Annotated in this window: 40 protein-coding genes and 1 riboswitch; of the genes, 32 read left to right on the forward strand and 8 right to left on the reverse strand. The window is 72.5% G+C overall.

Translation table 11 applies throughout. The features are described 5' to 3' along the window. Window positions 1-170 precede the first annotated feature (170 nt). The 20 genes from smc (at window position 171) to AB0F40_RS19265 (ending at window position 22,854) form a co-directional block, all read left to right on the forward strand. On the forward strand, window positions 171-4,001 hold the full coding sequence (gene smc / locus AB0F40_RS19170; RefSeq protein WP_357471045.1) for a chromosome segregation protein SMC: 3,831 nt from the start codon (window positions 171-173) through the stop codon (window positions 3,999-4,001). 395 nt (window positions 4,002-4,396) lie between these two features. Continuing rightward, a complete protein-coding gene (locus AB0F40_RS19175; RefSeq protein WP_357471048.1) occupies window positions 4,397-4,927 on the forward strand; it encodes a hypothetical protein in 531 nt (176 codons plus the stop codon). Between the two features lie 313 nt (window positions 4,928-5,240). After that, the gene (gene ftsY / locus AB0F40_RS19180; protein ID WP_357471051.1) at window positions 5,241-6,434 is read left to right on the forward strand and encodes a signal recognition particle-docking protein FtsY; all 1,194 of its coding nucleotides are present in this window, start codon (window positions 5,241-5,243) and stop codon (window positions 6,432-6,434) included. A 280-nt stretch (window positions 6,435-6,714) separates the two neighbouring features. After that, window positions 6,715-7,977, forward strand: a complete 1,263-nt coding sequence (locus AB0F40_RS19185) for an ammonium transporter (protein WP_357471053.1) — start codon at window positions 6,715-6,717, stop codon at window positions 7,975-7,977. A gap of 43 nt (window positions 7,978-8,020) precedes the next feature. Next, window positions 8,021-8,359, forward strand: a complete 339-nt coding sequence (locus AB0F40_RS19190) for a P-II family nitrogen regulator (RefSeq protein ID WP_253869471.1) — start codon at window positions 8,021-8,023, stop codon at window positions 8,357-8,359. 19 nt (window positions 8,360-8,378) lie between these two features. Next, window positions 8,379-10,187, forward strand: coding sequence for an HD domain-containing protein (locus AB0F40_RS19195; protein WP_357471056.1), 1,809 nt, complete (start codon window positions 8,379-8,381; stop codon window positions 10,185-10,187). 95 nt (window positions 10,188-10,282) lie between these two features. Further along, window positions 10,283-11,920 (forward strand): signal recognition particle protein, encoded by a 1,638-nt coding sequence (gene ffh / locus AB0F40_RS19200; RefSeq protein ID WP_357471059.1) that lies wholly within the window; start codon window positions 10,283-10,285, stop codon window positions 11,918-11,920. Window positions 11,921-12,062: 142 nt separating this feature from the next. Beyond that, the gene (locus AB0F40_RS19205; RefSeq protein ID WP_357471062.1) at window positions 12,063-13,184 is read left to right on the forward strand and encodes an amidohydrolase family protein; all 1,122 of its coding nucleotides are present in this window, start codon (window positions 12,063-12,065) and stop codon (window positions 13,182-13,184) included. 256 nt (window positions 13,185-13,440) lie between these two features. After that, a complete protein-coding gene (gene rpsP, locus AB0F40_RS19210; RefSeq protein ID WP_357471065.1) occupies window positions 13,441-13,866 on the forward strand; it encodes a 30S ribosomal protein S16 in 426 nt (141 codons plus the stop codon). After that, window positions 13,866-14,105 (forward strand): RNA-binding protein, encoded by a 240-nt coding sequence (locus tag AB0F40_RS19215; protein WP_116674482.1) that lies wholly within the window; start codon window positions 13,866-13,868, stop codon window positions 14,103-14,105. The genes rpsP and AB0F40_RS19215 overlap by 1 nt, the downstream gene beginning before the upstream one ends. A gap of 168 nt (window positions 14,106-14,273) precedes the next feature. After that, a complete protein-coding gene (rimM, locus tag AB0F40_RS19220) occupies window positions 14,274-14,903 on the forward strand; it encodes a ribosome maturation factor RimM (RefSeq protein ID WP_357471068.1) in 630 nt (209 codons plus the stop codon). Window position 14,904: 1 nt separating this feature from the next. Continuing rightward, window positions 14,905-15,696: a tRNA (guanosine(37)-N1)-methyltransferase TrmD gene (gene trmD, locus AB0F40_RS19225; protein WP_357471139.1), complete on the forward strand. Its 792-nt coding sequence runs from the start codon at window positions 14,905-14,907 to the stop codon at window positions 15,694-15,696. Between the two features lie 240 nt (window positions 15,697-15,936). Beyond that, window positions 15,937-16,284: a 50S ribosomal protein L19 gene (rplS, locus tag AB0F40_RS19230; protein ID WP_357471071.1), complete on the forward strand. Its 348-nt coding sequence runs from the start codon at window positions 15,937-15,939 to the stop codon at window positions 16,282-16,284. Window positions 16,285-16,448: 164 nt separating this feature from the next. Further along, window positions 16,449-17,267 (forward strand): signal peptidase I, encoded by an 819-nt coding sequence (gene lepB / locus AB0F40_RS19235; RefSeq protein ID WP_357471074.1) that lies wholly within the window; start codon window positions 16,449-16,451, stop codon window positions 17,265-17,267. Continuing rightward, on the forward strand, window positions 17,268-17,960 hold the full coding sequence (locus tag AB0F40_RS19240; RefSeq protein ID WP_357471077.1) for a ribonuclease HII: 693 nt from the start codon (window positions 17,268-17,270) through the stop codon (window positions 17,958-17,960). Between the two features lie 7 nt (window positions 17,961-17,967). Continuing rightward, window positions 17,968-18,267: a DUF2469 domain-containing protein gene (locus tag AB0F40_RS19245; RefSeq protein WP_253869462.1), complete on the forward strand. Its 300-nt coding sequence runs from the start codon at window positions 17,968-17,970 to the stop codon at window positions 18,265-18,267. A gap of 166 nt (window positions 18,268-18,433) precedes the next feature. Further along, window positions 18,434-18,865 carry a YraN family protein gene (locus tag AB0F40_RS19250; RefSeq protein ID WP_357471081.1) on the forward strand — a complete coding sequence of 144 codons (432 nt, stop codon included), beginning with the start codon at window positions 18,434-18,436 and terminating at the stop codon, window positions 18,863-18,865. Beyond that, complete coding sequence (locus tag AB0F40_RS19255) at window positions 18,865-20,412, forward strand: YifB family Mg chelatase-like AAA ATPase (protein WP_357471083.1); 1,548 nt, start codon at window positions 18,865-18,867, stop codon at window positions 20,410-20,412. Before AB0F40_RS19250 ends, AB0F40_RS19255 begins: the two co-directional genes overlap by 1 nt. Next, window positions 20,405-21,736: a DNA-processing protein DprA gene (gene dprA, locus AB0F40_RS19260; RefSeq protein WP_357471086.1), complete on the forward strand. Its 1,332-nt coding sequence runs from the start codon at window positions 20,405-20,407 to the stop codon at window positions 21,734-21,736. The genes AB0F40_RS19255 and dprA overlap by 8 nt, the downstream gene beginning before the upstream one ends. 164 nt (window positions 21,737-21,900) lie before the next feature. After that, the gene (locus AB0F40_RS19265) at window positions 21,901-22,854 is read left to right on the forward strand and encodes a tyrosine recombinase XerC (RefSeq protein WP_357471088.1); all 954 of its coding nucleotides are present in this window, start codon (window positions 21,901-21,903) and stop codon (window positions 22,852-22,854) included. A gap of 207 nt (window positions 22,855-23,061) precedes the next feature. On the opposite strand, the gene AB0F40_RS19270 is transcribed toward AB0F40_RS19265, so the two are convergent. Both AB0F40_RS19270 and AB0F40_RS19275 read right to left on the reverse strand, forming a co-directional pair. Beyond that, on the reverse strand, window positions 23,062-23,712 hold the full coding sequence (locus tag AB0F40_RS19270; RefSeq protein ID WP_357471091.1) for a M23 family metallopeptidase: 651 nt from the start codon (window positions 23,710-23,712) through the stop codon (window positions 23,062-23,064). Next, window positions 23,709-23,837, reverse strand: a complete 129-nt coding sequence (locus AB0F40_RS19275; protein ID WP_357471093.1) for a hypothetical protein — start codon at window positions 23,835-23,837, stop codon at window positions 23,709-23,711. Before AB0F40_RS19275 ends, AB0F40_RS19270 begins: the two co-directional genes overlap by 4 nt. A gap of 399 nt (window positions 23,838-24,236) precedes the next feature. Here AB0F40_RS19275 and rpsB point away from each other — a divergent pair, with 399 nt between their 5' ends. The 7 genes from rpsB to AB0F40_RS19310 all read left to right on the forward strand — a co-directional run bounded on the left by rpsB (window position 24,237) and on the right by AB0F40_RS19310 (window position 30,588). After that, the gene (rpsB, locus tag AB0F40_RS19280) at window positions 24,237-25,328 is read left to right on the forward strand and encodes a 30S ribosomal protein S2 (RefSeq protein WP_357471096.1); all 1,092 of its coding nucleotides are present in this window, start codon (window positions 24,237-24,239) and stop codon (window positions 25,326-25,328) included. 105 nt (window positions 25,329-25,433) lie between these two features. Beyond that, window positions 25,434-26,273 carry a translation elongation factor Ts gene (gene tsf, locus AB0F40_RS19285; protein WP_357471099.1) on the forward strand — a complete coding sequence of 280 codons (840 nt, stop codon included), beginning with the start codon at window positions 25,434-25,436 and terminating at the stop codon, window positions 26,271-26,273. A gap of 282 nt (window positions 26,274-26,555) precedes the next feature. Beyond that, window positions 26,556-27,311 (forward strand): UMP kinase, encoded by a 756-nt coding sequence (pyrH, locus tag AB0F40_RS19290; protein ID WP_357471102.1) that lies wholly within the window; start codon window positions 26,556-26,558, stop codon window positions 27,309-27,311. A gap of 112 nt (window positions 27,312-27,423) precedes the next feature. Continuing rightward, on the forward strand, window positions 27,424-27,981 hold the full coding sequence (gene frr / locus AB0F40_RS19295; RefSeq protein ID WP_253869454.1) for a ribosome recycling factor: 558 nt from the start codon (window positions 27,424-27,426) through the stop codon (window positions 27,979-27,981). 50 nt (window positions 27,982-28,031) lie between these two features. Beyond that, window positions 28,032-28,880, forward strand: a complete 849-nt coding sequence (locus tag AB0F40_RS19300; RefSeq protein ID WP_357471105.1) for a phosphatidate cytidylyltransferase — start codon at window positions 28,032-28,034, stop codon at window positions 28,878-28,880. A 65-nt stretch (window positions 28,881-28,945) separates the two neighbouring features. Next, window positions 28,946-30,040, forward strand: coding sequence for a 23S rRNA (adenine(2503)-C(2))-methyltransferase RlmN (gene rlmN / locus AB0F40_RS19305; RefSeq protein ID WP_357471142.1), 1,095 nt, complete (start codon window positions 28,946-28,948; stop codon window positions 30,038-30,040). 5 nt (window positions 30,041-30,045) lie between these two features. Beyond that, the gene (locus AB0F40_RS19310; RefSeq protein WP_357471144.1) at window positions 30,046-30,588 is read left to right on the forward strand and encodes a DivIVA domain-containing protein; all 543 of its coding nucleotides are present in this window, start codon (window positions 30,046-30,048) and stop codon (window positions 30,586-30,588) included. Between the two features lie 48 nt (window positions 30,589-30,636). On the opposite strand, the gene AB0F40_RS19315 is transcribed toward AB0F40_RS19310, so the two are convergent. Then, the gene (locus AB0F40_RS19315) at window positions 30,637-31,032 is read right to left on the reverse strand and encodes a MerR family transcriptional regulator (protein ID WP_357471108.1); all 396 of its coding nucleotides are present in this window, start codon (window positions 31,030-31,032) and stop codon (window positions 30,637-30,639) included. Window positions 31,033-31,090: 58 nt separating this feature from the next. Between AB0F40_RS19315 and AB0F40_RS19320 the strand changes: the two genes are divergently transcribed. Then, window positions 31,091-32,332 (forward strand): MFS transporter, encoded by a 1,242-nt coding sequence (locus AB0F40_RS19320; protein WP_357471110.1) that lies wholly within the window; start codon window positions 31,091-31,093, stop codon window positions 32,330-32,332. Window positions 32,333-32,401: 69 nt separating this feature from the next. On the opposite strand, the gene AB0F40_RS19325 is transcribed toward AB0F40_RS19320, so the two are convergent. Further along, the gene (locus AB0F40_RS19325; protein ID WP_357471113.1) at window positions 32,402-33,745 is read right to left on the reverse strand and encodes a hypothetical protein; all 1,344 of its coding nucleotides are present in this window, start codon (window positions 33,743-33,745) and stop codon (window positions 32,402-32,404) included. Window positions 33,746-33,894: 149 nt separating this feature from the next. On the opposite strand from AB0F40_RS19325, the gene AB0F40_RS19330 reads away from it, so the two are divergent. Further along, the gene (locus tag AB0F40_RS19330) at window positions 33,895-34,167 is read left to right on the forward strand and encodes a hypothetical protein (protein ID WP_357471116.1); all 273 of its coding nucleotides are present in this window, start codon (window positions 33,895-33,897) and stop codon (window positions 34,165-34,167) included. Between the two features lie 18 nt (window positions 34,168-34,185). Here the strand turns inward: AB0F40_RS19330 and AB0F40_RS19335 are convergent, their stop codons facing one another. Continuing rightward, on the reverse strand, window positions 34,186-35,481 hold the full coding sequence (locus AB0F40_RS19335; protein WP_357471119.1) for a DUF418 domain-containing protein: 1,296 nt from the start codon (window positions 35,479-35,481) through the stop codon (window positions 34,186-34,188). A gap of 54 nt (window positions 35,482-35,535) precedes the next feature. Then, on the reverse strand, window positions 35,536-37,686 hold the full coding sequence (locus AB0F40_RS19340) for an SNF2-related protein (protein ID WP_357471122.1): 2,151 nt from the start codon (window positions 37,684-37,686) through the stop codon (window positions 35,536-35,538). Between the two features lie 128 nt (window positions 37,687-37,814). On the opposite strand from AB0F40_RS19340, the gene AB0F40_RS19345 reads away from it, so the two are divergent. Next, on the forward strand, window positions 37,815-38,540 hold the full coding sequence (locus tag AB0F40_RS19345; RefSeq protein WP_357471125.1) for a hypothetical protein: 726 nt from the start codon (window positions 37,815-37,817) through the stop codon (window positions 38,538-38,540). A gap of 132 nt (window positions 38,541-38,672) precedes the next feature. Here the strand turns inward: AB0F40_RS19345 and AB0F40_RS19350 are convergent, their stop codons facing one another. Further along, on the reverse strand, window positions 38,673-41,765 hold the full coding sequence (locus AB0F40_RS19350; RefSeq protein ID WP_357471128.1) for a hypothetical protein: 3,093 nt from the start codon (window positions 41,763-41,765) through the stop codon (window positions 38,673-38,675). Window positions 41,766-41,930: 165 nt separating this feature from the next. Between AB0F40_RS19350 and AB0F40_RS19355 the strand changes: the two genes are divergently transcribed. Together AB0F40_RS19355 and dxr are read left to right on the forward strand one after the other, a co-directional pair. Further along, complete coding sequence (locus AB0F40_RS19355; RefSeq protein WP_357471131.1) at window positions 41,931-43,730, forward strand: RyR domain-containing protein; 1,800 nt, start codon at window positions 41,931-41,933, stop codon at window positions 43,728-43,730. Window positions 43,731-43,755: 25 nt separating this feature from the next. After that, on the forward strand, window positions 43,756-44,925 hold the full coding sequence (gene dxr / locus AB0F40_RS19360) for a 1-deoxy-D-xylulose-5-phosphate reductoisomerase (protein ID WP_357471133.1): 1,170 nt from the start codon (window positions 43,756-43,758) through the stop codon (window positions 44,923-44,925). A gap of 102 nt (window positions 44,926-45,027) precedes the next feature. On the opposite strand, the gene thiD is transcribed toward dxr, so the two are convergent. Next, on the reverse strand, window positions 45,028-45,933 hold the full coding sequence (gene thiD / locus AB0F40_RS19365; RefSeq protein WP_357471136.1) for a bifunctional hydroxymethylpyrimidine kinase/phosphomethylpyrimidine kinase: 906 nt from the start codon (window positions 45,931-45,933) through the stop codon (window positions 45,028-45,030). Then, window positions 45,923-46,020: riboswitch (TPP riboswitch) on the reverse strand. It overlaps the preceding gene by 11 nt. Between the last annotated feature and the right edge of the window lie 128 nt (window positions 46,021-46,148).

Raw genomic sequence — 46,148 nt, forward strand, 5'->3', positions numbered from 1 at the left:
TCAGCCGTGAAGCCAAGCATTTCCATACCCAACTTGGTGTCGGATACGTCTGTGCCCTCGGGGTACCCAGCGATTCGGCCCAGAACCCGGGGAGGTTCTGGGCCGAATCGCTGGGTAGGCGCCGTCGGACGTCCCGCGTTCATGTCGTGTTCAACGTTAGGGTCAGGACCGTGCACCTCAAGACGCTCACGCTCCGGGGATTCAAGTCCTTCGCGTCGGCGACCACCCTCGAGCTGGAGCCGGGCATCACCTGCGTGGTGGGCCCCAACGGCTCCGGCAAGTCCAACGTGGTCGACGCGCTCTCCTGGGTCATGGGCGAGCAGGGCGCCAAGTCGCTGCGCGGCGGCAAGATGGACGACGTCATCTTCGCCGGCACGTCCGGCCGCGCGCCGCTCGGCCGCGCAGAGGTGGCCCTGACCATCGACAACACCGACGGCGCGCTGCCGATCGACTACACAGAGGTCACGATCTCCCGCACGCTGTTCCGCAGCGGCGGTTCCGAGTACGCGATCAACGGCAACAGCTGCCGCCTGCTGGACATCCAGGAGCTCCTGAGCGACTCGGGCATCGGCCGCGAGATGCACGTCGTGGTGGGGCAGGGCCAGCTCGACGCCGTGCTGCGCGCGACGCCGGAGGAGCGACGCGGCTTCATCGAGGAGGCCGCGGGTGTCCTCAAGCACCGCAAGCGCAAGGAGAAGGCGCTCCGCAAGCTCGACGCGATGCAGGGCAACCTCGCGCGCCTGGGCGACCTGACCGCTGAGCTGCGCCGCCAGCTCGGCCCGCTCGGCCGGCAGGCCGAGGCGGCGCGCAAGGCCCAGACGGTGCAGCGGGACCTGCGCGACGCGAAGTCGCGCCTGCTCGCCGACGACCTCGCGCAGCTCACCGCACAGCTCGAGCAGGAGCGCGCGGACGAACGGTCCCTCAAGGAGCGCCAGGCCGAGACCGAGGCGGCCCTGGCGGAGGCGCGCGGCAGGCTGGCCCGGCTCGAGGCGGCGATGTCGGCCGAGTCGCAGCAGGTCAGCCAGGCCGGCGACACGGTCTTCGCGCTGTCCCAGACGCGGGAGCGCCTGCGCAGCCTCCAGTCCCTGGCCGGTGAGCGCGCCCGGCTGCTGGGCACCGCCGAACCCGCCCATCAGGGGCAGGATCCGGACGACCTGGAGGCGCAGGCGGCCCGTGCCCGGGCGAGCGAGGAGGAGCTGGTCACCGAGGTCGAGGTGGCCCACGAGGTCGTCGAGACCGCCGTCGACGCGCGGGCCGAGGCCGAGACCGCCGCGCAGGAGGCCGAGCGGACCCACGCGGGCCTGCTGCGGGCCGCCGCCGACCGCCGCGAAGGCCTCGCCCGCCTGTCCGGCCAGGTCGCCGCGCGGCGCAGCCGGGTCGAGGCCGCGCAGTCGGAGCTGGACCGGTTGCGCGACGCCCTCCTGGAGGCGGAGGAGCGGGTGGCGGGTACCTCGCGCGAGCTCGGGGCGCTCGAGTCCGAGGTCGGCGGGGGCGAGGACGGCGAGGAAGGGCTCGACGTCGCGCACGAGGCGGCCTCCGAGGTGCTCGAGCTGGCGAAGGCCGAGGTGCGGCACCTCCAGGAGCAGGTGACGACGGCACAGCGGGACCGCAGCGCCGCGGCCGCCAAGGTCGAGGCACTGGAGCTGAGCCTGGACCGCAAGGACGGTGCCGGCACGCTCCTGGCCGCCAACCAGGCCGGGGTCCTTGGTTCGGTGGCCGCGCTCCTGGGCATCGAGGCCGGTTTCGAGGACGCGGTGGCCGCCGCGCTCGGCCCGGTGGCGGACGCCGTCGCCGTCGCCGGCGTCGACGAGGCCGTTGATGCGCTGCGGCTGCTCCGGGACGAGGACGCCGGTCGTGCCAGCCTGGTCGTCGGCTCGGACCGGACGGCTGCCCACGACGCCGACCGTCCGGCCGTCGAGCTCCCCGCGGGAGCCCGGTGGGCCACCGAGGTGGTGCAGGTGGCGGGCCCGGCGTCGGCCGCGCTGCTGACGATCCTGCGGGACGTCGTCGTGGTGGACGACCTGGCGCGGGCTCGTGCCCTCGTGCGTGACCAGCCGGTGGTCGCGGTGACCCGGGCCGGTGACCTGCTGGGTACCGCACGCGCCTGGGGCGGCTCGGCCGCCGCGCCGAGCGTGCTGCACCTGCAGTCGGCGCTGGACCAGGCCAAGGCCGACCGCGACGACGCGGCGGCCCGGGAGACCGACGGTTCGGCGCACCTGGAGCGCGCGCGCGTCGAGCGTACGGCGGCGCAGGAGCGGTACGACGAGACGCTCGCCCGGCTGGGGGAGGCGGACGCGGCGCGCGCCGCGGCCGCCGAGCAGCTCGGTTCGCTCGGTGCGGCCGCACGCGCCGCCCAGGCGGAGGCCGACCGGCACCGCGCCGCGCTGGACCAGGCGCAGGCGCGTCGCGAAGAGGACGAGATCGAGCTCGAGGCGCTCGTCGAGCGTCTGACGATCGCCGAGGAGGAGCCCTCCGACGGTGAGGGCTCGATCGACGCGGTGCAGGCCGAGCGGGACACTGCGGCCGCCGCTGCCACCGCGGCCCGAGCGCGGGAGACCGAGGCCCGGCTGGCCCTGCGCACCGCCGAGGAGCGGGCGCGCGCGGTGTCGGGCCGGGCGCAGTCGCTGGCCGCGGCGGCCGAGCAGGAACGCGCGGCCCGCGCCCGCGCCGCCGAGCGCGAGGAGCTGCGGCGTCGTGACGCGGCCCGCGCGACGCTGGTGCAGCAGGCGGTAGCGGTGGCGCTCGAGGCGATCGCGCGGTCGCTGGACCGGGCGGTGGCCGACAAGGCGGCGGCGGAGGAGGCACGCGCGGCGGGCTCTGAGCAGCTGGTCGCGGTGCGGGGGAGCGTGGAGTCGCTGACGGGCGAGCTGCGCGAGCTCACCGACGTCGCGCACCGGGACGAGGTCGCTCGAGCACAGCAGATGCTGCGTCTGGAGCAGCTCCAGACGCGCGCGTCCGAGGAGCTGGGCATGGACCCGGACGTCCTCATGGAGGAGTTCGGCCCGCACCAGGAGGTCCCGGTCTACGAGGGCGACGCGGCGGTCCGCGGACGGCGACGGCGCGCCGTCGTGGAGCGGGACGACGAGGGCAACCCGATCCGGTACGAGGGCGACCCCAACCTGCCCCGCGGCGCGGCGGCGCGTGAGGACGCCCTCATCGCGCGGACGCGGGCCCTGCACGAGGCGGGCCTGCGGCCGGACGACCCCGCGGCCACCGCCGTCGTCGTCGCGGCCGCCGGGGCGGAGCCGGAGGAAACCCCTGTCGACGGCGAGCCCGTCGAGGGTGAGGAGGCGGCTCCCGGCGAGCCGAAGCCGGACCGGATGGTCCCGTACGTCCGCGAGGAGCAGGAGGCCCGGCTGGCGAAGGCCGAGCGCGCGCTCTCCCGGATCGGCGCAGTGAACCCCCTGGCCCTGGAGGAGTTCGCGGCCCTGGAGGAGCGGCACCAGTTCCTGGTGGACCAGCTCGCCGACCTGAAGAAGTCGCGCGAGGACCTGCTGCAGATCGTCGACGACATCGACGAGCGCGTGCAGCAGGTGTTCGCCGAGGCGTTCCAGGACACCGCCGCAAAGTTCCTGGAGATCTTCCCGCGGCTGTTCCCCGGCGGCGAGGGCAAGCTGACGCTCACCGAACCGGAGAACCTGCTCACCACCGGCATCGAGGTCGAGGCGCGGCCCGCCGGCAAGAAGGTCAAGCGGCTGTCGCTGCTCTCGGGCGGCGAGCGCTCGCTCGCCGCGGTGGCGTTCCTCGTGGCGATCTTCAAGGCCCGGCCCAGCCCGTTCTACATCATGGACGAGGTCGAGGCGGCGCTCGACGACGTCAACCTCGGCCGGCTCATCGAGATCTTCAAGGAGCTGCAGAAGGACAGCCAGCTCATCGTGATCACGCACCAGAAGCGCACGATGGAGGTCGCGGACGCCCTCTACGGCGTGACGATGCGGGGCGACGGCGTCACGACGCTGATCAGCCAGCGGATGGGCGACCGGGAGACGGTCATCGCCTGAGTCGGAGGTGCAGCGCAGGGTGTGGGCCGAGGAACGAGGCACGCGCCCGGAGCGGAACCGCAGGCTCAGGCGAAACAGGTAGAGCCTGAGTCGGAGGTGCAGCGCAGGGTGTGGGCCGAGGAACGAGGCACGCGCCCGGAGCGGAACCGCAGGCTCGGGCGAAACAGGTAGAGCCTGAGCCGGAGGTGCAGCGCAGCGGAACGAGGCACGCGCCCGGAGCGGAACCGCAGGCTCGGGCGAAACAGGTAGAGCCTGAGCCGGAGGGTGAATTTTTGCCCCCCGCAGCCGGAAATTTTCAGGTGTGAGGGAATTCTCCCGCCCTCCGCGGGCGTGTTGCGCGGCGTGTCGCGGCGCTCTGCACGGCAGGACCGGACAAGACGCGACACAATAGACCCATGTGGTGGTCGGTCATTCTGCTCGTTGTGTGCTTGGTCCTGGCGGTCGGTGTCTTCGTCGTCGCCAGCCAGATGGACGCGCCTTCGAACAAGACCGAGCAGGTCTCGTTCCTCCAGTGGTTCCGGTCCGGCATCGCACATCTTCGCGGTGACGCCAAGCGGCGCAAGGACGGCCGTCGCCTCGGGGCCTCCGCCGTCGCGACGCACGCGGTGGGTGCCCCGTCCGTCTGGGTCGGCAAGCCGCCGGTGGTCAAGCCGGACATCTCGCCCGTCGACATGGGCATGTCCGAGTTCTTCGCGGCGACCATCGAGTCCAAGCCGGGCTATGTCGACGCCGAAGAGCTGACCGACGTGCTCAACCGCGCGCGGGACCAGGCGCAGAAGACCCTGCACGTGCCGCTCGGTCCGGTGCCGCTCAAGCCCGCCAACCTCGTTCCCGGGCAGCTCAGGGCCGTGCGTCCGGCGCAGAACGTGCAGAACGTGACGCCGGAACCCGCCGTCGGCGAGGGGCCGGCCCAGGCCGCGAGCTAAGTCTGCTGTCTTCGGCCGTACTCAGAGTGCGGTTCGTGCGCCGAACCGCAACCTCTGCGTCGTTGGACCCCGCCGGGGCGCGCCGAACCGCAACCTCCGCGTCTGGATCGTCGGCAGCCGAAGGTTACGAGTCCAAACGGGGTCCGATGCACGTGTTCCTTGCGGCTCGGCGCCATCGTCGACCGGTAACTTGCGGCTCGGCACCGCCAGGACCAGCCTCTATGGACATTCCGGATGGGTGGCCTGACCGAGCCGGCGCGACGCCGGACCGGGGTGCCCGCACCGTTGTCCGCGGGATGAAAGAATCTGGGGCGTGAACGAGCTTCCCTGGATCGAGATCATCGCCGCCCTCATCGTCATCACGGGGGGAGGCGGTATCGCCGGCTGGGTCGCCACCAAGCGCCGGAGGCGCAGCCAGGACCAGGCTGGCGGCACCGCGACCGTCGAGCGCGAGCGGACGGCGGACCCGGAAGCGGCGGCGGTACCCGGCACGACGGTCGAGCCGGACGCCACCGTCGAGCCGGTCGAGACCCCGACGAAGCCCGCCCGACCCGTCGTCGAGACCCCGGCGCCCACAGCCGGCCGCCTGGTACGCCTCCGTGACCGCCTCGCACGCTCCGGCTCGCCGCTCGGCGCCCGGCTGCTTTCCGTCCTGTCCCGCGACTCGCTCACCGAGGACGACTGGGACGAGATCGAGGAGGAGCTGCTCCTCGCGGACGTGGGCGCCGGCCCCACCACCGAGCTGCTGGAGGCGCTGCGGACCAAGGTTCGCGTCCTGGGCGTGCGGGAGCCCGCCGCGGTGCGCGACCTGCTGCGCTCCGAGCTCGTCGCGCTCCTCGACCCCGCGCTCGACCGCACGCTGCGGACCGAGCCGACCACCGCGGAGGACGGCACGCACCTGCCGGCCGTGACGCTCGTGGTGGGCGTGAACGGTACGGGCAAGACGACGACGGTCGGCAAGCTGGCCCGCGTGCTGGTGGCGGACGGCCGCAGCGTCGTGCTCGGCGCCGCAGACACGTTCCGCGCGGCCGCCGCCGACCAGCTCACCACGTGGGGCAACCGGGTGGGGGTGCCGACGGTGCGCTCCGACCGGGAGGGCGCCGACCCGGCGTCGGTCGCGTTCGAGGCGGTCGCGCGAGGGCGCGACGAGAAGATCGACGTCGTGCTGGTCGACACCGCGGGGCGCCTGCAGAACAAGGCGGGCCTCATGGACGAGCTCGGCAAGATCGTGCGGGTCTCCAGCAAGGTCGCCGCTCCGAGCGAGGTCCTGCTCGTGCTGGACGCGACCACCGGACAGAACGGCCTCTCGCAGGCCCGCGTCTTCGCGGAGGTCGCCGGCGTCACGGGCATCGTGCTGACCAAGCTGGACGGGACCGCCAAGGGTGGGATCGTCGTGCAGGTGCAGCGAGAGCTCGGCGTCCCGGTCAAGCTCATCGGCCTCGGCGAGGGCCCGGACGATTTGGCGCCGTTCGACGTCGACGAGTTCGTGGACGGCATCCTCGGGTGAGCCGGAGACGCAGCGCAGGGTGTGGGCCGAGGTACGAGGCACGCGCCCGGAGCGGAGTCGCAGGCTCAGCCGACACAGGTAGAGCGTGAGCCGGAGCGGAGTCGCAGGCTCAGCCGACACAGGTAGAGCGTGCGCCTGCCACCCCGGGTGTGAAACGAGACGTTTACCCTCCTCCGGCCTGCTTCACGCGCCCGTAACTCCAAGGTGTGTCCGGTGAAACGGTCCTTCGCGACTGTGTTGCGAGCCCAGCACTCCGAGCTGGCCAAGAGAGGATCGTCATATGGAACTGGACACCGGAGCCACAGCGTGGATGCTGATGTCAGCGTCCCTCGTGCTCCTGATGACTCCCGGCCTTGCCCTGTTCTACGGCGGGATGGTCCGGGGCAAGTCCGTGCTCAACATGATGATGATGTCGTTCGGGGCCATTGCCGTGACCGGTGTCATCTACGTGCTGTGGGGCTGGTCGATGTCGTACGGGGCCGACGTCGCGGGCATCTTCGGCAACCCGTTCGACCAGTTCGGTCTCTCCGGTGCGATCTACGACGACGCCGGTGAGTTCATCATCGACGACTTCGGCGTGCCCGGCATCGTCGGAGTCGGTTTCCAGGCGACGTTCGCCATCATCACCGTCGCCCTGATCTCCGGGGCGATCGCGGACCGCGTGAAGTTCGGCTCGTGGCTGGTGTTCGTCGGGCTGTGGGTAACGCTCGCGTACTTCCCCATGGCGCACATGGTCTGGGGCGGCGGCCTGCTCTCGCCCGACGGCCCGTTCGCGAGCATCGCGACGCCGATCGACTTCGCCGGCGGCACGGTCGTCCACATCAACGCGGGTGCTGCCGCTCTCGTGCTCGCCCTGGTCATCGGCAAGCGGAAGGGCTTCGGGTCGGAGCCCATGCGCCCTCACAACCTGCCGCTCGTCATGCTGGGCGCCGCGCTCCTGTGGTTCGGCTGGTTCGGGTTCAACGGCGGTTCGGCCTTCACCGCCGACGGGTTCGCCGGCCTCGCCTGGGTCAACACCACCGCAGCCACCTGTGCCGCCATCCTCGGCTGGCTGGTCGTCGAGAAGCTGCGTGACGGCTCCGCCACCTCGCTCGGTGCCGCGTCCGGCGTGGTCGCGGGCCTCGTCGCCATCACGCCCGCCGCCGGTGCGCTGAGCCCGGTCGGCTCCGTCGTCGTCGGCGCGATCGCGGGCGCCCTGTGCGCCTTCGCGGTCAGCCTCAAGTACCGGTTCGGGTTCGACGACTCGCTCGACGTCGTCGGCGTGCACCTCGTCGCGGGCCTCTGGGGCACTGTCTCCATCGGCTTCTTCGCCACGGAGAGCGGTCTGTTCTACGGTGGCGGCGCCAGCCAGCTCGCCGTCCAGGTGATCATCGCCGTGATCGCCGTCCTCTTCTCTGCCGTCGTCACGCTGGTCCTGGCCCTCGCGATCAGGCCGTTCGGCTGGCGTGTCTCCGAGGAGGCGGAGGTCAGCGGCATCGACCTCGCGGTCCACGGGGAGACGGCCTACGAGAACTCCGGTTCCACCATCACCGAGGCGCGCTGACCGTGTTCACGGTCCAGCGCCCGACCGCTAGGGAGGTACGCGCATGAAGCTCGTCACGGGGATCGTCCAGCCCCATCGGCTCGACGACGTCAAGACGGCGTTGGAGAGTGCCGGTGTCCGGGGGATGACGGTGAGCGAGGCCAGCGGCTACGGCCGGCAGAAGGGGCACACGGAGGTCTACCGCGGTGCCGAGTACACCGTCGACCTCGTGCCGAAGGTCCGGGTGGAGGTCCTGGTGGCCGACGCCGACGTCACGGCGGTCACCGACGCGATGGTCGGCGCCGCGCAGACCGGCAAGATCGGCGACGGCAAGGTCTGGGTCGTGTCGGTCGACGACGTGGCCCGCGTACGCACCGGCGAGCACGGCGACGCCGCCCTCTGACGGGAGCGGCCGACGACGCATGACACGTGACCCGGTGTCCGAGGACGCCTGGGAGCAGGCCCAGGCTCCGCGCCCCGCTGACGGGGTGCGGGGTCTGCGCGAGCAGCTCCTCACCATCGCGGCCGACCTCACCGGACCGGGCCGATCAGGCCAGGCCCGGCGGTCCGCCGTCGGGCAGCGGGTCACGGACCGCCTCGGTGCGCTGTTCGCGGACGCGACGAGGGACGTGGTGCCGACGGGCATCGCCCTGGCGGCGGTCGGGAGCCTCGGCCGTGACGAGCTCGGGCCCCTGAGCGACCTGGACCTCGTGCTCGTGCACGACGGCCGCTCGCACGGCGCCGAGGACCTGCGACGCGTGGCCGAGCGCCTCTGGTACCCGCTGTGGGACTCCGGCGTGGACCTCGACCACGCGGTGCGGTCCCTCAGCCAGTGCCGCCAGGTGGCGGCCAGCGACCTGCCCGCGGTGATCGGCTGGCTCAGCGTGCGCGCAGTCGCCGGCGACGCCGCCGTCGTGCACCGGGCGGCCTCGGTCGTGCTGAAGGACTGGCGCTCCGCCGCCCGACGCCGGCTGCCCGAGCTCATCACCTCCACGCGGGAGCGCGCGCAGCGGGCGGGCGAGCTCGCCTACCTCATCGAGCCGGACCTCAAGGAGGCGCGCGGCGGCATCCGGGACGCCGTCCTGCTGTCCGCGCTGGCCGCGACGTGGCTCACGGACCGTCCGCACGGTGCGGTGGACGCGGCGGCCACCCACCTGCTCGACGTCCGCGACGCCCTGCAGGTGGTCACCCGGCGCCGCACCAGCCGCCTGCTGCTGGCCGACCTCGAGGAGGTCGCCGAGCACACGGGCTACGACGACGGCGACGACCTCCTGGCCGGCCTCGCGGAGTCGGGCCGGAGCATCTCGTACGCGCTCGACCTGACGATCCGGCGGGCCCGGCAGGCCCTGACCCGCCCGGTCGGCGTCGGCAAGCCGCTGATGGTGCGCGGTCGCCGTACGCCGCCGCGGCTGCGGGTCGTTGGTGACGGCCTGGTGGAGCACGACGGCGAGCTGGTGCTCGCCGTCGGGGCGCGTCCGGCGACGGACCCGCTCCTGCCCCTGCGGGCCGCCGCGACGGCGGCCCGGACCGGGCTCGTGCTGTCGCCCGTGACGATCGGGAGCCTCGAGCAGTGCCCGCCCCTGCCAGAGCCGTGGCCGCCGCCCGCGCGCAAGAGCCTGCTGTCCCTGCTCGCGGCGGGGCAGGCGCAGGTTCCGGTGTGGGAGGTGCTCGACCTCGCGGGAGTCGTCACCACCTGGATCCCGGAGTGGGGAGACATCCGCAACCGGCCGCAGCGTGCGGCGATCCACCGGCACACCGTGGACCGGCACCTCGTGGAGACGGCGGCCGAGGCCGCTCGGCTGCGTCGCGGGCTGCCCGGTCCCGTGCCGGGATCGGGGCGCGCGGCCGCCGGCGACCTGCTGCTGCTGTCCGCGCTGCTGCACGACATCGGCAAGGTCCGCGACGCGCCCGACCACTCGGTGGAGGGTGCGCTCCGGGTGCCGCGCATCCTGGGCCGCGCGGGCTTCGCACGCCCGCTGGTCGACGACGTCACGCGCCTCGTGCGACACCACCTCACCCTGGCGGACCTGGCTGTCGGGGCCGACCCCGACGACCCGGCCACCGTCGCGGAGCTGCTGGAGGCGGTGGACCACCGGAGCGACCTGCTCCAGGTGCTGCGGGCGCTGACAGAGGCGGACACCACGTCCCTCGGGCCGAAGGCGTGGACGGACTGGCGCGCGCAGCTCGTGAACGGGCTGACGGAGCGAGCGCTCGCGCAGCTGCCCGGATGACTGGGCGTGTCTCGGGATCGGTTCGGTCCGGCGGTGGACGGCGGCCCGCGCGGACCGGTCCGCGTGTGGTGCACGCCGTCGATTAGGCTGTGCCCGTGTTCAATTCCCTGTCCGACCGGCTTACCTCGACGTTCAAGAACCTGCGCACGCGGGGCCGTCTCTCCGAGGCGGACATCGACGCGACCGTGCGGGAGATCCGCCGCGCCCTCCTCGACGCCGACGTCGCGGTCCCGGTGGTGCGCGAGTTCACCGGTGCGGTGCGCGAGCGCGCGCTGTCGTCCGAGGTGTCCGGTGCGCTGAACCCGGCCCAGCAGGTCGTCAAGATCGTCAACGAGGAGCTCGTCGACATCCTCGGCGGGGCGACACGCCCGCTCACGCTGGCCAAGACGCCGCCCACCGTCATCATGCTCGCGGGTCTGCAGGGTGCAGGTAAGACCACCCTGGCGGGCAAGCTCGCGCACGCGCTCAAGGGCCAGGGCCACACCCCGGTGCTGGTCGCCGCCGACCTGCAGCGCCCCAACGCGGTAACCCAGCTCTCCGTGGTCGCGGAGCGCGCCGGCGTCCCGGTCTTCGCGCCGCACCCTGGCAACACGTCAGAGGCGGACGACCCCGCGGCCGACGCACCGCTGATCGGTGACCCCGTCGGCGTGGCCAGGGACGGCGTGGCCTACGCCAAGGAACGTCAGCACGACGTCGTGATCGTGGACACCGCCGGCCGCCTCGGCATCGACGAGGTGCTGATGCAGCAGGCCTCGGACATCCGGGCGGCGGTGAACCCGGACGAGGTCCTGTTCGTCATCGACGCGATGATCGGCCAGGACGCGGTGAACACCGCGAAGGCCTTCGCCGACGGCGTCGACTTCACCGGCGTCGTGCTCTCGAAGCTGGACGGCGATGCCCGCGGTGGCGCCGCGCTCTCGGTCGCCAAGGTGACCGGCCGGCCGATCATGTTCGCGTCCACGGGCGAGAAGCTGACCGACTTCGAGGTCTTCCACCCCGACCGCATGGCGAGCCGCATCCTCGACATGGGCGACGTCCTCACCCTGATCGAGCAGGCCGAGAAGGCGTTCGACGCCGGCGAGGCCGAGAAGATGGCGGCCAAGGTCGCCAGCGGTGAGGACTTCACGCTCGCGGACTTCCTGGTGCAGATGCAGCAGCTGAAGAACATGGGCTCGATGAAGAAGATGCTCGGCATGCTGCCGGGCATGGCCCAGATGCGCGACCAGCTGGACCAGTTCGACGAGCGTGAGGTGGGTCGCATCGAGGCGGTCATCCACTCGATGACGCCGGCCGAGCGGGACAACCCGAAGATCATCAACGGCTCGCGCCGCGCCAGGATCGCCAAGGGCTCCGGTACCACGACGACTGCCATCAACCAGCTCCTGGAGCGGTTCGACAACGCCCAGAAGATGATGCGGCAGATGTCCAAGGGCGGTGGCATGGGGCCCGGCGGGATGCCCGCGATGCCCGGTGGCCCCGGCATGGGTATGGGCAAGAAGTCCCGTGGCAAGACGGCACCGCCGAAGAAGGGCAAGAAGGGCAAGTCCGGGAACCCGGCCAAGCGCGCCCAGCAGGAGAAGGAGGCCATGCAGCGTGCGCTCGGCGGTGGTGCCGCCAGCACGCCGTCGGCACCTGCGGGCTCGTCCTTCGGCCTCGCCGCCAAGAAGGACGAGGCCCCCGACGCGAGCAACATCGAGCTGCCGCCGGGCCTGGAGAAGTTCTTGGGTCGGTGACGGCGGCCGGTGACGGCGGCCGGTGATGGTGGCCGGTGGTTCCGGCGGGTGGTTGTCGCGGTCCCCGCGGGTGCGGACGGCCGCTGGTCGTGCGGGGGCAGGGCGTGTCCACAGTGTGAATCGGGGAGAACGAAGGAGCCGGATGTCTGCGCTGGAAGGTCCGACCGCGGCGATCCGCGGACGCATCCTGCTGGGTGACGACCGCGAGGCCGAGGAGATCTGGGTCCGCGGGGGCCGAGTCAGCCTGACCCGCCCGTCGGCGCAGGGCACGAACATGCAGGTGCTGGAGGGCTGGGCCGTGCCGGGCCTGGTCGACGTGCACTGCCATATCGGGCTCGCCGCCGACGGTGCCGTGCCCGTGGACGAGGCCGAGAAGCAGGCGGTGGCCGACCGCGACGCCGGGGTGCTGCTGATCCGGGACGCCGGCTCGCCGCTCGACACCGCGTGGGTGCACGACCGCCCCGACCTGCCGCACCTGCTGCGGTCCGGGACGCATCTGGCCCGACCCAAGCGGTACCTGCGCAACTACGGGCTCGAGCTCGATTCCCCGGAGCTGCTCCCGGAGGCCGTCCGTACGCAGGCCCGCCGTGGCGACGGCTGGGTCAAGCTCGTGGGCGACTGGATCGACCGCACGCTGGGGGCCGACGGCGACCTGCGCCCGCTGTGGCCCGACGACCTGCTCGCAGAGGCGGTCGCGGTGGCGCACGCCGAGGCGGCGCGGGTCACGGTGCACGCGTTCGCGACCGAGACCATCGACGGGCTGCTGGCCGCCGGCGTCGACTGCATCGAGCACGGCACGGGCATGACGGCCGAGCACATGGCAGTGGCGGCGGAGCGCGGGGTCGCCGTCACCCCCACCCTGCTGCAGGTCGGGCAGTTCGAGAGCATCGCGGCGCAGGCCGACGGCAAGTACCCCGTGTACGCGGAACGGATGCGCGCCATGTACGCGAACCGGTACCAGCAGGTGCGGGACCTGCACGCGGCGGGCGTCCAGCTCCTGGTCGGCACGGACGCCGGCGGGACCATCTCGCACGGCCGGATCGCCGACGAGTGTGCCGAGCTCGTCGCCGCGGGCCTCCCGGCGGCGGAGGTCGTGGCGATGGCGTCCTGGCGGGCCCGCGACTACCTGGGCTTCGGGGCTGTCGTCGAGGGGTCCAGCGCCGACCTCGTGGTGTACCCGGCGGACCCGCGCGAGGACATCGAGGTGCTGCGCCACCCCACGGCGGTGGTGCTGCGCGGCACGGTCTACCCGACGGCCCGCTGACAACTCCGTTGGTCGAGCCGGTCTCTCCGTTGGTCGAGCCTGTCGAGACCGCCGCCGGATCTCGACCGGCTCGATCATCGTGCGGGTGTGACGCACACGCGGTTGGTGGGCACCCCCGCCGTCTGGCACACTATGCAGGTACTCGGCGTGCCCGGACCCCTCTCATCTGGTCAGGCCGTGTCTCGGTCCCGCCCACTGCTCCAACCCCACGTAGCGGTGCTCGGACCATCCCATCAGAACCAGGAGCGACCACTTCGTGGCTGTCAAGATTCGTCTCAAGCGCCTCGGCAAGATCCGGGCCCCGTACTACCGTGTCGTCATCGCCGACTCGCGCACCAAGCGCGACGGTCGCGTGATCGAGGAGATCGGCAAGTACCACCCGACCGAGGAGCCGTCGCTCATCGAGATCAAGTCGGAGCGCGCACAGTACTGGCTCGGCGTCGGCGCACAGCCGACCGAGCAGGTCGCCGCGCTGCTCAAGGTGACCGGTGACTGGCAGAAGTTCAAGGGCCTCCCGGGTGCCGAGGGCACCCTGCGGGTCAAGGGCGAGAAGGTCGATGCCGCCGCCGCGATCGAGGCCGTCAACGCCGATGCCGAGAAGGCCAAGGCCAAGGCTGCCGAGAAGGCTGCTGCTGCCAAGGCCGAGGCTCCGGCTGAGCCGGCCGAGGGCGACGAGGCCTGATGCTCTCGGAGGCCCTCGAGCACCTGGTGCGCGGCATCGTGGACAACCCGGAAGACGTTCGCGTCTCCGCGAAGACGCTGCGCCGTGGTGACCTGCTCGAGGTCCGCGTGCACCCCGACGATCTCGGCCGGGTCATCGGCCGGGGCGGTCGCACGGCGCGCGCGCTGCGCACCGTGATCGGTGCGCTTGCCGCTGAGGGTCCGGTGCGGGTCGACGTCGTGGACGTCGACCGGCGCTGAGAGCAGTGCGCTGCAGGGCTGCCCGCCCTGCGCGTCGACGAGGCCCGGTCCGAACGCGGACCGGGCCTTGCTCGTCCCCAGCCGGTGGCCGAGCTCGTCCCCGCGGTCGAGCCCGTCCCGGTGGTCGAGCCTGTCGAGACCCCAATCTTTCATTCTTCGAGGAGACACATGCAGCTGACCGTGGCTCGCGTCAGCAAGGCGCACGGGCTCAAGGGCGAGGTCGCCCTCGACCTGCGTACGGATGACCCGGAGACCAGGCTCGCGGTCGGCGAGCGGCTCGAGACCGTGCCGGCCGACGTCGGCCCGCTGACCGTGACGCACTCACGCGAGCACCAGGGCCGGTGGCTGGTCACGTTCGCCGAGATCAGCGGCCGGACCGCTGCCGAGAACCTGCGCGGGACCGAGCTCGTCGTCGAGGCGGACGTCTCCGATGAGGAGGACGCCTGGTACCCGCACGAGCTCGCGGGGCTGCGGGTCGAGCTCGCCGACGGCACGGTGGTGGGCACGGTCGTCTCCCTCGAGTACATGCCCGCCCACGAGGCGCTGCTGGTCGAGGAGGCCCTGCCCGACGGCGGGACGGCCCGCACGCTGGTCCCGTTCGTCCTGGCCATCGTGCCGGTGGTCGACATCGAGGGCGGTCGCGTGGTGCTGACCCCGCCCGGCGGGCTGCTGGCGCGCGACGCCGATGCCGCGATCGTCGACCGTGCTGATGATGTCGACGCGGTCGACCGTGCTGGTGACGTCGACGCCGTCGACCGTGCTGGCGACGTCGACGCCGTCGACCGGGAAGACGACTGACATGCGGGTCGACGTCATCTCGATCTTCCCGGACTATCTGGCGGCGCTCGACCTGTCCCTGGTTGGCAAGGCGCGGCAGCGCGGTCTGCTGGACCTGCGCGTGCACGACCTGCGCGACTGGACGACCGACCGGCACCGTACCGTCGACGACACCCCGTTCGGCGGGGGAGCAGGCATGGTCATGCGCCCCGACGTATGGGGCCTTGCGATCGACGAGGTGCTGGACGGCGGCGCGGCGGGCGCCCACCTGATCGTCCCGACGCCGTCGGGCGAGGTGTTCACCCAGCGGCACGCCGAGAGCCTGGCGTCGGCCGAGCAGCTCGTGTTCGCGTGCGGGCGGTACGAGGGCATCGACGCGCGGGTGGCCCAGCACTACCGGGACGCCGGCGTCACCGTGCACGAGCTGTCGATCGGTGACTACGTGCTCAACGGGGGAGAGGTCGCCTCGCTGGTCATGATCGAGGCCGTGGCGCGGCTGATCCCCGGGATGGTCGGCAACCCGGACTCGCTGGTTGAGGAGTCGCACGGGGCGGCGGGCCTGCTGGAGTACCCGGTGTACACGAAGCCGCCGTCGTGGGCGGACCTCGAGATCCCGGAGGTGCTCCTGTCAGGGCACCACGCGAAGATCGAGCGCTGGCGCAGGGACCGCGCGCTGGAGCGGACGGCGCGGCTGCGTCCGGACATGATCGCGGGGCTCTCCGTCGCGGCCCTGGACAAGCATGACCTGGCGCTCCTCGCGGAGCTCGGCTGGGTGCCGGACCCGCACGACGGCGGAAGGCTGGCGCGGGCCTGAGGCTGCGCACCTGACGTCACACCTGCTCGAAGCGCCGGTCTGCACATTCGTGTGGCAGAATTACCCGTTGGTGCGTCGCCGGTCAGGTCTCTGCCACAGGGGACGGCCGGGGCGGGCAACCGCCCCTGACCGGGTCAAGCCGCATCTTCCGTCATCACCCTTCCGGGACCGTGCCGGCCAGTAGGCCGAGCCATGGCCCACGATATTCGCGCCTGACCTGTGGCAGGCCCGGAGAGAACAATGCAGAAGCTCGACATGATCGACGCAGCCTCGCTGCGATCCGACATCCCGGAGTTCCGCGCCGGCGACACGGTCAAGGTCAACGTCAAGGTCGTCGAGGGCACCCGCTCCCGTGTCCAGGCGTTCCAGGGCGTCGTGATCTCCCGCCACGGCGGCGGGATCGGCGAGACGTTCGCCGTCCGCAAGGTCAGCTTCGGTGTGGGCGTGGAGCGCAAGTTCCCGCTGCACGCGCCGTCGATCGAGTCCATCGAGGTCGTCGCCCGCGGCGTCGTCCGCCGTGCGAAGCTCTACTACCTGCGTGAGCTGCGCGGCAAGAAGGCGAAGATTCGCGAGAAGCGCGAGAGCTGACGCGCCTGAGCGCTGCAGCCCGTAACGGACGCCGGCCGCCACCCTCACTTCGGGGATGGCGGCCGACGTCGTAACTGCCCGGGTCAGCAGGGAGATCCGCCGGGCGCGGGTGCGCCCGCGCGACCATTTCGCCGCGGACGCTTCGAGGTGACAGAGTTACCCTCGTGACGAGTTTCGACCGGGTGGCGCCGCCCACCCCTATCGATGGGACGCCCTTGAGCGCAGCAGATCCGTGGGAGAACAACGGGGCGCATCGCCGGGGTGGGGCCGCGCACGGTCGTGAGCCGCGGAAGCAGCAGTCGAGCTTCGTCGCGATGCTCAAGGAGATCGGGATCATCGTGGTCAGCGCGCTGATCCTGTCGTGGCTCATCAAGACCCTGCTGGTGCAGCCGTTCTACATCCCCAGCGCCTCCATGGAGGACACGCTGACCGAGGGCGACCGGGTGATGGCTTCGCGGCTCACGCCCGGCCCGTTCGACCTGAAGCACGGGGACATCGTCGTCTTCGTGGACCCGGGCGGCTGGCTGCCGCCGTACCCGACGCCGGACCGTGGGCCGCTCGGCAACGCGGCGACCTCCTTCCTGACCACTGTCGGTCTGCTGCCGCAGGACACCGGCGACCACCTCATCAAGCGCCTGATCGGGCTGCCCGGCGACGAGGTCGTGTGCTGCGACGCCGAGGGACGGGTGTCGGTGAACGGCACGCCCATCGACGAGACGTACATCAAGCCCGGTTCTGTCCCGAGCCAGGACCCGTTCGAGGTCACGGTGCCGGCGGACATGCTGTGGGTCATGGGCGACAACCGCCAGGACTCGCAGGACTCGCGCTACAACCGGGGCAAGCCGGGCGGTGGGTTCGTGCCCATCGACAACGTCGTCGGCACGGCGTTCGCCACCGTCTGGCCGCTGGACCGGCTGAACTGGCACAACCATCCGAGCGACGTCTTCGACGGCGTCCCGGACGCGCCTCCCGCGGAGAAGTAGGTGGTCCGCACGGTGCCCACGCTGCGGCAGGAGCGCGCGCTCCTGGCCTCGGGTGCCCGCCTCGTCGCGGGCATGGACGAGGTGGGGCGTGGGGCCCTCGCGGGTCCGGTCAGCGTTGGTGTGGTGGTGGTCGACGCCGCCACGCGTACCGGGCCGAAGGGCGTCGCCGACTCGAAGCTCCTGACGCCGGCCGCGCGCGAGGCCATCGCGCCTGCCGTGCGGAGCTGGGCGGTGGCCTGGGGCGTCGGGCACGCCGGACCGGCCGAGATCGACGAGATCGGCATCATCGCGGCGCTCCGGAAGGCCGGCCGTCGCGCGCTCGCGCAGGTGCGGCTGCTGTGCGGCGACGTCGACGTCGTCGTGCTGGACGGTAAGCACGACTGGCTCACCACCCCGTCGCTCGACCTGTTCGCGGCGGCGGACGCCCTCGACGACGGAGTCCCCGAGCCCGCGGTACGGACACTGATCAAGGCCGACATGACCTGTACCTCGGTGGCGGCCGCCAGCGTGCTGGCCAAGGTGGAGCGCGACGCGATCCTGGTCGAGCTGGCGCAGCGGCACCCGGAGTACGCGTGGGACCAGAACAAGGGCTACAGCGCCAGGGCCCACATGGACGCCCTCGGGCTGCACGGTCCGACGCCGCAGCACCGGAGATCCTGGAACCTGCCCGGAACCGCTGCGTCGGTGGGATGATGTCGTCGTGAGCGCCGAAGACCTCGAGAACTACGAGACGGAGATGGAGCTCGCGCTCTATCGCGAGTACCGCGATGTGGTGGGCCTGTTCGCCTATGTGGTGGAGACCGAACGCCGGTTCTACCTGGCCAACCAGGTGGACCTCCAGGTGCGGTCCGCCGCGGGAGAGGTGTACTTCGAGCTGCGGCTCGGCGATGCCTGGGTGTGGGACGTCTATCGCTCCGCGCGCTTCGTGAAGTCGGTGCGTGTCGTGACGTTCAAGGACGTGAACGTCGAGGAGCTCGCGAAGGCGGAGCTGTCCCTCTGAAGCCGCCGGCTGAAACTCGTCGCGGGCCGGTACGGACCCTCGTGACGGGATGCCAACGGTTCGACCACGACCTCGGGCCTGTGGATCGTCGATCTGTGCACAGGTGAGCCGCCGGCGCCGTCGGTCGGCGCTGCCGTGACCAAGGCTGGTCACGGAGGTGGACGCGATGGCGAAGAAAGACGGCGTGGGCCGGTACGGCGAGCGCGTGGCGCTGCGGCACGTCGAGGCACGCGGCTGGCAGGTGCTCGACACCAACTGGCGCGGCAAGGACGGGGAGCTCGACATCGTCGCGCTCGACGACGACGTGCTCGTGGTGATCGAGGTCAAGACCCGGTCGGGCCACGGGTTCGGGCATCCCGCTGAGGCGGTGACGCCCCGCAAGCTCGCCCGCATCAAACGGCTGACGGGGCAGTGGCTCACCGGGTTCCGGGAGCAGCTCGCGGCGGCGCGGCTGCTGGAGGAGGCGGGTTCGGGCAGCGCGGTGCCGGTGCTGCCCGACGTGCGCACCCGGTTCGGTGCCGTCCGGATCGACGTGGTGGCGGTGACCCTGCAGGCCAAGGGGCGCCCCGTCGTCGAGCACCTCGAGTCGGTGGCCTGATGGGGACGGCGACCACGCGGGCCGTCTCGCTCGTCGGCATGCAGGGGCACGTGGTGGAGGTGCAGGCGCACCTCGCGGCGTCGGTCCCTGGATTCACGCTGGTGGGTCTGCCGGACACCGCCCTGAGCGAGTCACGAGACCGGGTGCGCGCGGCGGTGACCAGCACGGGGTTGTCGTGGCCCGTCAAGAAGATCACGGTCAACCTGTCGCCCGCCTCGCTGCGCAAGCAGGGCAGCGCGTACGACCTGGCGATCGCCGTGGCGGTCCTGGCGGGCGCCGAAGGGCCGTCGTCGGCCGGGCTGCGCCGGACAGGGCTTGACCGAGTGGTCCACCTCGGCGAGCTCGGGCTCGACGGGCGTCTCCAGCCGGTGCGCGGGGTGCTGCCCGCCGTGGCGGCTGCCGTGGACGCGGGATATCCGGACGTCGTGGTCGCGGCAGGGGACCTCGACGAGGCTCGGCTGGTGCCGGGGGCTCGGGTCGTGGGTGCGGCCAGCCTGGCCGAGGTGGTCGCGCTGCACGGCGGGCCGCCCGAGCTGGTGCGGGACGTGGTGACCGTGCTGCCGACCCGTTCTGCGCTGTCCGCCCGGCTGCCCGGCGACCTGGCCGACGTCATGGGGCAGGAGCGTCCGCGCGCTGCCCTCGAGGTGGCGGCCGCCGGGGGGCACCACCTGCTGCTCGTCGGGCCGCCGGGAGCAGGCAAGACGATGCTGGCGTCGCGCCTTCCGGGGATCCTGCCGGACCTCACGGACAGGGAGGCCGTCGAGGTCACCGCCGTGCACTCCGTGGCGGGCACGTTCGACCCGGGCGGAGGCCTGATCCGTCGGCCCCCGTTCGAGGATCCGCACCACACGGCCACACAGGCTGCGGTGGTGGGTGGTGGCTCCGGCATCCCGCGTCCCGGGGCGGTGTCCCGGGCGCATCGCGGAGTTCTCTTTCTGGACGAAGCTCCCGAATTCGGTAGCAAGGTGCTGGAGACCCTGCGCCAGCCGCTGGAACAGGGCGAGCTCGTGATCCACCGGTCGGGCGGCGCGGCGCGCTACCCGGCCCGGTTCCAGCTGGTGCTGGCGGCGAACCCCTGCCCGTGCGGGCTGGCGGTGGGCAAGGGACTGGAGTGCAGCTGCTCACCCACGGTGCGACGCCGGTACTTCGCCCGGCTGTCCGGTCCGCTGCTGGACCGGGTGGACGTGCAGGTCGAGGTGCAGCCCGTCGACCGGGTCGAGCGGCTGGAGGGTACGTCGGAGACGACGTCGTCGGTGGCCGCCCGGGTGCTCGAGGCGCGGGAGGCCGCACGGGCGCGGCTGGCCGAGACACCCTGGTCGACCAATGCCGAGATGCCAGGCCGGTTCCTCCGCGACCTGCTCAGGCCGCACCCGGGCCTGCTCGGTCCCATCGAGCGAGCGATGACCGACGGCCGGCTCAGCCTGCGCGGCGTCGACCGGGTGCTGCGGATGGCCTGGACCATCGCCGACCTCGCGGGGCGCGGCGCGCCCTCGGTGTCCGACGTCGGGAACGCGCTGCTGCTGCGTACGGGAGGCGACCATGGGTGAAGCGCTCTTCGAGCTGCCCCGCACCGGACTTCGGTTCGACACCGGCGACCCCGTGCTGGCACGGGCCGCGTGGAGCAGGATCGCCGAGCCGGGCGATCCGGTGGCCGGAGCCCTGGTGGGCAACCTCGGGCCGGCCGGCGCGCTCGACTGGCTGGTCGACGCCGCCCGGGCCCCGGACCGGGCCGGCGCAGCGCTCCGGCGGCTCGGGGACGGAACGCTGGGTGCTGCGCCAGGACCCGGTGCGGGTGCGGCCCCCGGCCGGGCCGACGCCCCCGGGCACCTGCTCGGACCGGCCGTCGAGGGTCCGGCTGCTGAGGGTCCGGCCGCCGGGGCGCCGACCTCCGGGGCGCGGGCGGCCGGCCTGGTGGTGGCTGCCGTCCGGCGCTGGGCGCCCCGGCTCGAGCGGCTCGATCCCGCGGGCGAGCTCACGGTGCTCGGCCGGTACGGGGGCACCTTCCTCGCGCCGGACGACCCCCGCTGGCCGGCCGGTTTCGCCGGTCTGGGTGTCGGTGCGCCGCTGGCCCTCTGGGTACGTGGCGACCCCGACCTGGCGCGGCTCGGTGAGCGCTCGGTGTCGCTGGTCGGCTCCCGTGCCTGCACCGACTACGGCATCCGCGTGACGCGGGCCCTGGCGTGCGGCCTGGCCGACCGCGGGTTCACCGTGGTCTCCGGCGGTGCCAGCGGTATCGACGCGGAGGCCCACCGGGGCGCCCTGGTCTCCGGGGCTCGGACCGTGGCCTTCCTGGCGGGCGGCGTCGACCGGCTCTACCCCGCGAGCAACACCGACCTGCTGCGGCGGGCGATCGAGCAGGGCGCGGTGGTGAGCGAGGTCCCGCCGGGGTCGGTGCCGGGCAAGCAGCGCTTCCTCAAGCGCAACCGGCTGATCGCGGCGCTCACGTCGGGCACCGTGGTGGTCGAGGCGTCGGTCCGGTCCGGCGCGCTGTCCACGGCCAACCACGCGGTGAAGCTGCTCCGGCCGCTGGGTGTGGTCCCGGGGCCGGTCACGTCCATGGCCTCCGCCGGCTGCCACGAGCTGCTGCGGCGCGGCGCCGCCGTCTGCGTGACGGACGCGGCGGAGGCCGCCGAGCTGGTCGGGGACCTGGGCGAGAGCGCCCCCGAGCGCCGTGGCGAGACACGGCCCGGCGACGATCTCGACGCCGCGGGCAAGGCGGTCCTGGACGCGCTGCCGGTGCGCAAGGCAGCGCACGAGCGCTCGATCGCCCGTACGGCCGGGCTGGCGCTCGGCGATACGACGGGTGCGCTCGGGCTGCTGGAGCTCATGGGGCTGGCCGAGCAGAAGGACGGCGGCTGGCGCAGGCGGTGAGCGGGGCGGGGCCGGATGGGTTGGGGAGGTGATGAGCTGGGAGGGGCCGGAGGGCGGGCGGTGGCGGTGAGCGGGGACCGGCCCGAGGGCGGGGGCGCAGACGCGGGCGAGAGCGGCGGCGCGCCTTCTTCGTCGCGCGGCATGTGCGCTGCACACTGGCAAACGTGGACCTTACCGACCTGTCCGGCTTGCCGCGGCTGCCCGAGCAGCTGTCCGATGCCGTGTCGCGGTTCGCCCGGTACCTCGACGCGCAGCGTGGGCATTCCGCCCACACGCGGCGTGCCTACGTGGCGGACGTGACCGATCTGCTCCGGTACGCGATGCGGCACGGCACCACGCGGCTCGATGCCATCGACCTCGCCCTGCTCCGCGGATGGCTCGCGTCCCAGTCCGACCGAGGGCTCGCCCGCTCCACGCTCGCCCGCCGAGGCGCCTCGGCCCGCGCGTTCCTGCGCTGGGCGCACCGCTCGGAGCTTGTTCCGGTGGACCCCTCCGCCCGCCTGGCGAGCCCCAAGGTGCCGCGCACCCTGCCAACGGTGCTCGACGTGGACGCGGCCAGCCGTCTGCTCGACGGCGCACGGGCCGCAGCGGACGACGCCGACGAGGCAGCCCGCCCGGTCGCCCTGCGCTCGTGGGTCGCCGCCGAGCTCCTGTACGGCGCGGGGATCCGCGTGGGCGAGCTGGTGTCCGTCGACGTCGGGCACGTGGACTCCCGGGACCGGCTCGTGCGCGTGCTCGGCAAGGGGGGCAAGGAGCGGGTGGTGCCGTTCGGCATCCCTGCGGCGCGCGCGGTAGAAGCCTGGCTCACCGACGGCCGGCCCGCGCTGGCGACGGCCGCGACCGGCGACGCCCTGCTGGTGGGGGAGCGCGGCGGGCGCTGGGGCCAGCGCCAGGTGCGCGAGGCGGTGCACCGGCTCGCAGCCAAGGCCGGCGTCGACGACGTCGCGCCGCACGCGCTCCGGCACTCCGCCGCCACCCACCTGCTGCAGGGCGGCTCGGACCTGCGCGCCGTGCAAGAGGTGCTGGGCCACGCGAACCTCGCGACCACGCAGCGCTACACCCATGTGGATGCCGAGCGGTTGCGCAGCGTCTACGCCCAGGCGTTCCCCCGCGCCTGAGGGGGACCGGCCCACGGGACGGGCTACGGCCGCCGAGCCGCAAGCTGAGCGTCTTTGCGGCGGCCGCCTCGCCCCGCCTCCCCTTCGAGGTCAAGGTTGATTCGCTTTGAGACCGTCCAAAGCGAATCAACGTTGACCTCGAAAGGAACAGCCGCGGGCCGCGGGGGAGCCGCCGCCCGGTCCGCCGACGATGCTGGTCGCTCGGCGTCAGGGGTCCGGGAGGAGCACGATCGGCGGGCGGTACAGCAAGGACAACGGATCGATGTAGCGCTCGCCCCGCCGCACACCCCAGTGCAGGCAGGACCGGGGTGCGCAGTGGCTCGACGTCGGGCCGCCTCCCGCGTCTCCGTCCTCCACTGCGCCGATCCGCTCGCCGGCCATGACCGCGGTCCCTACCGCGACCGAGGCGGTGACCGGCTCAAGGCTGCTGCGCAGCCCGTCCGGGTGGGTGACGACCATGACCCCGCGCCGCGCCACCTGCCCGGCGAACGTCACCACCCCGGGGCCGGGGGAAAGGACGCTCGAACCGTGCGGGGCGGTCAGGTCGACGCCGCGGTGACCGGCTCCCCACCTCTCCGCTGGTGGGTCGAACCCGCGCTCCACGCCGGACGGCGGGTCCACTCCCGCGACGGGCGGTACGTACCCGGTGGGCCCGCCAGCGCCGACGCCCGCGCCGACGCCCGCGCCGACGCCCGCGCCCGCGCCCACCCGGAGGGCGATGTCCGGCCCCGAGCGCAGCGCGGCGGCGGGCGCCGTCGCGATGAGGGCGAGGAGCGCGATGGTGAGCAGCACGGTCAGCACGGTTGTCGGGAACCGGCCGATGGCCCGGTGGGGAGCGAGGGCGGAGAGACGCGTCATGCCGTGAGCATCACCCGGCGCGGCACGCCCTGGACGGTGTCGGACGGCCGCCTGTGCACAGCGTGGCGCACGTGCCCCCTGTGGTCGCGCTCGCCGCCCGCCACCGCCGTGACGAGGGTCGCCACGAGGCCCCGATGACTTCCCGGACCCCGCCCGGACAGGTCCGTCGACGGCAGCGCACGACGTCACATTCGCGGTGCGGCGGCAAGGTCCTCGTTGCAAGGGCTGGTCGGGTAGACTTCCACCCGCGACCGGCATGAACTCCCGTCGGGCGGATCGGCAGCTTTCGCTGACAGTCTGCCCAGCAGGGAGCGCACCCGATCGACAACGCGCGTCACAGCAAGTCGCGTCCGGCAGCGGTCCGGCCCGTCAGGGTCGGCGTCGGGCACGGCGTGGCGCCAGGGGCACCGAAGTATCCATGGTGCCGATTCAACCCAACCGCGGCCCGGGCTGTCAGCCCTGGTCCGCCTGAAATGTGTGCGGAGGACCCGAGTCGATCTCGGTCCGCACCGAAAGGACGTGTCATGGCCGTCGTGTCCATGCGCCAGCTCCTCGAGAGCGGTGTCCACTTCGGACACCAGACCCGCCGTTGGAACCCGAAGATGAAGCGCTTCATCTTCACGGAGCGCAACGGCATCTACATCGTCGACCTGCAGCAGTCGCTGCACTTCATCGACAGCGCCTACGACTTCGTCAAGGAGACGGTCGCCCACGGTGGCTCGATCCTCTTCGTCGGCACCAAGAAGCAGGCCCAGGAGCCCGTGGCCGAGCAGGCCGCCCGCGTCGGGATGCCCTACGTGAACCACCGCTGGCTCGGTGGCATGCTCACGAACTTCACCACCGTGCACAAGCGCCTTCAGCGGATGAAGGAGCTCGAGGAGATCGACTTCGACGACGTGGCGGCCTCGGGCCTCACGAAGAAGGAGCTCCTGGTCCTGCGTCGCGAGAAGGACAAGCTCGCGCGCACGCTCGGCGGTATCCGTGACATGGCCAAGGTTCCCTCGGCCGTGTGGATCGTCGACACGAACAAGGAGCACCTCGCGGTGGACGAGGCCCGCAAGCTGGGCATCCCCGTCGTCGCGATCCTCGACACCAACTGCGACCCCGACATGGTCGACTACGCGATCCCGGGCAACGACGACGCGATCCGCTCCGTCACGCTGCTCACCCGCGTGATCGCGGACGCCGCCGCCGAGGGCCTCATGCAGCGCCACTCGGGTGGCAGCAAGACCGGTGCCGAGGCCGAGGCCGCCGCCGAGCCGCTGGCCGAGTGGGAGCGCGAGCTCCTGGCCGGCACCGAGGGCACCGTCGAGACCCCGGCCGCGACCGACGAGGGCACCGTTGCCGCGGCGTCCGCCGAGGCCGCTGAGGCCGCCACCCCGGCTGCTCCCGCCGAGGTCGTCGAAGCCGCTGAGGCAGTCGAGGCCGCTCCGGCCGCGGCCCCCGAGGTCACCGCGCCCGTCGAGGACGCTCCGGCCGCCGCCCCCGAGGCCACCGAGGCTGTCGCCGAGGTCGCTCCGGAGACCGCCGACGTCGCCCAGGAGACCGCTGAGGTCGCCCCGGAGCCCGCTGAGGTCGCCCCGGAGCCCGCTGAGGCTGTCGAGACCGAGAAGTGACGTGCTGCGCTGACCTGGCCCGATTCGTCCGGGCCGGGTCAGCGCACCGCTCCTCGGGTCGCTAGACCTCCCACGAACAACACGACTGCACGGAGGACCAGAACAATGGCGAACTACACCGCCGCTGACATCAAGGCGCTGCGTGAGCGGACCGGCGCAGGCATGCTCGACGTCAAGAAGGCCCTGGACGAGGCCGACGGCAACGCCGAGAAGGCCATCGAGATCATCCGCACCAAGGGCCTGGCCCGCGCCGCCAAGCGTGAGGGCAACACCGCGTCCGAGGGCCTCGTCGCCGTCAAGGTCGAGGACACCGCGGCCGGCCAGGTGGCCACCATGATCGAGCTGAACGCCGAGACGGACTTCGTCGTCAAGAACGAGAAGTTCATCGCGCTCGCCGAGGCCGTGCTCGACGCCACCGCTGCCGCCGGCGCCTCCGACGAGGTCGCCGCCGCGGCCGCGCCGGCTGCCGAGGGCACCGTCGCCGACCTGATCGCCGGCCAGGGCGCGACCATGGGCGAGAAGGTCGTCCTGCGCCGCGTCGCGCGTGTCGAGGGCCCCAAGGTTACGACCTACCTGCACAAGACGGCCAAGGACCTGCCGCCGTCGATCGGCGTGCTCGTCGTCACCGACGAGGCCGGCGCCTCCGTCGCCAAGGACATCGCACAGCACGTCGCCGCGATGGCCCCGAAGTACCTCACGCGTGAGGACGTCCCGGCGGACGTCGTCGAGAAGGAGCGTGCGATCGCTCTGGAGACCTCGAAGAACGAGGGCAAGCCGGAGGCCGCGCTGCCCAAGATCGTCGAGGGCCGCCTGAACGGTTTCTTCAAGGAGGTCGTGCTCATCGACCAGCCGCTGGCCAAGGACCCGAAGACCACGGTCGGCAAGCACGTCGCCGCCGCGAACGGCTCCCTGACCGCGTTCGTGCGTTTCCGCGTCGGTTCCTGACGCAGCTTGGTCGGCCCGGTCCGCGCTTCGGCGCGGGCCGGGCCGACGCATACGCGGGCCGGCCCTTCCACAGGCCGGTTCGCACGCCGAGCTCCTCAGGAGCGCGGTGCGACTTCGATGCTCTTGGTGCGGTGTAGTGCCGGTTCGGGCTCCACTTCGCACCAGGAGTCTCGAGGTCGGTCCGGACGCTTCTGCCCCGCGCGGAGGTGTGTTGCCCGCGAGTCGGGCAGTATTCCGGAAGGGCCAGTGTCCCGGCAGTGACGACCGAAGGGTGACGGACCAGTGAGCGACGAGGCGACCCAGGACTTCGCGGTGGATGTGGAGGGCAGGCCCGCCCGGCGTGTGCTCCTGAAGCTGTCGGGCGAGGCGTTCGGCGGCGGCAGCGTAGGGCTCGACGCCGACGTGGTCCGGCGTATCGCGAAGGAGATCGGCGTGGCCGTGCGCGACGGCGTGCAGGTCGCCATCGTCGTCGGCGGCGGGAACTTCTTCCGTGGCGCCGAGCTGAGCGTGGCAGGCATGGACCGCGCCCGCGCCGACTACATGGGCATGCTGGGCACGGTCATGAACTGCCTGGCGCTCCAGGACTTCCTGGAGCAGGCCGGCGTCAAGACGCGCGTGCAGACCGCCATCACCATGGGTCAGGTCGCCGAGCCCTACATCCCGCTGCGCGCGATCCGGCACATGGAGAAGGGCCGCGTGGTCATCTTCGGTGCGGGCGCCGGCATGCCGTACTTCTCCACCGACACCGTCGCAGTGCAGCGCGCCCTGGAGACGGGCTGCGAGCAGGTGGTCATGGGCAAGAACGGGGTCGACGGCGTGTACGACTCCGACCCGCGCCGTAACCCCGACGCGAAGAAGCTCGACCACCTCACGTACACCGACGCCCTCGTCAACCGGCTCGGCGTCATGGACGACACGGCGCTGGCCATGTGCCGCGACAACAACGTCCAGATGCGGGTGTTCGGCATGGAGGGCGAGGGCAACGTCACCCGTGCGCTGGCCGGCGAGCCCATCGGCACGCTGATCACGTCACGCTGAGTCACCCGCGCGACCCGGCGACGCCCGGGAAGCGCGCGATCCTTTCGGTAGCCGGGCAAAGTGTCCGTAGAGTGGCCCCGGCACCACCCGTAGACGAATGACAGGAGCAGTGGTGATCGACGAGACCCTCCTCGAGGCCGAGGAAAAGATGGAGAAGGCGATCGAGGTCGCCAAGGAGGACTTCGCGGGTATCCGCACCGGTCGCGCCAACGCGGGGATGTTCAGCAAGATCGTCGTCGACTACTACGGCGCGCCGACGCCGCTGCAGCAGCTGGCGTCGTTCAACATCCCGGACGCGCGCACCGTCCTGGTCGCGCCGTTCGACAAGAGCTCGGTGCCCGCCGTCGAGAAGGCGCTGCGCGACTCCGACCTGGGCGTGAACCCGGCGACGGACGGCAACGCCATCCGCATCGTGCTGCCCTCCCTGACGGAGGAGCGTCGCCGCGACTACGTGAAGCTGGCCAAGGCGAAGGCCGAGGAGTCGCGCGTCTCGGTGCGCAACATCCGGCGCAAGGCCAAGGAGACGCTGGACCGCATCGTCAAGGACGGCGAGGCCGGCGAGGACGAGGTCACGCGCGCGGAGAAGGAGCTGGACAAGCTCACCAAGAGCCACGTCGACATCATCGACCAGCTGCTCTCCAGCAAGGAGAGCGAGCTGCTCGAGGTCTGATGTCCGCACCGCCTCGAGAAAGAACAGAGCGAGACAATGCGCACATCGCTGTGAGCCCCGAGCCAGAGCCCGAGCCCGCGCCTGCCCTGAAGCAGTCGCGCGCCGGCCGTAACCTGCCGGCGGCGATCCTGGTCGGCGTCGGCCTGCTCGGCGTCGTCGGTGCGTCCCTGTACTGGCGGCCCGAGCCGTTCGTGCTCTTCGTGGTCCTCCTGATGTGGGCAGGACTGTGGGAGCTGCGTCAGGCGTTCGCGCGCCGGGAGCTGCGCCTGCCGATGGTGCCCCTGTTCGTGGGGGCCGCCGGCATGATCGTCTCGGCGTACCGGGGCGGTGCCGAGGCGCTGTTCGTCGCCTTCGTGCTGACGGTGGCCGCGACGGTGGTCTGGCGGGCGCTCGACGGCTCCGGCCTCAGCGCCGTCCGGGACTCCGCGGCCTCCGTCTTCGCCGCCGCCTACCTGCCGTTCCTCGCGGGCTTCGTCGTCCTCATGCTGGCGCAGCCCGACGGCGAGATCCGCGTCGTGCTGTTCATCCTCCTGGCGGTCGCCAACGACACGGGCGGCTACATCGCCGGGGTCATGCTCGGCCGGCATCCGCTGGCGCCGACCGTGAGCCCCAAGAAGTCGTGGGAGGGCTTGGCCGGCTCGATAGTGCTGGCCACGGCGGTAGGTGTGCTCGGAGCGGTGTACGGGCTGGGCGAGAGCCCGGTCCTCGGCATCGCGCTCGGCGTCATGACCGCCGTCACCGCAACTGTGGGCGATCTCGCTGAATCGCTGCTCAAGCGTGACCTAGAATTGAAGGACATGGGCTCATTGCTCCCGGGGCACGGGGGCGTGCTGGATCGCCTCGATTCGATGATTATCACAGCGCCCTTCGTCTATCTCGTGCTCTCGGTGGTTGCCTGATGAAAACTTCTCTTGCCCAGCCCGTCGTCCGGCCCTCGGACGAGACCCCCGCCATCCCGTTGCAGATGGCACCGAAGCGCCGCGGCAAGCCGCCGAAGCACTTCGCCGACCTGACTCCCGAGGAGCGGGTGGCCTCCGTCGTCGAGGCGGGAGAGCCCGCGTTCCGGGCCAAGCAGCTCGCCACGCACTACTTCACGCACTACACGAGCGACCCGGCCAGGATGACCGACCTCCCGGCGAAGTCCCGGGACGAGCTCGCCACCACGATGTTCCCCGAGCTGATGCGGCCGACCCGCAAGCTCGAGGCCGACGGCGGCACCACGGTCAAGACGCTGTGGCACCTGTTCGACGAGGCCAAGGTCGAGTCGGTCCTCATGCGCTACCCGCAGCGCACCACGCTGTGCGTCTCCAGCCAGGCGGGCTGCGGCATGGCGTGCCCGTTCTGCGCCACGGGTCAGCTCGGCCTGACCCGCAACCTCTCGACGGCGGAGATCCTCGAGCAGGTCCGCGCGGCGTTCCGGTCGCTGGCGGACGGCGAGATCCCGGGCGGCGTCACCCGCCTGAACAACCTCGTGTTCATGGGCATGGGCGAGCCGCTGGCCAACTACAAGGCAGTGATCGAGACGGTGCGGGCCCTGGTGGCGCCGCAGCCGGAGGGCTTCGGCATGTCGGCCCGCAACATCACCGTCTCCACTGTGGGTCTCGTCCCGGCCATGCAGAAGCTCATCAAGGAGGGCATCCCGGTGACGCTCGCGCTGTCGCTGCACGCGCCCGACGACGACCTGCGCTCCGAGCTGGTGCCGATCAACACGCGCTGGAGCGTGGACGAGACGCTCGACACCGCGCGGAACTACTTCGAGGTGACCGGGCGCCGCGTGTCCATCGAGTACGCGCTGATCAAGGACATGAACGACCACGCGTGGCGTGCGGACCTGCTCGGCGAGAAGCTCAACGCGCGCGGACGCGGCTGGGTGCACGTGAACCCGATCCCGCTCAACCCCACACCGGGTTCGATCTGGACGGCAAGCGACCGGGATGTCGAGGACGAGTTTGTGGCACGATTGCGCGGTCACGGGATCCCGACCACGATCCGTGATACCCGCGGGAGCGATATCGACGGGGCCTGCGGGCAGCTTGCGGCTGAGGAGGACGACGAGTGAGTGGGATGTTCAACAGCGTTCCCGCGATGCGCACCGGGTACGACAAGGACGAGGTCGACGAGTTCTTCGAGCACGCCAGGCAGGCGTACGAGGGACGGACCATGGACCGGCTGACCAGTGCCGACATCCAGGCGTCCACGTTCGACCTGACCCGTGGTGGGTACAACACCCACGAGGTCGACGCGGCGCTCGACCGGCTGGAGGCCGCGTTCATCGCCCGGCAGCGCGCCGAGTACGCGGCGGCGCACGGCCAGCAGGCCTGGATGAACGCGCTCGCCGAGCGCGCGCGTTCCCTGTACGGGCGCCTCGGGCGGCCCGACGGCGAGAAGTTCGCGCCGGCTGACCGGGGTTCGCAGGGTTACGACAAGGACGACGTCGACGACCTGTGTGACCGGCTCATCGGGTACTTCGACCGGCAGGAGCCGCTGACGGCGGGCGACATCCGGTCGGCCACGTTCGGTCGGGCACGCGGTGCGGACGCCTACGACGAGGCCTCGGTGGACGCGTTCCTGAGCCGTGCGGTGGAGGTCCTGCTCGGGGTGGAGTGATCCCTCCGGTCCCGAGAAGCCCGCGGTCGCGGTCTGCCTGCCTACAGGTCAGACGGCGACCGCGGGCTTGTCTGCCTCCCGGAGCAGCACCTCGTTCTGGGTCGCCCTCAGGAACGCGCGGATCGAGTCCCGGCTCCTGGTCAGGCAGTCGATGCGCGCCTGGACGCCGACGAGCTCCGTGGCGAGCTGTTCGGCCACCTCGCGCGGGCAGGTCGGCTCGTCACGCGCGGCAGCGAGCTCGGCGTCGAGCAGCACCTTGACCAGCCGCGTCGGGATACCGGCCTGGACCAGGCCCGCCACGCGGGATACGCGCTCCACGTGGGCCTCGGCGTAGGTGCGGTAGCCGTTGGGCGCGCGGTCCGCCTCAAGCAGGTCCTGCTGCTCGTAGTACCGGATCAGCCGCGTCGTCACGCCGGTCCGCGCGGCGAGCTCACCGATCTTCATGGTTGCCTCCGGGTAGCGCTTGACATTGACACCAGTGTCAAACTTTAGCGTTGCCGACATGGAGAGAACAGGTATTACCCCCGCCCAGCCGGTCGCGGCGGACCCGCCCCCGAGCGCTCGTCCGTCGTCGCCCGCCGACGTCCTGCCCTGGCGCTCCCTCCTCGTGCTGGGCGGCGGGACGCTCCTCATGGTCACCGCGGAGATGCTGCCGACCGCCGTCCTCGAACAGATGAGCACCGGCCTGGGCGTCGCCGAGTCGAGCACCGGACTGCTGGTCTCCGTGTGGGCAGCGGTCGTGGTGGTCCTGAGCTTCCCGCTGGTCCGGCTGACGCGCGGACGGGACCGACGTGCCGTGATCGCCGGCGGGCTGGCCGTCCTCGCCGCCTCGTCGGCCCTGACTGCTCTCGCCCCGACGTTCCAGCTGGCGGTCGGCGCGCGGATCCTCGGCGCCGCCGCCGTCGGGCTGCTGTGGGCCACCACCAACGCGCACGTCGCCGACCTGGTCCCCGACCGCCTGCTGGGGCGTGCCGTCGCCGTCGTGCTCGGCGGGGCCACCCTTGGGATGGTCGTGGGTACGCCGCTGGCCCGGCTCGTCGCCGACGCCGCCGGCTGGCGGGCCGCCTTCTGGGCCCTCGCGGTGCTCGGCCTGCTGGGTGCGGTGGCGGTCCGGCTGGTGGTGGCCCGTGCGACCCCGCCGGACCGGCCGGGCGCCGCGCCCGGTGGCGGAGACCTGGCCGGTGCGCCACGACGGGGCAGGGGGCCGTTGCTGGTGGTGACGGCGCTCGTCGCCCTGGTGCTGGTGGGCCACTACGGCGCGTACACGTACATCACTCGCCTGACGGAGGCACCTGCCGAAGCCCTCCCGGGCGGGATGAGCACCCTGCTGCTCGTCTTCGGGCTCGCCTCGGCGGCGGGGGTAGTTCTGGCGGGCCGGCTCGGCGACCGCAGCGGGCCGGCACTCGTCGTGAGCGTGGCCGCTACCGCGCTCACCGTGCTGGGCCTCGGTGCGGTGGGCGGGCACCCGGCGGTCGGGATCGCCGTGGTCGTGGCGTGGGGGGTCGTGTCCGGCGGAATGCCGCCCTTCGCCCAGACGCTGATCCTGCGGCTGGCGGGTCCGGAGCGGCGCTCGTTCGCAGGAGCGCTGATCCCGGTGCTGTTCAACGGCGGTATCGCCGTCGGGGCGGCGCTGGCGTCGCTGGTCGTGGCGCGCTCCGGTGTGACGGCCCTGCCGCCGCTGGCGGCCGCAGTGGTCGGCGCCGCTGCGGTGGGCCTGGCCCTGTCCCTGCGTCGCCGGGCGTGATGAGAACGGGGTTGTGTTCCCGGGAACGCGCGTGGGAGTCACAACCCCGTTCTCGTCGCGGCGGCGACGTCAGCAGGCAGGGGCCACCGGGCCGGACGAGCCCGTGTGGACGTACGCGTCCGAGACCCAGTTGCCCCGGCCGATCCGGTTCCACACATTGGTGGTGCCGACGGTGCCGGTGATCGTGGTGCCGCGTGCTGTGCACTCGATGACCACGTTCGCGTGGTTGCCCGCCTGTCCGACGGCGGCGCGGCCGGTGCTCGGGCCCGAACGCACGGTCAGCGGCCGGCCGTCGGTGCGGACGATGCCCTTGCGCCCGGAGCCGGTCCAGAGGTAGGTCACGGTGGTCCAGGCATTGTCGGTCAGCCCGACGCCCTCCCAGAACGTGCCGTCGCCGAGGTCGATCCCCGCCGGGTTGGCCACCCGCCGGCCGAACCCGTCGCGCCCTCCGTTGTAGCCGTCCTGGTAGGCGGACTGCGCCTGCGGGCGGCCCTGCGGCAGGTCGGCCCAGGACTGACGGGTCTCGGCCCCGTTCCAGTAGTCGTCGGTGGTGTTCCACGGTCCGACGTCCCAGACCGGGGCGTACGCGCAGCGACCGGTGCTCTCGGCGCAGACCCGCACCGAGTAGCTGCCGGAGTCCTTCGCCGACAGCCCGCGCCGCGACGGCAGCGCGACGAAGTGGTCGCGCTTCTTGATGACGTGCCCGTTCGCGGTGGTCCCGCCCACCAGGCCCTCGCGCGTGGCGAAGACGCGGTACGAGTCCGCGCCGGACGTCGGTGCGGCCTCCGTCTCCGCTTCCTGCAGCGACTGCGACCGGCGCGGGCCGGGCGTGAGCGTCACCGTCCGCACGGCCGGGCTCACGCCGGCCTCGCCGACCAGCGTGACGCGGGCCTGGACCGTCTCGGACGGCACCGGCAGCGGTGACCCGGCCGGGACCCACTCGGTCCAGGAGTCGGGTCCCTGACCGGTGAGCCGACCGCGGACGTCCACCAGCACGGAGGTGCCCTCCGGTGCGGTGGCGTCGACGTCGGCCGCGACGTCGCCCGCGGGGGACGCGAGGGTCGTCGGCTCGGCGACGAGCTGGCCCGACACCTCCTGAGGCACCCCGGGCCCGGGCCCGGACCCGGACCCGGACCCGGACCCGGTCCCCGAGCGGTCAGCGGACGCAGAGGCCGAAGCACCGGCCCCGGACGGCTCGAGGTGCAGCGCGCCGGCCTGGTACCGCACCCCGGCGTCGTCGCCGTCGAGGGTGGCGAGATCGACGGACCAGGCCTGCGCGGCAGCTCCGGGGCTGGTCGCTGCTCCCGCGACGGCACCGGCTCCTGAGGCGAGAGCGAGCGCGCAGGCGGTGGCGGCGGCCACGGCGGTGAGGCGCGCGGCACGGCGACGCGTCGTGCGTACCTGGATCAGCATGGGGTGAATCTATGCGTTCGGATATTCCCCCGCGCGGTGAAGAGGTGAGATCTCGGTGCCCGGGCAACCGGTGCGGCTCCGGACGGTGCCCCGCGTGGTGCATGATCGGGGGAGCACCCAGAGCAGCACTTCCGAGCAAGGAGTACCACGTGTCCGAGTTCCTGGCCGACAAGCCCGGCAAGCACGACCTCGACGGCGACGGCGTCACGGACGTCGAGACGGCAGACACCGACGGTGACGGCGTGGTGGACGCCCAGTTCGAGGACTACGACGCCGACGGGGTACCCGACGTCGAGCTGCACGACACCGATGGTGACGGGCGGCCCGACGTCGTCGTGGAGACCGCCGGCGGAACGCGGACGATCTCCGTGGACACCGATGGCGACGGCGAGGACGACGCCGTGGACTCCTTCCGCGCCTGATCCGGTCCGGCCAGCGGTTCAGACCCCTGGCTGGACCTGTGCCGGCGCCTGTGCCGGCCGACCGTAGGTCAGCCGGCGCAGCGCCACCTCTGCCGGGCCGCGCCGGCCCGTGCGCTCCTGCCACACGGCGAACGCGACGGTGAGCCCCCAGACGCCCAGGGCGTAGAGCAGCATGGTCCACGAGGTCAGGTGCTGGCCGAGCCCGAGACCCCACGCGGCCAGGACCGGCGCGCACAGCACGGACTGCAGCAGGTACGAGGTCAGGGAGCGCTTGCCGACCGCCTGGACGGCACCGGCGAACGGACCGTCCGTGGTGAACAGGTCGTTCGACGGCTTGCCGCTGCGGCGCAGCGCGATCCGGTGGCCGATGAGGCCGAACAGCGCCACGTAGCCCAGGCCGCCGAAGAAGCCCGTCAGGATCTGCACGGGGAGGAACACCCAGCCCGCGTGGTCGGGCACGGTGATGGCGCCGACATGGTCGAGCGCGGACGGCAGCGGGCCGAGCCAGCCGACGGCGATACCGACGACGGCCACGCGGCGCAGCAGCGGCAGGTGCTCGCCCGGGTTCTCCAGGATGCGGCGCCGCCCCGCCCAGAACGCGAGCAGCAGCATCATCGGCACCACGAGCATGAGCACGCCCTGGCCGATCGACCCGAGCGTCCACCAGCCCAGGCGGTCGCCGATCGAGGCGAGGTACGACGTCGCGGCCACCGAGTCGGTCGTCGGGCCGAAGTCGGCGACGATCGACCGCGCGACGGGGTCGTCCGCCGGGATCTGCGCGGTGAACCAGGCGCCGACCACGGCGAACACCGTGCCGATCGTCAGCAGGCCGCCGAACACCCACGTCCACACGATGAGCGTGACGTCCTTGGCCTGGAAGAAGAGCCACACCATGAGCAGGCCCGCGATGCCGTAGGCGCCGAGCACGTCGCCCATCCAGAGCAGCGCCGCGTGCACGAACCCGAACGCGAGCAGGAGCCAGTTGCGCCGCTGCAGCAGCCTGCGGGCGGCGTCCTCGAGGGTCCCCGAGGACACCTGGCGGTTGTAGAGCTGCATCATCCCGTAGCCGAACAGGAACGCGAACATGGGATAGGTCCGCAGGTCCACGAGCACGATGACGAGGAAGTCGGTGACCCTGTCGAGGGCGGACCCGTCGGCCGGGTGCGACGCCCAGGGGTTCAGCTCGAGACCCCAGAGGTAATAGGGCGTGTTCGCGACGGCGATCAGCAGGAGCATGAAGCCGCGCGCGAGGTCGGGCGCGGGCGAACGCTCGGAGGCCTGGACGGGGCCCCGGGCGAGAACTGTGGTGGGCATGGGTCCATCCCAACAGGTCGCGGCCCCGGCCGCGACAAAACTTCGGACCCGGGATCAGGCGGCCTGCTCGGCCAGCCGGGCGCGCTCCTCCTCGACGATGCGCCGCGCGAGCTCGGCGTCGGCGACGTCGGTGGCGCCGGGCGCAACGGCCACGGTGGACCGGCCGGCGTACTCGGCGAACAGCTCCGCCTTGGTGCCCAGGATCTCCAGGAGCCGCTCGTCCACGCTGTCCTCGACGAGCAGCCGGTGCACCTGCACGGTGCGGACCTGGCCCATCCGGTGCGCCCGCGCGATGGCCTGCGCCTCGACGGTCGGCTTGACCTGCGGCTCGCACAGGATCACCACGGAAGCGGCCTGGATGTTCAGCCCGACGCCGCCGGCCTCGATCTGGCTGACCAGCACCTTCGGCTCGGGCGCCCGCGTGAACTCGTCGACCAGCTCCTGCCGCCGTCGGGCGGGCACCGAACCGGTGATGGGCCCGATCGCGAGGGGGCCCAGCTCGGCCAGGACCGCCTCGATCACGTCGCGGAAGAACGAGAAGACGACCACCTTGCGGTTGTTGTCCATCGCCTCGGCGACGATCTCGCGCAGCCGCACCAGCTTCGCCGTCGGCTCCGGGGCCTCGACGAACGCGGCTCGGCGCATGTCCGCGAACGACCGCTTCAGCACCGCCCGCCGGTAAGCGGCGCCGTCGTGCTTGCCGAACCGCTCCCACTCGTCCACCTGGACCAGCTCGGGCAGCTCGGTGAGCACGTCCTCCTGGTTGCGCCGCAGGTACACGGAGGCCACCGACCGGCGGAACGCCGCGGCGCCCGCCAGGCCCGCCGCGGGGTCGATCGAGGCGGCGACGTCGGGCTTGAGGTAGTGCACGAGGTTGCGGAACTCGTCCACGGTGTTCTCCATGGGCGTGCCCGACATGAACAGCACCCGCTCGGCCGCGCGGGCCCAGTCGGCGGTCCGCTCCGAACGCTGCGCCCGCGGGTTCTTCACGTAGTGCGCCTCGTCGACCACGAGCAGGGCCGGCCGGGGCAACCCCTCGGCGCGCAGGTGCCCGAGCTGCGGGAACGTGACGATGCCGACGCCGCCGTCGGCCACCCAGGTGCGGATGCCGGCGTCGCGGTCGTCGCCGTGCAGCACCCGGGGGTGCAGCCGGGAGTGCGCGGCCACCTCCCTGGCCCAGTTGGCGGCGACGCTCGCGGGGCAGACGACCAGGAAGTGCCGCCGGCCGCGGGCGGCGAGGTGCGCCATCGCCGCGATGGCCTGGACGGTCTTGCCGAGCCCCATCTCGTCGCCGAGGATCGTGCGCCGCTGCACCAGCGCGTACCGGGCGCCGAACGCCTGGTACCCGCGCAGCGAGACCGTCAGGAGCGAGGTGTCCAGGTCCTGGGCAGAGACCTGGTCCACCACCTCCTCCGGTAGGTAGCCCTCGGCCGCCTCCACGTCGACACCGAGGTCGACGAGCTCGCCCAGCGCGGTGTAGTAGGCCGCGGCACGGGCCTCGTAGTCGCGCCAGACGTCCGCGTCCGACGTGCTGGTCAGCGTGTGGTCCAGACGCCGCAGGGCATCGGTGACCCCCGAGGCGTCGAGGCCGGCCACGGTCTCGCGCAGCCCGGTCAGTGCCGTGTCCGCCGCCGCGGTGCGCTCGCGGCCGGCGAAGAGACGTCTGACCAGCGTGGTGCGGAGAGCTCCCACCTCGGCCAGGCGGGCGAGCTTCGGGACGTCGACGTCGGCCCGCTCACCCCACGCGTCGAAGAACCGGGCGACCTGCTCGTGGGTGTGCAGCGCGCGGACCAGGTCGGTGACGAGCGGGTCGTCCGGGTTGGCCTCGATGCGGAACGTGAGGGCCTCGTCGACGGCGTCGAAGATCTGCCGGGCGGCCTCGCGCAGCAGGCGAGCGGTCTTCGGCCCGACGCCGCCGATCGCGTCGAGCTCCTGGGGGGTGGCGCCCAGCACCTGGGCGACCGTGCGGAACCCGGCGGCCTCGACCGGTCCGACCCGCACCCGCCCGGTGCTCACCTCGCGGATCCGGTCGACGGGCACCTCGGCGAGCTGCGCCAGCACCCGGGCGTCGCGGACGGCGCGGTACGCGACCCGTACGCGTTCCGGAGCCGCGCCGCGCTCGGTCAGCGCGTCCGTGCCCAGGGCATGCCGCGTACGGGCCTGCTCGAGAAGCTCGCGGGCAGCGGCACGGGACCAGGTCTCCATGGCGGCTGACGGTACTGCGTGCGAGCCGGGACCAGGTAGTCGGCACACGCCGTCGCGCGGGCCGTGGCGCATACCGGGACTGAACGCCCGTTCTGGTAGTTTCGTCGCACCGTGGACAGGAGGAACGAGTGAGCACGGACGCACTGCCTCAGCAGGCACTGGCGGCGCAGGTCACCGCAGCAGGGGAGACGACGCCGGGCGAGACAACGTCAGGCGCGACGTCGCAGGCGGCGCTGGACGTCGCCGAGCGCGACGCCGGCCCGGAGCAGGTTGCGAGCCCCGCGCAGGTTGCGAGCCCCGCGCAGGTCGCGGGCCCGGAGCAGGTCGCGGGTCCCGAGCAGGACAAGGCCCCGGAGCAGGACGAGTCGCCGGAGCGCGAGGAGAACCTCGAGACGCGCACGGTCGCCCGGCTGCACGAGATGGTGGCCTCGGGCGCGGAGAAGCTGCCCGGCGAGGCCGGCAGCACCGTGTCGCGGCTGGCCGTCGCACTGCTGTCGTTCGGCAGCCAGGCTGCGACGAACGACGAGGACAAGCCCACCACCAAGCTGGTCGGGGAGGCCGTCCAGCTGTTCCGCAGCCTGGACGACGACGACCCGACCAAGCAGCGTGCCGTCCTCGAGCACGCGATGGAGACGTTCACGACGTCGGTGGTCGGCGGCAAGGAGCGCTCGCAGGTGCTCGAGGTCGCCGAGGAGGCGATGGGCCTGTGGGCCAAGCTGCGCGGGACGTCGTCGGACCTCGCGAAGTCGGACGCCGCCGTCTCGATGCGGTCGCTCTCCAGCGCGCTGCGCAAGGAGGGTCGCGACGAGGAGGCGGACGAGACGGAGAACGAGGCCAAGCGCCTGGAGTCCTGAGACTCGGGTCCTGAGTCTCCAGTGCTGGGTCCCGAGGTCTGGGTCTCGAGTGCTGAGGCTCGGTCCTGAGCCCTGGCTCCGACCGGAGCAGTCCCGACTCCTGACCGGAGCGCGCGCCAGCTCGCGCTCCGGTCAGCCCGTGCCCTCGTCGGTGCCGACCGCGCCGACCGCGCCGCCCGACAGCAGTGCGGACCCGCACGTCGGCTCGTCTTCGAGCTCGACGTCGGCGGGCAGGTCGGCGGAGGTCGGTTCGCGTCCCGCCATGGCACAGGCCCTGGCGATCATCTGCTCGTCCGAGAAGGTCCACTCGGTCGTGACGCCGTGGTCCTGCACCACGACGAGCTGCCCGTCGTCGGCGTACACGTCGTTCGGCTCGGCCTCGCCACCGGGACTGTAGAGCTGGGTCGCCAGTCTGCCCACCCGCTGACCCGTCTCGATGTCGAAGAACACCAGCTCGGCACCCTGGTTCCTGGCCACGAGATCAGGTCCCGGCAGCACGGCAAGGACGTCACCGTAGCTCCCCTTGAGGCGCAGCGGTACGGAGCTGCCGGGCCCGGCCACGCTGCGCAGCCGCACCGCCGAGTCCACGCCGAGGGTGACGAGCCGGTCGGGCTCCGGCGTGATCGCACCGGGCTGGGCGTCCATCATCCGCACCTGTTGCACCGAGCTGCCGCGCACGGTCCAGACGTCCGTCCCTTCCTTGGCGGCGACCTCGAGGTCGGCGACCCGGAGCGCGAAGTCGCGGGGGGCGACGGCGACGCGGCTCCCGTCGGCGGTGACGGCGACCCGCCCTGGCTCGTCCCACTCGGAGGCGAGCCGTGGGATGTCACCCAGCGGGCCCGGGACGTACAGGGCCGTGCTCTCGAGCCCTGCGTCGAGCAGGTAGAGCCCGGAGCACGCGTCCACCAGCAGGATGTGGTCCTGCGTCCGCCGGGCACTGACGAACGTGGTGCAGCCCGGGTCGCGCCCGTCGAGGGCCGGCACCACCAGCCCGCGGAAACCCGCTTCGTGCCCGGCGACGGTGCCGCCCTGGGTGCGGTAGGCGTTGCCCTCAGGCGTTACCAGCAGGAGTCGGTTCTCGTCCAGCCAGACCGGCAGCAGCGGCTTGCCCACGTCGTCGCTGTCGGCAGGCAGGCTCACCGTGCCGAGCCCGTGGACCATGACGGTGCCGTCCGACCAGGACATCGCGACGCTCGCCGGCTCCGTCGGCTCCCCACGATAGGTGCTGATGACCGGCGTCGGCCCGGGCGGTCCCGCCGGCCCCCCTGCGTCCGCCCCCTGCGCTTCCGCGGCTGCGCCCGCCGAGCTCGGCAGCGGTGTGTCGCCGTCGGTCTCGGCGGTGCTCCACAGGGCGATCCGGTCGCCCGATGCCGCCACGACGTGGTCCGGCCCGACCAGCACCGGCGGGCCCGGCCGTCGGACGCCGGACAGGTGCCAGGCCCGGTGCTCGCCGGTGCCCCCGTGGATCTCGCACGTGACCAGCCCGGTATCGGTCGTGAGCAGGGCACGGCTCGTGGCGTCGTCGATCGCCACGATCTCCGGGTCGGCCCAGGCGCGCGGCACCGGGCAGGACGCCGAGCGGGTCGAGCTGTCGGCCCAGTGGTGCACGGTCACCGTGGTGCCCTCCGCGCTGGAGTGCAGGCTCGCCCAGTCCCGCAGGGACGGCGACGGGACGGCGCCGTCGGGCAGCTCCACTGACCCGGCCGCGCTCAGGGCGAGGGAGTCGAGGCTGCGGACCTCGAGCGTGCCCGCCGCGGCGTCCGCCACGGCAAGGGTCCGGCTGGAGCCGACGGCGAGCGAGGTGACCGTCAGGGGCGTGTCCGTCAGACCGTAGAACGCCAGGTCCTGCTCGTCGGGGCGGTGGGGATCGCCGTCGGCCTGCAGGACGGAGAGGTCCCGGCCGGCCAGGGTGATGCTGCCGATCCGGTTCCGTCCGGTGTCGGCGTCATGCCACGCGACGATCAGCAGGCCGCCGTCGGGTGTGACGGCGACCGCCGTGGTGCCCGCGAGGTCGAGGTGCGTCTGCCGGCTGGTGAGCCCGTCCGGCAGCGGCCCGAACCGGCCGATGGTCACCCCGAGATCGTCCACCGCCGCGACCACCGAGCCGTCCGCGCTCCCGGCCACCACGGTCCGGCCGGGCGGGGACGCCTGCACCAGTGCGGACACCCGGGAGAACGGGGTCCGGTCACCGCGCAGCACGGTCGGGCCGCCGTCGTCGGGGTTCCATCGCACGAGGTCGCCGGCGTCGGTGCGGCCGACGACGCCCGTGCCGGTCGCCTCGATGTCGGCGAGCGCCACGTCCCCCGGCACGTCCACCGTGCGCAGCAGGTACGGGTCCGCCGGCTCGTTCGCCGTGACCGCGTTGAACAGGGCTGTGCGGGTCTGGCCGTCCCTGAGCCTGCGCACCGCCTCGACCGCCAGCAGCTGGGCCGTCGTGGGGTCGTCCTGGTGCACCATGTGGGACGTCGCACCGAGCAGGTGTGCCGCGTTGGCGTTCACCGCGTCGTTCGCGCGCTCCGCCTCACGTTCCGCGAACGCGAACGCGCCGATCGACAGGGCCAGCATGACCCCGAGCGCGAGGTTCACCAGGCGCCCCCGCATGCTCGCGGAGCTCTGGCGCGCGATGTGCGCGCTGAGGATCTCCTCCGTGCTGACGTCGGGCCCGCGCAGCGGGGCGACGAGCTCTGCGAGCGCCGTCGGCAGCTCCGGGCTGTGCCGCCAGAAGCGCCGCTGACGCAGTCGCGTCAGGTCGGTCCACTTGGGCTCGTGATCGAGAGCCTCGGCGAGCGGCGCGGGCAGTGCGGTGCTGCTGATGGTGTCGATCTCGTTCGCCGTCTGGTCCCAGACGATCCTGCCGCTCGTCATCGCGATCAGGAGGGTGTCGATCCCGCGGTGCTCCAGCCACCACTCCACCTCCTTGGCCACGTACTTGGAGCTGGCGGCTCCCTCGGAGGCGAACAGGATGAAGTACTCGGAGCGTTCGAGCTTGCGCTCGATCGCGTCCCACAGGCTGGAGTTGTTCGCCAGCCCGGTCCGGTCGAGAAAGATGTTGAGGTCGGGTACGTCGTCGCGCTTGTCGACGTCGAGCAGCTGCTGGTGGAACTCCGGCGCGAACTCACCGTCGGAGTCGCGGCTGTAGGACAGGAAGGCGTTGTACCGGTAGTCGCGCGGCTCACGGCGCGCTCTGCCGACAGGGCGTAGGGAACGGCCTGTCCGGTTGGTCATCCTCGTACCCGCAGCCCTTCCTCGGCGAAGGTGGTGGACCGGAGAAACGTATCGTCCCGGTGGGTCGTGTCGCCGCTGGTCGTGACGCTAACCACCTTTAAGGTGAATTGCACGGTTAGACGCGGGTGTGTGTCGGAGGTCGTTGCTCGAACGAGGAGGCAGGCGATGGCGGCACCGGAGCTGATGGCACCGCGCGGCGGGTCCCGGCGGCTGCGGGTGCGCCGGTCGTGGGTACGGGCGAGCTTCGTCGTGCTGTTCGGTGTGGCCTTCGGGCTGGGCCTCTGGGGCTTCTGGATCTACCGGACCTCCCCGGACTTCGCGTGGGGCACCACCGCGTGGGACGTCGTCTACTACTCCGTCCAGCTCTTCGTGCTCGGCGCCGAGGCCACGAACGAGGGCGGCGACCTGCCCTGGCAGCTCCAGACGGCGCGGTTCCTCGCCCCGGTCGCCACCGGCTACGCCGTGTTCGAGGCCGTGCGCTCCCTGTTCGCCGACCAGTTCGTGCTGATGCGCACCCGCCGGATGCGCGGGCACGCGATAGTCGTCGGGCGCACGCCCGCCGCGGGCGTCATCGCGGAGGCGCTCGCGGCGCGGGGCGCGCTGGTCGCGCGGACCGCGGCCGGGGACGCCGAGTCGCTGCGCAACGCCGGAATGTCCGGTGCCGCCGTGCTGTACGCCTGCGAGGGCGAGGACGACGAGCCCGGCGTCAACGTGCTCACGGTGGCGGTGGCCAACCGCGCGGACCGGGACCCCGACCTGCCGGGGCTGCGGCTGAACGCGCACGTCAGCGACCCGGAGCTCGCGCTCGCCCTGCAGGCCCGCCACCTGAGCCACCCGCAGCCGGGGGTGGACTTCTTCACGCTGGGCGAGCTGGTCGCCCGCTCCCTGGCCCGGCGGGACCATGTCCTCGCCCGTGGCGCCGCCCCGCACGTCGCGGTGGTCGGGCACGGGACGTTCGGCCGGGCGCTCGTCGTAGCGTTCGCTCGCCTGCGGAGCGTCGAGATCGCCTCCGGCGGAGAGCCCCTCACCGTGACGCTGGTCGGGCCCGGTGCGCAGGAGGCCGCCCGGGCGCTGCGGGCGCGCTGGCCTGCCGTGCGTGCGGCGTGCCGCCTGGTGCCGGTGGAGACGTTCGCCGACGTGCGGGCCCCCGGCGCGCCCCAGCGGGTCTACGTGTGTCACGACGACGACGGCGACGCGCTCCGCAACGCGCTGCGGGACAGCGACCTCTGGCGTGCCGGTGAGGGTGCGGTCGTGCTCCGGCTCAACCGGCTCGCCGGGCTGGGCGGCCTGTTCGGCACCCACGACGGCGCGATCCTCGACGACCTCGGGGGGCGCCTCGACGTCGTCGAACCGGGCACGCTGCTGCGCAAGGCGACCGCGCCCGGCGCACTGGTGCACGACGACGTCTACGACCTGATGGCGGTCTCCGCGCACCTGACCTACCTGCGCAACCAGCGAGCGCGCGGCGTCGCCTGGCAGAGCACCCCTGCGATGGTCTCGTGGGCCGACCTCTCCGAGGACCTCCGTGCCGCGAACCGCGCCCAGGTGCGTGCCATCCCCGACCGGCTGCGCCAGATGGGCTGCACCGTCGCGCCCGCGAGCGATGCCGAGCACGGGCGGATCCCCGAGCCGGTGGTCGACGCGCGGGCCGTGGACGAGCACGAACGATGGATGGCGGACAAGCTCGCCGCCGGCTGGACCTACGGGCCCGAGCGGGACGACGTCCGCCGTCTGCACCCGGACCTGCGGCCCTGGGACGACCTGTCGGAACCCGACCGGGAGAAGGACCGCGCGGCGATCCGCGCCATCCCGGTGATCCTGGCGGACTTCGGCCTGCACGTCGTCCCGCTCGACGACGACGCGGGCTTCGAGGCCGCGGACGTTGCCGTCCCCGACCCGCGCGGCGTGGTCCGCGGCTGGCGGATGTTCGGCCGAGGACGTGCCGAGCAGCCGAGCGAGGGCTGACGCAGGGGCTGACAGGATGAGCACCATGCGAAGCGTCACCCTCCTCGGCTCCACGGGCTCCATCGGTACACAGGCCATCGACGTCATCGGGCGCAACCCCGACCGGTTCCGCGTGGACGCCCTGTCCGCAGGCGGCTCGGACCTGCCAGCCCTCGCACGGCAGGCGGCTCTCCTCGGCGTCCGCGCCGTCGCCGTGGCTGACGCCGCCGCGCGCCCCGCGCTGACCGCGCTGCTCCGTGAGGCGGGGGCCGACGGCGTGGAGGTGCTCGCCGGGCCCGGCGCCGCGACCGAGCTGGCCGGCCGGGGGAGCGACGTCGTGCTCAACGGCATCACCGGGTCCGTCGGCCTGCGCCCCACGCTCGCCGCGCTCGCCGCCGGGTCGACGCTGGCGCTCGCGAACAAGGAGTCCCTCGTGGTCGGTGGCGCACTGGTCAAGGCAGCGGTGCGCCACGAGGGCCAGATCGTGCCCGTCGACTCCGAGCACTCCGCCATCGCGCAGTCGCTGCGGTCCGGCGCCGCCGCCGAGGTCCGCAAGCTCGTCGTGACCGCGAGCGGCGGGCCGTTCCGGGGCCTGTCGCGGGCCGAGCTGCGGGACGTCACGCCCGCGCAGGCCCTGCGGCACCCGAACTTCTCGATGGGCCGGGTGGTGACCACCAACTCCGCGACCCTGGTGAACAAGGGGCTCGAGGTGATCGAGGCACACCTGCTGTTCGACCTGCCGTTCAGCGCGATCGACGTCGTGGTGCACCCGCAGCAGATGATCCACTCGATGGTCGAGTTCGTCGACGGCTCCACGATCGCGCAGGCCGGCCCGCCGCGGATGCTCGTGCCGATCGCGCTCGGCCTCTCCTGGCCGGAGCGCCTCGCCGACGTCGACGTGGCGATCGACTGGACCAAGGCCGCCACGTGGGAGTTCGTGCCGCTGGACGACGACGCCTTCCCCTCCGTCGGTCTGGCCCGGCAGGTCGGCGAGACGGGCGGGACCCACCCGGCCGTCTACAACGCGGCGAACGAGGTGTGCGTCGACGCGTTCCACGACGGCGCCATCGGGTTCCTCGACATCGTCGACACGGTGGCGGCCGTCGTGGAGGCGCATGCGACGACGGACGCGGGCGAGGCGACGTCGGTCGAGGGAGTCCTGGAGGCAGATGCCTGGGCCCGCCGGCGCGCGGCGGAGATCCTCACGTCGGCCTGACACCGCCGCCGTCATTCCCTTCGAAACCTAAGTTACTTCGCTTTGAGCCGCCGCAAAGCGAAGAAACTTAGGTTTCGAAGGGGACTGGACCAGCCCCGGCGGTCAGCCGACGGTGCGGGCGGCGCCGGCGAAGCCGTGGTCGACCGGGCCGTGCCCGCTCCACGGTCCGCGTGCAGTTCCGGTGCCGCCGATGACCAGGTCGTCCGCGGCGCGGAGCGCCCCGGTCAGGTAGTCCTTCGCGGCGCGTACCGCCGGTTCCCAGCCGTCGTGCCCCGGGCGCAGGACGGCGCACGCCGAGCTGAGCGTGCACCCGGTGCCGTGCGTGTTCCGGGTGGGGATCCGCGGGGCCGCCAGGGCGACGACGCCGTCGGGCCCCGCGAGGTGGTCCACCGACTCGGCGGAGTCGAGGTGCCCACCCTTCACCAGGGCGAACCGCGCCCCGAGCTTGAGCAGCAGGTGGGCCTGGTCCGCGGCCTCCGTGTCGTCCCCGGCCGGCTCGGCGCCGAGCAGCACGGCGGCCTCCGGCAGGTTCGGCGTGACCAGGTCGGCGAGGGGCAGCAGCTCGTCGCGCAGCACCGCCTCGGCGTCGGCCTCCAGCAGGCGGTGGCCCGACGTCGAGACCATCACCGGGTCGAGCACCACGTACGGCGCGGGTCCGGCGGACCGCAGCTCGCGCAGGACCGCGGCGATCGCCCGCGCGACGACGGCGTCCGTCGTCATGCCGATCTTGACCGCATCCACCGCGACGTCGGCGAACAGGGTCTCTAGCTGCGCGGTCACCATTTCGGCGGGCACGGGCAGCACCCTCGTGACGCCGGTGGTGGACTGCGCGGTCAGCCCCGTGAGCACCGCGCAGCCGTAGCCGCCGAGCGCCGCGAAGGTCTTCAGGTCGGCCTGGATCCCGGCACCCCCCGAGGGGTCCGAGCCGGCGATCGTCAGCGCCACGACCGGATGGCCGGGCGGACGGGTACGCGCGACGACGTCGGGCAGAGCAGGACCAGAACCCATGAGGCGTTCCCTTCGCTAGAATTACCTAGAGCAGGTTCACGGGTGCTTCTCAGCCGGGCTCTCGCCCTGGCGCCCCGCGCCAACGGACTCACCCTAAGGCGGGGACGGCGGTGTTCGGAACGCGACCCGGGCCGACGGCGGTAGAGGGGCCCGGTGTGGCACGTGGCCTGCGGCCCTGACTCGCGGTACCCGGTACGGCGCCGGGAGGGTGACGA

The organism is Promicromonospora sp. NPDC023987 (genome assembly GCF_040639055.1).
Lineage (GTDB): Bacteria > Actinomycetota > Actinomycetes > Actinomycetales > Cellulomonadaceae > Promicromonospora.

What these genes read in the sequence shown, in the direction of transcription:
- AB0F40_RS19175 (WP_357471048.1), top strand. Translation starts at nt 4,397, where the DNA reads ATGTGGTGGTCGGTCATTCTGCTCGTTGTGTGCTTGGTCCTGGCGGTC.
- AB0F40_RS19185 (WP_357471053.1), top strand. Translation starts at nt 6,715, where the DNA reads ATGGAACTGGACACCGGAGCCACAGCGTGGATGCTGATGTCAGCGTCC.
- AB0F40_RS19190 (WP_253869471.1), top strand. Translation starts at nt 8,021, where the DNA reads ATGAAGCTCGTCACGGGGATCGTCCAGCCCCATCGGCTCGACGACGTC.
- AB0F40_RS19195 (WP_357471056.1), top strand. Translation starts at nt 8,379, where the DNA reads ATGACACGTGACCCGGTGTCCGAGGACGCCTGGGAGCAGGCCCAGGCT.
- AB0F40_RS19205 (WP_357471062.1), top strand. Translation starts at nt 12,063, where the DNA reads ATGTCTGCGCTGGAAGGTCCGACCGCGGCGATCCGCGGACGCATCCTG.
- AB0F40_RS19215 (WP_116674482.1), top strand. Translation starts at nt 13,866, where the DNA reads ATGCTCTCGGAGGCCCTCGAGCACCTGGTGCGCGGCATCGTGGACAAC.
- rimM (WP_357471068.1), top strand. Translation starts at nt 14,274, where the DNA reads ATGCAGCTGACCGTGGCTCGCGTCAGCAAGGCGCACGGGCTCAAGGGC.
- trmD (WP_357471139.1), top strand. Translation starts at nt 14,905, where the DNA reads ATGCGGGTCGACGTCATCTCGATCTTCCCGGACTATCTGGCGGCGCTC.
- rplS (WP_357471071.1), top strand. Translation starts at nt 15,937, where the DNA reads ATGCAGAAGCTCGACATGATCGACGCAGCCTCGCTGCGATCCGACATC.
- AB0F40_RS19250 (WP_357471081.1), top strand. Translation starts at nt 18,434, where the DNA reads ATGGCGAAGAAAGACGGCGTGGGCCGGTACGGCGAGCGCGTGGCGCTG.
- AB0F40_RS19255 (WP_357471083.1), top strand. Translation starts at nt 18,865, where the DNA reads ATGGGGACGGCGACCACGCGGGCCGTCTCGCTCGTCGGCATGCAGGGG.
- dprA (WP_357471086.1), top strand. Translation starts at nt 20,405, where the DNA reads ATGGGTGAAGCGCTCTTCGAGCTGCCCCGCACCGGACTTCGGTTCGAC.
- AB0F40_RS19270 (WP_357471091.1), bottom strand. Translation starts at nt 23,712, where the DNA reads ATGACGCGTCTCTCCGCCCTCGCTCCCCACCGGGCCATCGGCCGGTTC.
- rpsB (WP_357471096.1), top strand. Translation starts at nt 24,237, where the DNA reads ATGGCCGTCGTGTCCATGCGCCAGCTCCTCGAGAGCGGTGTCCACTTC.
- tsf (WP_357471099.1), top strand. Translation starts at nt 25,434, where the DNA reads ATGGCGAACTACACCGCCGCTGACATCAAGGCGCTGCGTGAGCGGACC.
- rlmN (WP_357471142.1), top strand. Translation starts at nt 28,946, where the DNA reads ATGGCACCGAAGCGCCGCGGCAAGCCGCCGAAGCACTTCGCCGACCTG.
- AB0F40_RS19310 (WP_357471144.1), top strand. Translation starts at nt 30,046, where the DNA reads ATGTTCAACAGCGTTCCCGCGATGCGCACCGGGTACGACAAGGACGAG.
- AB0F40_RS19315 (WP_357471108.1), bottom strand. Translation starts at nt 31,032, where the DNA reads ATGAAGATCGGTGAGCTCGCCGCGCGGACCGGCGTGACGACGCGGCTG.
- AB0F40_RS19320 (WP_357471110.1), top strand. Translation starts at nt 31,091, where the DNA reads ATGGAGAGAACAGGTATTACCCCCGCCCAGCCGGTCGCGGCGGACCCG.
- AB0F40_RS19325 (WP_357471113.1), bottom strand. Translation starts at nt 33,745, where the DNA reads ATGCTGATCCAGGTACGCACGACGCGTCGCCGTGCCGCGCGCCTCACC.
- AB0F40_RS19335 (WP_357471119.1), bottom strand. Translation starts at nt 35,481, where the DNA reads ATGCCCACCACAGTTCTCGCCCGGGGCCCCGTCCAGGCCTCCGAGCGT.
- AB0F40_RS19340 (WP_357471122.1), bottom strand. Translation starts at nt 37,686, where the DNA reads ATGGAGACCTGGTCCCGTGCCGCTGCCCGCGAGCTTCTCGAGCAGGCC.
- AB0F40_RS19350 (WP_357471128.1), bottom strand. Translation starts at nt 41,765, where the DNA reads ATGACCAACCGGACAGGCCGTTCCCTACGCCCTGTCGGCAGAGCGCGC.
- AB0F40_RS19355 (WP_357471131.1), top strand. Translation starts at nt 41,931, where the DNA reads ATGGCGGCACCGGAGCTGATGGCACCGCGCGGCGGGTCCCGGCGGCTG.
- dxr (WP_357471133.1), top strand. Translation starts at nt 43,756, where the DNA reads ATGCGAAGCGTCACCCTCCTCGGCTCCACGGGCTCCATCGGTACACAG.
- thiD (WP_357471136.1), bottom strand. Translation starts at nt 45,933, where the DNA reads ATGGGTTCTGGTCCTGCTCTGCCCGACGTCGTCGCGCGTACCCGTCCG.